We start from the raw sequence: 54678 nt of genomic DNA on the forward strand, positions 1-54678 counted from the left end.
GATGATCGATTTGTCGAGGTTGTACATCGCCATGACAACACCGCTGTCGGGCGCATCAAAGACCTCGCGTTCAATCTCTGTGCCGTCGTCGCCCACAAATTTCAGGGTCAGCTTGCCCTTGCCGGGGAATTTGAAATCCGTCGCGCGGTACTGATCGCCGTAGGCATGCCGCCCGACCACAATCGGTTTGGTCCAGCCCGGCACCAGGCGCGGCACGTTTTTGCAGATGATCGGCTGGCGGAAAATGACACCGCCCAGGATGTTGCGGATCGTGCCATTGGGTGACCGCCACATCTCTTTGAGGCCAAACTCCTCCACCCGAGCCTCGTCCGGGGTGATGGTGGCGCATTTCACGCCGACGCCGTGCTCTTTGATGGCATGGGCCGCGTCGACGGTGATCTGGTCATTGGTCTCGTCGCGCGCCTCGATGCCCAGATCATAGTATTTCAGATCGATATCGAGATAAGGCAGAATGAGCTTTTTCTTGATAAAGTCCCAGATGATCCGGGTCATCTCGTCTCCGTCGAGTTCGACGACGGGGTTTTCCACCTTGATCTTTGTCATGACGCGATTCCTTTACGTACGGTGAGCAGGTCTGCTGCAGGTGTAGCGCAGATCACCCCCGGTTGAAACCGGTATACCAATGTATACCGTAACAAATTTTATCTGTTTTTGCCGTTGGGAAGATTTCCCAAAAACTCCGGTCAGCGTGGGATATTTGCTTTCGGTCTTCTTGTCGGTATCGCGTCGGTATTACGTCGGTGCGCGGCGTGCGGCCCGGTCAGCAAAAGTTAACCGTTCCGCGCGCCAAAAAAACCGGCAAGACGGGGCATCAGCCAGGCCCAGAGACCGGGCGCCCCGCGTCTGACGGGCACACCGACGCGGCGGTCAAGCTGGTCAAAGGTGACGGCATAATCGGTCCACGAGCCACCGCCGTTGGCCATATTGGCAATCGGGGTCTGCACCCGGTCGATCGATTTGGCAAAGACAGCATCGGGGGTTTCAGCGGCCTCGAACTCATCCCAGAGCGCGCGGAAAGCGGTACCCTGATCGGCGGGCAGCAGACCAAAGAGCCGGTCGGCGGCAGCCTTTTCAGCAGCGTCCTGGGCCGCCGTGTCAACCTGGCCATGAATGGGGTTATCGCCCGCGTCAATCTCGACGATGTCATGCAGCAACAGCATGCGCAGCACCCGGTCGATGCGCACGTCCGGCCCGGCCTGGTCGGCCAGCACCAGCGCATAGAGCATCACGTGCCAGGAATGTTCTGCGGAATTCTCGAACCGGGAATTGTCGTGCAGGCGCGAGGCGCGCAGGATGTTTTTCAGTTTGTCCGCCTCGGACAGAAAGGCGATCTGGGCGTCCAGGCGCTCAGCCATTGTCCGCAGGGGGCAGGGTGCGCGCCATGTCTTCCCGGAGCTTGCCCAGCAGTTCGCGTGCGCGCTGTTCGGCCCGGCGCACACGCACCGCTGTCAGATAGGCCTCTTCCATGGTCTGCGACGAGCCGCCGATGGTCTCGGCCACGCGGGCGACGAAAGCGTCGTCACCGGTGGCGTTGATGATCTTCAGGCTTTCGACGGCCAGTTCGTCAGCGACATCCTCGACAATCCCCATGGCGGTTACCGTGAGGTTTCGGTCAGGCGCCGTTTGACATAGGCGGTCGTGGTGTCGATCAGCGTATCCTGATGCGGTTCCTCAAAGAAGTGACCGGCACCCTCGATCTGTTCGTGGGTGATGGTGATGCCCTTTTGTTCGTGCAGCTTGGACACCAGTGCTTCGGTGTCCGAAGGGGGGGCGACGCGGTCGGCGGTGCCGTTGATGATCAGACCCGACGCCGGGCAGGGGGCGAGGAAGGAGAAGTCGTACATATTGGCGGGCGGGGCCACCGAGATGAACCCGGTGATCTCGGGGCGGCGCATCAGCAGCTGCATCCCGATCCAGGCACCAAAGGAGAACCCGGCAACCCAGCAGTGTTTGGAGTTGTTGTTCATCGACTGCAGGTAATCGAGCGCGGAGGCCGCGTCCGAGAGCTCGCCGATGCCCTGGTCGTATTCCCCCTGGCTGCGCCCGACACCGCGGAAATTGAACCGCAGGACGGTAAAGCCCATGTTGAAGAACGCGTAATGCATGCGGTGCACGATTACGTGGTTCATCGTGCCGCCGAACTGGGGGTGCGGGTGCAGGATGATCGCAATCGGCGCGTCGCGTTCTTTCTGAGGGTGATAGCGGCCTTCGAGGCGGCCTTCGGGTCCGGGAAAAATGACCTCGGGCATGGGCGTCCCTGTAATATGGTTCAGGTGCGGCGCGAATTCTTGACGCATTCGCTCAGGCACCTTAGAACGGTTCTAATCTGTGCGCCCGGCTTTGTGCAAAGGGGGCGCGTATCGGACTTAGGCACTTTATCGCAGCGCGTCAATCAGATGGCGCAGCGAAACCAGGTTTGCGGGAGGGGCGCTGGTGAAGCTCTCAACAAAAGGACGCTATGCAATGGTCGCGCTGGCCGACATTGCGCTGCAACCGGGCGACCAGCTGGTGCCCCTGGGTGATATCGCGGAACGGCAGTCCATATCGCTGCCCTATCTGGAGCAGCTCTTTGTGAAGCTGCGCCGTGCGGAGCTGGTGTCTTCGGTGCGCGGACCCGGCGGCGGGTACCGGCTGGCCCGGGCTGCCGCAGAAATCCGCGTGGTGGATATTCTGTCGGCCGTGGATGAGACGGTAAATGCGATGCACAAGGGGGCGGGGGCCTCGGGCGGGGCTTCGGGCAGCCGCGCGCAGTCACTGACCAACCGGCTGTGGGAAGGGCTGAGCGCGCATGTCTATGTGTTTCTGCACCAGACGCGTCTGTCGGATGTGATTGAAAATGAGCTCGCACCCTGTCCGGCGGTCCCGAACCTGTTTGCGGTCGTGGACGAATGACGCGGATGGTGGTCTGCAGGCCGCGCCACTGCGGGCGTTCCGGGGGCTGCGGGCGGTGTGTTTTTGAGTATTTCGGGAAGGGTGAAGGGTGAAGGGGCGCGTCTATCTGGATCACAATGCGACAACGCCGCTGCGTCCTGAAGCACGCGCGGCGATGGTCGCGGCGATGGATGTGCCGGGCAATCCGTCATCGGTGCATGCAGAGGGCCGGGCCGCGAAGGGTTTGCTGGAGCGGGCGCGCGCGCAGGTTGCGGCCCTGGTGGGCTGTGCGCCCAATCAGGTGATTTTCACCGGCAGTGCGACGGAGGCCGCGGCCCTTGCGGTGGCGCAGAAGGCGCGGCATGGCGGAGTTTTTGCGGCTCTGCCGACGGAACATGACTGTCTGCGCGTCTGGAGTGAGGTGGATCTGCCGGCGCTTGTGGATGCACAGGGGGCTCTGTCGGATGCCGCCGTTGAGGAAGTTTCTGACCGGCTGACACAATCTGCCGGAGAGGCCGGGCGGGCGGCAGGAGCGCTTGTTGCCATTTCAGCGGCCAACAGCGAGACCGGGGTGATGATGCCAGAGGGCTGTGTGGTGCCGGACCGTTTCGGGCAGGGTGCCCGCGCGGATACCCATGCATGTGCGGTGGTCTGTGACATCACCCAGGTGGCCGGAAAAGTGCCGGTGCGCTTCGGGCCGCAGGGGCGTCCGTCGTATATGATCCTGTCGGCCCACAAGCTGGGGGGGCCCAAAGGCGTTGGTGCGCTGATCAATTTCACGCCGGACGATCCGCGCGCGATGATCCGGGGCGGCGGGCAGGAAATGGGGCAGCGCTCGGGCACGGAAAATATCGTCGGGATCGCTGGATTCGGGGCGGCTGCTGAGGCCGCACAGCGCGATCTGGCGGCGGGCCGCTGGGAGAAAATCGCAGAACTTAGAAAGATTCTAGAAAACGCTCTTGCAGCCGCCGCAAAGACAACTATTTTTGTCGGGAAAGAGGCTACGCGCCTGCCCAACACGTCTTGTTTTGCGACGCCGGGCTGGAAGGGTGAGGCCCAGGTGATTCAGATGGATCTTGCGGGATTTGCGGTCAGCGCAGGCTCGGCCTGTTCCAGCGGCAAAGTGCGCGCGAGCACCGTGTTGCAGGCGATGGGCTATGACGACGAGACAGCCGCCTGTGCGATCCGCGTGTCGCTGGGGCTGGAAACGACACAGGAAGATGTGCTGCGGTTCGCCGAAGCATGGCTGAAGAGAGAACAGAAATTCCGCGCCCGAGCGGCGTGAGACCGGAGGACGAGATGGCAGCACTGGATAATCCCGACGCAGGCGAGATGCAGGTCAAAGAGGGTGTCGATCAGGAAACGGTCGATGCGGTGCGCGAGGTTGGCGGCAAGTATAAATACGGCTGGTCCACCGACATCGAGATGGAATACGCGCCCAAGGGTCTGAGCACGGATATTGTGCGTCTGATCTCGGAGAAGAACGAAGAGCCGGAATGGATGCTGGAATGGCGTCTGGCCGCCTATGAGCGCTGGCTGCAGAAGAAAGAGCCCAAATGGGCGATGGTCGATTACCCGGAGATCGATTTTCAGGACCAGTATTATTACGCGCGTCCGAAATCGATGGAAGTCAAACCAAAATCGCTGGATGAGGTCGACCCCAAGCTGCTGGAAACCTACAAGAAACTGGGCATTCCGCTGAAAGAGCAGATGATCCTCGCCGGTGTTGAAGGTGCAGAGGAACTGGGCGATGAGCCGCGCAAAGTGGCCGTGGATGCGGTGTTTGATTCCGTCTCTGTCGGTACAACCTTTCAGGACGAGCTGAAAAAGGCGGGCGTGATTTTCTGCTCGATCTCTGAGGCGATCCAGGAACATCCGGAGCTGGTGAAGAAATACCTCGGGACCGTCGTGCCGGTGTCAGACAACTATTATGCGACGCTGAATTCCGCCGTCTTCTCGGATGGCTCGTTTGTTTATGTACCACCCGGCGTGCGCTGCCCCATGGAGCTGTCGACCTATTTCCGGATCAATGCGGAAAATACGGGCCAGTTTGAACGCACGCTGATCATCGCCGACAAGGGCTCGTATGTGTCCTACCTGGAAGGCTGCACGGCCCCCCAGCGCGACATTGCACAGCTGCACGCGGCCGTGGTCGAGATCATCGTCGAGGAAGATGCAGAGGTGAAATACTCCACCGTGCAGAACTGGTATCCGGGTGACGAGAACGGCAAGGGCGGCATCTATAACTTTGTGACCAAACGCGCCGATTGCCGGGGCGACCGGGCCAAGGTGATGTGGACGCAGGTTGAGACCGGCTCGGCGGTCACGTGGAAATACCCGTCGTGCATTCTGCGGGGCGACGACAGTCAGGGCGAGTTCTACTCCATCGCAATTGCCAACAACATGCAGCAGGCGGATACGGGCACCAAGATGGTGCACCTGGGCAAGCGCACGAAATCGCGGATCGTCTCCAAGGGGATCAGCGCGGGCAAAGCGCAGAACACCTATCGCGGGCTGGTCTCGATGCACCCCAAAGCCAAAGAGGGGCGGAATTATACCCAGTGCGACAGCCTGCTTATCGGCGACAAATGCGGGGCGCATACGGTGCCTTACATTGAGGTGCGCAATAACTCGAGCCGTGTGGAGCATGAGGCAACCACGTCGAAGGTGGACGATGACCAGCTGTTCTACTGCCGCTCGCGTGGGATGGATGAGGAAGAGGCCGTGGCGCTGGTGGTGAACGGGTTTTGCAAGGACGTGCTGCAGGCGCTGCCCATGGAGTTTGCCATGGAAGCGCAGCAGCTGGTGGCGATTTCGCTGGAGGGGTCTGTTGGTTGATAGTCTTCTCGCATGGGAGCGAACCTTCCATGACATGGGTCGCGCAAGGGCTGGCTTTGCTGGTGTGATCGTCGGCACGGGGTTCTCAGCGCCGTTGCTTCTTGGATTGGGCGAAGGTTGGATTAGCTTGCCGTTTTTGACCTATTTTCCGATCCATGCATGGTTAACGGTTTCTCTTTTCTTAGTTCTGTTTTCGAGTTTTGAGCGGGAAAGGATCTTAGGCGTTTCAAAAATGGGGGGGTTACGGGCTTTCTTTAGCCGGATTTTTTCATCGTTCGGACTATTCTGCGTAGGTTGGTTTTACTCATTCATGTTGATCGGGGTCTGGATGGGAGCAATGGAATGATCCTCACCACCACAAACACCGTCGAAGGCCGCCCCATCACTGCCTATCACGGCATTGTCGTGGGCGAGGCGATCATGGGGGCCAACATCGTGCGCGACTTTTTCGCAAGCGTCACGGATGTGATCGGTGGGCGTTCGGGCGCCTATGAGAGCAAACTGAAGGACGCGCGGGACGAAGCCATGGCGGAAATTGAGGACCGTGCGCGGGCCACAGGCGCAAACGCTGTTGTCGGCATCGATCTGGACTATGAGGTGATCGGCGACAGCATGCTGATGGTCTCTGTCTCGGGCACCGCTGTTACAATCGAATAGAACTTTAAGAACACGCCGCAAGGCACTGAAATGAAACGCCTGACCGCAGGCACACAAAGGAACACGACATGCTGAGCATCAAAAACCTCGCCGTGAAACTGGAAGAAGAGGACAAGCAGATCCTCAAAGGCGTCGATCTGGAGATCGAGGCCGGCAAGGTCCATGCGATCATGGGCCCGAACGGCTCGGGCAAATCCACGCTGTCCTATGTGCTTTCGGGCAAGGATGGGTACGAGGTGACCGGTGGATCGGCCGCGCTGGAAGGTGCCGACGTGCTGGAGATGGAGCCCGAAGAGCGCGCGGCGGCGGGCCTGTTTCTCGCGTTTCAGTATCCGGTCGAAATCCCCGGTGTGGGCAACATGACATTCCTGCGCACAGCCGTAAACGCACAGCGCAAGGCGCGCGGCGAAGAGGAAATGTCAGCCGCAGAGTTCCTGAAGGTCGTGCGCGCCCGTGCCAAAGAGCTGAAGATCGACGCGGATATGCTCAAACGCCCGGTCAACGTCGGCTTTTCAGGTGGTGAGAAAAAGCGCAACGAAATCCTGCAGATGGCCATGCTGGAACCAAAGATGTGCATCCTGGACGAGACGGATTCGGGCCTTGACGTGGATGCGATGAAACTGGTGGCCGAGGGCGTGAATGCCCTGCGCTCTGAGGGGCGCGGCTTTCTGGTGATCACGCATTATCAGCGTCTGCTGGACCACATCAAACCGGATGTTGTGCATATCATGGCCGACGGGCGCATCGTGAAAACCGGCGGGCCGGAACTGGCGCTGGAAGTCGAAAACAACGGCTATGCCGGCATCCTCTCTGAGGTGGCGTAATGGCTGAGGCAGCACTGAAACAAAGCGCGACAGAGGCGCGGCTGGCCGGGCTGGAGATGCCGCAGGGCGGCTGGTCTGAGGCCGCGCGCCGCGACGCCCTGGCCCGTGTGACCGCGATGGGTCTGCCAGAGCGTCGCGACGAGTACTGGAAATACACCCGCCCCGATACGCTGGTGCAGGCCGATCCGGTGCCCGCAGCCCTGTTTGACCGCTCTGACGAGGCACCGCTGTTTGACAGCATCGACCGGCTGAACATCGTCTTTGTCGATGGGGTTTTTGATGCAGAGGCCTCTGACGATCTGGCGCTGGCCGGTGTCAGCATTGAGCGTCTTGCCGAAGCCTCCGCAGACATTCACTGGGCGCGTGACCTCTACGGTGTGCTGGAGACGAACGGCCAGAAACCGGTAGAACGCCCGCTGGCCGCACTCAACACCGCCTTTGCCCCCGATGGCGTGCTGATCCACGTCACCGGCAAGGCCGAAAAACCGGTGAACCTGACCTACCGGCACCAGTCCGAGACATCGGATGCCATGCTGCACCACGTGATCCGTGTGGATGCCGGTGCCGAGATCACAGTGCTGGAAAACGGGCCCGCCGCGGCACGGTTCAACAAGGTGATGGAGGTCGATATCGCCGATACCGGCGCGTTCCATCACGTGCGTGCGCAGGGGCGCGACCATGAACGCCGCGCGGCCACGCATATCTTTGCGCGGCTGGGGGCAGAGAGCATTTTCAAGTCCTTTACCCTGACGGCCAACGGGGTGCTGACGCGCAACGAATGTATTCTTGAGCTGACAGGCGATGACGCGATTGCCCATGTGGCCGGAGCCTGTGTCGGGGATGGTGATTTCCATCACGATGACACGGTCTTTATCACCCATGATGCGGTCAACTGCGAAAGCCGCCAGGTGTTCAAAAAGGTGCTGCGCAATGGTGCCACCGGCGTTTTCCAGGGCAAAATCCTGGTGCAGCCCGGCGCGCAGAAAACCGACGGTTACCAGATCAGCCAGTCGCTGCTGCTGGATGAGGACAGCCAGTTCCTGGCCAAACCCGAGCTGGAAATCTATGCCGACGATGTGGCCTGTTCGCACGGCTCCACCTCTGGTGCGATTGACGAGGAGGCGCTGTTTTACCTGCGCTCGCGCGGGGTGCCGGAAGGCCCGGCAACAGACCTGCTGACGCTCGCCTTTCTGGCCGAAGCGGTGGAAGAGATCGAGAATGAGGCCCTGCGCGACGAGATCAACGCGCGTCTGAGCGGCTGGCTGGAACGGCACCGCAGCTGATGCCGGTGACCCGGGACATTCCCGCGACTTATCGCGGGCCGGGCAGGGTGGTCAGGCGCCTGATTGCCATGGGGCACCGCGAGGACCGCGCGCTGGCCTATCTGATGGCGGGCTGTGCGCTGATGTTTCTGGCGCAGCTGCCGCGTCTGGCGCGCGAGGCGCATCTGACGGGTCAGGAGCTGAACATGCTCATGGGCGCCTCGCTGATGGCGTGGATATTCATCGCGCCGCTGATGCTGTACTGCCTGGCGGCTCTCAGCCATATCGCGGCCCGCCTGATGCGCGGTCAGGGCACCTGGTTCAGCGCGCGCATCGCACTGTTCTGGGCGCTGCTGGCCTCGTCCCCCGTAGTGCTGCTGAACGGTCTGGTGGCGGGTTTTATCGGACCGGGGCTGGAGCTGCAGCTGGTAGGTCTGATCTGGATATCGGTCTTTGTCTGGTTCTGGATCGGCGGCATGATCGCCAGTGAAAAGGGCCCGCAATGACACAGTCGGCACCATGGCCCGCACTGGTGGTGCAGACGCTGCGCGACCCCGAAGGCGCGTCAGAGATCGTTCTGGCCACCCGCTTTCCCCGCCAGGTCCTCTGGACCGCCGTGGCGCTGGTATCGGTGGCCAATACGATGCTGGCCTATGTCTCTCATCTGCTGATGCCGGTGCCCGAGCCGCTGGCCTCGATCGTCACCAGCCCCTTTGGCTATTTCACCCTGGTTGCGGGTGGGTTTATCGTGATGGTCCATGCGCTTTACTGGACCGGACGGATGCTGGGCGGCGCGCAGGACATGGGCGACCTGCTGCAATTGCTGATCTGGTTGCAGGTACTGCGCACGGGCGCGCAGGCGCTGATCATTGTGCTGCTGATCCTGTCGCCCGCCATTGCCACGCTGGTTTTGCTTTTCATCGGCATTGCCACGCTGTGGATTTTCCTGAATTTCCTGAACATCGGGCTGCGGCTGAATTCGATCTGGCATGCCATCGGCGTGCTGATCGCCGGATCTGCGGCCCTGGTTCTGGGGCTTTCGCTCTTTTTGTCGCTGATCGGCGTGACCGCCATGGGAGTACCCGCAAATGTTTGACGTCGAAAAAATCCGCGGTGATTTTCCGATCCTGTCGCGCGAGGTCAACGGCAAGCCGCTGGTTTATCTCGACAACGGGGCCTCGGCCCAGAAACCGCAGGTGGTCATTGATGCGGTGACCAACGCCTATGCAAACGAATACGCCAATGTGCACCGGGGCCTGCATTTTCTGTCGAACCTGGCCACCGACAAATACGAGGCCGTGCGCGGCACCATCGCACGGTTTCTGAATGCAGGGTCCGAGGACGAGATCATTCTGAATTCCGGCACCACCGAGGGCATCAATATGGTGGCCTATTCCTGGGCCATGCCGCGCATGGAGGCGGGCGACGAGATCGTGCTCAGCATCATGGAGCATCATGCCAATATCGTGCCCTGGCATTTTCTGCGCGAACGCATGGGCGTTGTGCTGAAATGGGTCGATGTGGACAGCACCGGCGCGCTCGATCCGCAGGCGGTGATCGATGCCATCGGGCCGAAAACAAAACTGGTTGCGGTGACGCATCTGTCCAATGTGCTGGGCACGCGGGTTGATGTGAAAACCATTACGCAGGCAGCCCATGAACGCGGCGTGGCCGTGCTGGTGGATGGCAGCCAGGCAGCGGTGCACCAGCCTGTGGATGTGCAGGACATCGGCTGTGATTTCTACGCCATCACCGGTCACAAGCTTTACGGCCCGTCCGGATCGGGAGCGATCTATGCCAAAATGGACCGGATGAAGGAAATGCGTCCCTTTATCGGCGGGGGCGATATGATCCGCGAGGTCAGCCGCGACACGGTGACCTACAACGATCCGCCGATGAAGTTCGAGGCAGGCACGCCCGGCATCGTGCAGACCATCGGCCTTGGTGTTGCGCTGGAATATATGATGGGTCTGGGGATGGAGAACATCGCCGCCCATGAAGACAGTCTGCGCGACTACACCGTAGACCGGCTGGGCGGGCTGAACTGGCTGCAGGTCCAGGGAACGACCCCGGACAAGGGTGCGATTTTCAGCTTTACCCTCGACGGGGCGGCGCATGCGCATGACATCTCGACCATCCTCGACAAAAAGGGCGTGGCGGTACGGGCCGGTCAGCACTGTGTCGGGCCGCTGATGGAGCATATGAATGTGCCTGCTACCTGCCGCGCCTCCTTCGGGCTCTACAACACAAAGGCCGAGGTCGACGTGCTGGTCGATGCGCTGGAACTGGCGCATGATCTTTTTGCCTGACAGACACACGCTTTTTGCAATTGCAGGGGGCGGCGCGCAGGTCTATACCGCTGCCCAGTGGACCCTTAGCTCAGCTGGATAGAGCGCTGCCCTCCGAAGGCAGAGGCCAGAGGTTCGAATCCTCTAGGGTCCGCCACAGGCTTTTCCGGAACAGAAACGCCGGCGCCCTTCAGATCAGAGAACTGTGCGGCAGATGCAATGAGAGCGTCCAGCGTTCGAACGATATCCCGTTCGCCCCGCGACTGAAATCCCCGGTCATGTCCGGAAAATACCCTGAAAAGCGCATGAAACGGGCGTTCCCAGCGGGTTGTGTACGGGCGTCTCTCCCGCATGGCAGCGAGTATTGCGATACGCACGGCGCTGTATTGCGCCTGATCTGGCCCCAGGGATGCACAGTGCGCCACTTTTCCCGGGATCTGGTTTTGCATATGGCGGAAACCGTGCGTTCACCGGCGTAGCTTTGGGGCAGCGTCCGGCCCTGTGACGAGGTTTGGGCGTGCGCGGGCAGAGTTACGACGCATAAGCATGGCCTCACACTCTTCGCAAAGTGCATGAAACCAAGGCATAAAATATCCTGCGCACCGGCCCGGCACCAGGCATTTCCTGTGCAAGGTGCACACCGTTTCGAAATGCTGGCATTTGCCCCAGACCGCTGCGGTGCAAAAGCAGGATAACCGGTGGCCCGGCCCGGTCGTTCTCTGGCCCTGGGGCAAATCAGACCGGGTGTCCCAGAAACATGTGCGACAACTACAAGAAGCCATGGCCTCAAAGCCCGCATAGCCTGCCATCCCGCCATTCTTTGCAGGACCGTTCACGTTTGCGCCAACCATACCGCGCATCGGTAGCCCTGTCGTACCAGCCACAAAAAACGGCCCCGAAAGGGACCGTTCTGCATCGTCATAAATCAGGATTACCGGGTTTTACCGGCCCCATGTGCGGACGACACCGCAATCCATATGCACGAAATTGGAGCCGCTGTATTTACCAACGCCACCACCGCGGCAGGCTGCTGCGGCTTTTGCTATCTGACTGACCGACCGCGATGTCAGACGCAGATCGGCGGCCTGGCCTTTCATGTGCAGAGAGTTCTTGGCGACGCGGCGGCTGCGCGAACGCAGCATCGCGTTTGTCTGCGGGCTGCGATAGCCCGACAGCAACATATAGGGCTCACTGGCGTCCAGCATGTTGTGCGCCGCAGACATGATATCAATCGTGCGCAGATCCATCGAGATGGACCCGTCGGTGCGCCAGTCGCGCATGAAGTAATTGATTTCCTTGACGGCTTCGGGCACGTACTTGCCCTCTACCCAATAGATTGTATCGAGCCGTTCGCCGGTTCTGCCAGAGTACATGCGGATGCGGCGGATGTCCCCGCCGCCACGCAGAAATCCTGCTGCATTGCTGTATGTGGGGGCTGCAACCAGTGCTGTTGCGGCAAATGCCTGAAGGAGCGCGCGGCGTGAAAAGCCCGCTGAGCTGTCATTCGTCATAGCCAAATAGTGCCTCGTTCCTGCCTGGCCCAAGATGTTACAAGGGCGTGTCATCCCATTCCCGGATGCAACGTTTGTATGTCATAAACACAAATATTAACCAAGTCGTGAAAGCCCACGGGCCTGTTTTGAGACAATTTTAGGCAAAAAACCGCGCATAATTGCCTATGCCCGGATTTACCGGGAACCGGTGCAGGACTGCATCATTTTCACCTTTCCTTGACAGCTGTGGGAAATGTTATTGGACAGTCCCGGCAGATGCCTGGCACAAGGATATGGTCTGATTTTTTCGAGTGAGGGTAATTATGACTGCGCGCACCATGCCGCATTTTCGCATTCTGCTGACACTGGCTTCGCTGGTCACTACTGTTTTCATGCTGTTTTCGGCCCCCGGTGCCGCACAGGCTGACACGACCGCCTTTAAACAGGCCGTGGCTTCTGCGGCGGCGCGCGACAGTGACATTTCGGCCTTTTACCAGGCCAACGGCTTTGAAAGCCTGTGGACCGGCAAGGGCCGTGACCGCAAACGGCGCGCCGCCCTGCTGGACGCGCTGGCGCGTGCAGGGGATCACGGGTTGCCATCGGGTCGCTATGACCTTGCGGGGCTCGAGGCGCGGATGCGCAGTGCGCGTACCAGTGCCGAGCTTGGCGCTCTGGAAGTGGAGATGAGCCGGACGTTCCTGCAATATGCGCGCGATATCCAGACCGGTGTTCTGGTGCCGGGCCGTGTCGACAAGGCGATTGTCCGCCAGGTACCGTACCGCGACCGGGGCTCTTATCTGACCAATCTCGCGAAATCCTCGGCCAGCGGCTTTTTCCGCGCGCTGCCGCCCGACACACCTGAATATACCGCCCTGATGAAGGAAAAACTGCGGCTCGAACGGGTTCTGGCCGGTGGCGGCTGGGGGGCGACGGTGCGCTCCAAAACGCTCAAACCCGGTGCCTCCGGTCAATCGGTCGTGGCGCTGCGCAACCGGCTTGTGCAAATGGGCTATATGAAACGCAGTTCGGGCCAGGTTTATGACGAGGCCATGCAGGCCGCGATCGTGTATTTCCAGCGCGCCCACGGCCTGGCAGAAGACGGGGTCGTCGGCCCCGGCACGATGAAAGAGATCAACAGATCTGTCGAACAGCGCCTGCAGTCGGTCATGGTCGCGATGGAACGCGAACGCTGGCTGAACATGGACCGTGGCAAACGCCATATCGAAGTGAACCTGACAGACTTTTCCGCCAAGATCTTTGACAACGGCAAGGTCACCTTCTCGACCCGGTCAGTGATCGGGGCGCGGGATTCTGACCGTCAGTCGCCCGAATTTTCCGATGTGATGGAATTCATGGTGATCAATCCCAGCTGGTATGTGCCGCGCTCGATTGTCACCAAGGAATATCTGCCGGAACTGCAGGCCAACCCCAATGCGGTCAACCATATCGAGATCACTGACCGCTCTGGCCGCCGCATTGACCGTTCGGCTGTTGATTTCACTCAGTTCACGCCTGCAAACTTCCCCTTTGCCATGCGTCAGCCGCCCAGCCGTGGCAATGCCCTGGGGCTGGTAAAGTTCATGTTCCCGAACAAACACAATATCTACCTGCATGACACACCGGCCAAAAACCTCTTTGGCCGCGAGGTGCGCGCCTACAGCCATGGCTGTATCCGGCTGGCGGACCCGTTTGACTTTGCCTATGCGCTGCTGGCCCGGCAAACCAGCGATCCCAAGGGCTTTTTCCAGGCCCAGCTCGCCACCGGCAAGGAAACCACCGTGCCGCTGAAAAAGCCGGTGCCGGTGCATATCATCTACCGCACCGCCTTTGCCGATGAAAAAGGCAAGGTCCGGTTCCGCCGTGACATTTATGGCCGGGACGGTCGCATCTGGAAGGCGCTGGCCGGGGCAGGGGTGGCAATGCGGGCGGTTCAGGGCTAAATCAGACCTCTCAGAGCAGGGGGACCACAGCCCATGACAGGCCATACCGTCGGAGAAATTGCGGCAGCCATCGGTGCCGGGGTGTTCGGCAATGCTGACATCACCATCACAGCGGTGGCCGAGCCACAGTCTGCGGGACCGGACGATCTGGCCATGGCGACGGGCAAAGCCTATGCCGCGCGCCTCTCCGAAGGGTCCGCCCGCGCCGCGATGCTCTGGCAGGGGGCCGACTGGGAGGCCATGGGCCTGCAGGCCGCCATCATCCCCGCACGTCCGCGTTTTGCCATGTCCGGGCTGACCGCGCTGATGGACCCCGGACAGGGGTTTGGCCAGGGCATTCACCCCGGTGCGATCATTGATCCATCGGCAGAGCTGGGTCCGGACGTCAGCGTGGGCCCCTTTACTGTCATCGCCGCCGGTGCCCGTATCGGCGCAGGCAGTATGATTGGCCCGCAATGCTATATCGGGCGCGACAGTGTCATCGGTGCCGGCAGCCTGCTGCGCGAGCAGGTGAGCATCGGCGCCAAAGTGACGGCCGGGGACCGGCTGATCTGCCAGCCGGGGGCACGGATCGGCGGCGACGGGTTTTCCTTTACCACGCCCGAGGTTTCCGCGGTTGAAACCGCCCGCAGCACCCTGGGCGATCAGCAGGACAGCTCCGCCCAGTCCTGGGCGCGCATTCATTCGCTGGGCGGCGTCACCATCGGCGATGACGTGGAAATCGGCTGCAATGTGACCATAGACTGCGGCACGATCCGCGACACCCGGATCGGCAACGGCAGCAAGCTCGATAACCTCGTACATCTGGGCCACAACGTGGTGATCGGAAACGACTGCCTGATCTGCGGGCAGGTGGGCATCGCCGGATCTGTTGACATCGGCAACAACGTGGTGCTCGGCGGCCAGGTGGGCGTGTCGGACAATATCTTTATCGGCGACCGGGTGATTGCCGGCGGGGGCACGAAAATCCTCTCAAACGTGCCTGCAGGCCGGACCATCCTGGGCTATCCTGCAGTCAAAATGGAAACCCATATCGAAACCTACAAGGCGCTGCGCCGCCTGCCGCGCCTGATGCGCGATTTCGCAACACTCCAGAAAGCGGTTTTCAAAAGCGATACGAATGACTAAATCGATGCCGTGAGAGCCACGGAGGACAGACCGATGAGCGTTCAGGACAAAGTCATTCAGATCATTGCAGAGCAGGCCGTGCTGGACCCGTCAGATGTGACGCCGGACAGTACGCTCGAAAGCCTCGGGATCGACAGCATGGGGCTGGTCGAGAGCATCTTTGTCATCGAGGAAACTTTTGATGTTGAGGTGCCCTTTAATGCCAACACGCCCGGCGAAAACGATTTTGATATCTCGACCGTCGCCTCGATCACCAAAGGCATCGAACGGCTGATTGCGGAGCAGGCCGGGGCGTCATGAAACGCGTCGTCATTACCGGGGCGGGCACCATCAACGCGCTGGGGCATGACGTGCCCGCCACGCTGGCCGCGATGCGCGAAGGGCGCTGCGGCATCGGCGATCTGGATCTGCGCGACGTGGAGCGGCTGTCGATCCGGATCGGCGGTCAGGTGCGCGGGTTCGAGGCCGAGGGCCGCTATAACCGCCAGCAGATGTCCCTTTATGACCGCTTCACACAGTTTACCCTCGCCGCCGCCAAAGAGGCCATCGACCAGTCGGGCCTGGTTTTCAGCGGTGAACTGGCGGCGAAATCCGGCGTGGTGCTTGGCACGGCGGGCGGCGGGGTCAGCACCTGGGACGACAATTACCGCTCGGTCTATGAGGATGGCAAAAACCGGGTGCACCCCTTTGTCGTGCCCAAGCTCATGAACAATGCCGCCGCCAGCCACGTGAGTATGGAGCACAACCTCAAGGGGCCGTCCTTTACCGTCTCGACCGCCTGTGCTTCGTCTAATCACGCGATGGCTCAGGCCTTTGCCATGGTACGTTCGGGCATGGCACCGGTAATGGTCACAGGCGGGTCAGAGAGCATGCTCTGTTTCGGCGGTGTCAAAGCCTGGGAAGGGCTGCGCGTGATGAGCCGCGATGCCTGCCGGCCCTTTTCGGCCAACCGCAACGGCATGGTCCAGGGCGAGGGGGCGGGCATCTTTGTCTTCGAAGAGCTGGAGCATGCGCGCGCCCGCGGGGCCGGTATTCTCTGCGAGGTCGCAGGCTTTGCCATGTCCTCGGATGCGGGCGATATTGTCATGCCGTCCAAAAACGGGGCCGCGCGGGCCATGTCGGGCGCGCTGGCTGACGCAGGGATCAGCCGCGACGCGGTGGGCTATATCAACGCCCATGGCACCGGGACCGCCGCGAATGACAAAACCGAATGCGCCGCCGTGGCGGATGTCTTCGGGCCGCACGCCGACAAGCTGATGATCTCCTCGACCAAATCCATGCACGGCCACCTGATCGGGGGCACCGGCGCGGTGGAGCTGCTGGCCTGTATCATGGCGCTGCGCGACGGGGTGATCGCGCCGACGATCGGCTATGAAGAGCCCGACCCGGAATGCGCACTGGATGTGGTCCCGAACGAGGCGCGCGACGCCGAAGTGCAGGTCGCCCTGTCGAACGCCTTTGCTTTTGGCGGTATGAATGCCGTCCTCGCCCTGCGGCGCAGCCCGTAAAAAAACCGCGCATCCCCCCTCGGGGCCGCGCGGCCTCTGGTCCCGTTGCTCTGGCCGGTGTTTACCGGTTTGACACAGAGGTTTTGTCAAAGCTCGCGGTAAAGCCACTCAGCGACAGGGTCACGGTGACCCGCTGATCCTGGGCGGCCATTGGCACAATGCTCAGCACCGCCTGGTTGCCGCGTTTGTATGACGCGACGTCTTCTTCTGTCAGGCCGATCCGCGCATAGCATCCCACCTGGTTGCAGAACGCATATGGATAGCGCTTGGCCTGCTGGCTATCCACCTGGATGGTCAGCTGCGCCTGCAGCGCGGTCTCCAGCGGCACGATCACTGTCGCACCTGCGGCTGCCGGGTTCTCTTCTGCCAGCCGGTACAGGGAAAACTCGGCAATGGGCGCGCCCTCCGGATCCGTCAGCAGCTGCACCATCTGGCAGGGGTCCTCGCCGCTTTCGGTTTTGACACAGCGCAGCTCCCAGTCGCCATTGAATTCCGCCGCATAGGCCTGGCCCACCTGCGGCTCGGCCGCCGTCCCAAGGCTCAGCCCGTCATCTGTCACAGGCGCCTCTGCCGCCTCCTCGTCGGTGGACTGCGCCGCAGCCAGTCCCGCACTCAGCACCAGCGGCAGAGCCACTGCGCCAAATCCCGTCAGTATCTTTGAAAAATCAGGCATGTCTGCTCCCTCTGTTTCTCTGTCGACCCTGGCACAGACGGCGGATGATGTCAGTCCGCAACCCTGTGCTCCGGGGTTTTTCACCGCTTTATTACCGGGTCGTGAGACAAGAAAAAAGGGATACCAGAAGTATCCCTTTTCCCTGAATTTTTTCTCCCCGTCGGACTGGCCGACTTATTGACGTGACGGTACGAAACACGGCGCGGGCCGTCAACCGGAAATACGGGCTTTTTTCGGCGTAAAATACAGCGCATCGGACAAAAAAAGGGCCGTACCGGGAAGCCGGCACGGCCAGTCTGACAGGGAGGATGTCCGGCGGCGAAAGGACATGGCCGTTCTCCGGACAAAACAGGTCTGGCACAAATGGGTTAAGAACGTATGGTCATACCGGAATAAAATGGCGGGGACCGGACATGACAGATGGAATCTTTATCGGCGGCGGCGGGGCAGACTATGGCACGCAGCAGCATCTCAGCCTTGGCTATGCCAACCGGCACGGGCTGATTGCGGGGGCCACGGGCACAGGTAAAACCGTGACACTGCAGATCCTCGCCGAAGGGTTCTCTGCGGCGGGCGTGCCGGTGTTTTTATCGGATGTGAAGGGCGATCTCTCCGGTCTGGCCAAGTCCGGCTCCGAGACACACAAGCTGCACGGCGCCTTTACCAGCCGGGCCGGAACGATCGGCTTCAGCGATTTTTCCTATGACGCCTTTCCGGTGACCTTCTGGGATATTTTCGGCGACCAGGGCCACCCGGTGCGCACCACGGTATCCGAAATGGGCCCGCTGCTTTTCGCGCGGCTGCTCGATCTGAGCGAGGCACAGGAAGGCATTCTGAACATCGCCTTCCGCCTGGCCGACGAAGAGGGGCTGCCGCTGCTGGATCTCAAGGACCTGCAGGCGCTGCTGGTCTGGATCGGCGAGAATGCCAAAGCGCTGTCGCTGCGCTATGGCAACGTATCCTCCGCCTCCATCGGGGCCATTCAGCGCCGGCTGCTGGTGCTGGAAAACCAGGGCGGGGCAGGGCTCTTTGGCGAGCCTGCGCTGGCGCTCAGCGACATCATGCGCACCGGTGCGGACGGGCGCGGGCAGATCAACATCCTCGCCTCTGACAAGCTGATGGGCGCGCCCGGTCTCTATGCCACCTTCCTGCTGTGGCTCTTGTCCGAGCTGTTTGAGGAACTGCCCGAAGTGGGTGATCCGGACAAACCAAAGCTGGTGTTCTTTTTTGACGAGGCGCATCTGCTCTTTGATGACGCGCCCAAAGCACTGGTGGACAAGGTCGAGCAGGTCGCCCGCCTGATCCGTTCCAAAGGGGTCGGCGTCTATTTCATCACCCAGAACCCCGCGGATGTGCCAGAGGATATTCTGGGCCAGCTGGGCAACCGCATCCAGCACGCCCTGCGCGCCTTCACCGCCAAAGACCGCAAAGAGCTGCGCCTCGCTGCACAGACCTACCGCGAAAACCCCATTTTTGACACCGAAGAGGCGATCCGAGAGGTCGGCGTGGGCGAGGCCGTCACCTCGATGCTGCAGAAAAAGGGCGTGCCGGGCATTGTCGAGCGCACGCTGATCCGTCCGCCGTCCTCACAGCTGGGGCCGATCACCAAAGCCGAACGCGCCGCGCTGATGGCCGCCTCGGACATGGCCGCGCGCTATGACAAAGCGGTGGACCGGCAGTCTGCGTTCGAGATCCTCAAAGCGCGTTCCGACAAGGCTGCCGCCGAAGCCGCCGCCGCCGAGGAAGCCGCCGAAGAGGCCTCGGCCGCCCTGCGCGATTTCAACGCGGGCCGCCGCTATTCGGGCACCCGCGTTACCCGCTCCACCTCCCGCAGCAGCCGCCGCGCCCCGGACACCCTCGGCTCGGCAGTGGCCACAGCGGTGCTCAAAGAGCTCAAAGGCACCACCGGCCGCCGCATCGTCCGGGGTATTCTGGGCGGGTTGTTCAAGGGGCGGTAGCGAACGGTTCAAAGACTGAGCTTGGATAAGGTAACCCGATGCGCTTTTTGATATTTTGCTTTTGTGTATTCCATTTTGGCGTGACCTTCGCCTGGGCCGCGTGCTTTGATTCACCAACATGGGAAGAGCAGCCGATAACTCAGGATTTCATTGATGAACTCGATCAAGCCGATCGGATTGGCCGGGCACATTTTGGAATGCTGGTGCTGAGTGGTCAGTCTGTTGAACAACGGCGAAACGACCTTCGCAGACACCTTATGTCCGCCGCATTGCTGCACCACAAGGGTGACCGCGGAGCTTTGAGAAAAGAGCTTTCCAAAGGAACAGCAGCTGAAATTGTTCAGGCGATTGACGTTTCAAAACTAAACTCATTCGACAAGTCAAGGGTGATCGAAATCCTCTGGCTGAATGGCTGTACTAAAGAAGTTATGGATTTGCTCGAATCGGGTGCATTCCGATGGAGATCTCACGCTTATCTGCCGGTCGCTACAAGCAACGCACCTCTCCTCTTCGAAATAGCCAACGCCACGCAGGAGCACGAGGGAATTCATCGAGAAAAGCTTCGCGCACTCGGAAAGCTGATTTTGAACCCGGAGACAGCGGAACAAACACTCCTCGATTTCAGTTCCTACATCTCTTCAAAGACGACAAATGATGCCAGGAAAGATTCTATACATTTGATTGGCCCGATCTTCGCTCTGCATCTTTTGGGGGTGGAGGGCGTAGATTTCGAGCGGCCGGGTCTTCCGGACAATCCCTCGCGTGATGATCAAAGCCTTTATCTGGAACAGTGGACGGATATTGCCGCGTGGGGGAATTTTCTTGGCGCTTGCGAGACGGTAAGTGAAGTGACAGAGGATTTGCTTCGGCTGGCCGATCAACCGACGTCAATGAACCGTAGTTTTTTGGAGGCGTCTGTTGTTCGGTGCTTTGCTATGGCTGACGGGTAAGAGGCTTTCTCATTTCGAAAGAGATTTGTTGAACTACCGCTCCGGGATCAGCCCCCGTGGGCTGAACCGCAGCACCAGCAGCAGCACCAGCCCCATCGTAAAGAGCCGCATATGTGCCGCGCTTTCGATGAGATGCGCCCTGAGCGCCGAGCCCTCGGCCATCCCGGCGGTGATCAGCTCCATCAGCCACAGACCCATCGGCTCCACCTGCACCCAGAGGAACCAGATCAGGAACCCGCCCAGCACCGAGCCGAAATTATTGCCCGAGCCGCCGACGATCACCATCACCCAGACCAGAAAGGTAAAGCGCAGCGGCTGGTAGGTGCCCGGCGTCAGCTGGCTGTCGAGCGTGGTCATCATCGCGCCGGCAATCCCGCAGACAGCCGAGCCCAGCACAAAGATCTGCAGATGGCGCGCGGTCACATCCTTGCCCATGGCCTCGGCGGCGACCTCATTGTCCCGGATCGCCCGCATCATCCGGCCCCAGGGGCTGTTCAGCGCGCGCTGCGCCAGGATCAGCAGGATCACCAGCACAACCGTAAAGAGCCCCGCATAGGCCAGTTTGACAAAAAGCGTCGAGGCAGTGACCGGATCAAACCCGTAAAGCGCTGCATTCTCGACAAAGCCGGGATCGTTCTGCAGATCGATCTCATAAGGCGTCGGGCGGGGCAGGCCGACGACGTTTTTCACGCCCCGCGCCAGCCAGTCCTCGTTTTTCAGAACGGCAATGATGATCTCGGCAATCCCCAGGGTCGCAATCGCCAGGTAATCCGAGCGCAGCCCCAGGGCCGTCCTGCCGATCACCCATGCCGCCCCGGCGGCAAAAAGCCCGCCCACAGGCCAGGCCAGCGCCACCCAGAGACCCCGGTCAATCCCCAGGCCTCCCAGATATCCCGTGCCCGCGGGATTGATCGCCTCCACCGCCTCGACACCGGGATCAAAGAGCGCGCGGTAGAAGAAAAACCCCGCAATCAGCAGCGCCAGGGTCACAGTGCCCCGCGCCCACCCCTGCGCCATGGCGCGCCGCGTCAGCACCACCGCAACAATCGTCGCCACACCAAAGAGCAGCGCACCGGCAATGTTCCAGCCCCCCGCCGCAAAGGCCCCCGGCGTCGCGGGCATGCCCACCAGCACGGCCGCCAGCCCGCCCAGGGCCACAAACCCCATGATGCCCACGTTAAAGAGCCCGGCAAACCCCCATTGCAGGTTCACCCCCAGCGCCATAATGGCCGAAATCAGCCCCATGTTCAGGATCAGCAGCGCGGTGTTCCAGCTCTGCGTAAACCCTGAATACAGGATCATCGCGCCCACAATCGCAAAAAGCAGGGTGTTTTTCACAGCCGGATTCATACCGATTTCCCCCTGAACAGACCCGTGGGCTTAAAGAGCAGCACGATCAGCAGAATGCCGAAACTGACCGCCAGCTTGTAATCCGTGCTCAGCAGCTGCACCAGGGTATCGGGCGCCATGCTTTCAGGCAGCACATAGGTGGCAACCTTTTTCCAGGCATAGGTCACGGTCACCTCGGAAAAGGCGATGACAAATCCCCCCGCAATGGCCCCGATCGGGTTGCCCAGCCCGCCGACGATCGCACTGGCAAAGATCGGCAGCAGCAGCTGAAAATAGGTGAAGGGTTTGAAAGACTTGTCGAGCCCATAGAGCACACCCGCAATGGTCGCCAGCCCCGCCACAATCAGCCAGGTGATCATCACCACACGTTCGGGGTTGATGCCCGACAGCAGCGCCAGATCCTCATTGTCCGAATAGGCGCGCATCGATTTGCCCGTGCGCGTGCGGTTGAGAAACCAGAAGAGCAGGGCGACAACGATCACCGCCGTGATCACCGTGATGCCCTGCGTGGTCTTGATCGCCAGCCCCTCGCGCAGGCCGGTCATCTCGCGGAACGTCCGGGCCGAGACGATAAAGCGCTCGCCATCGGAAAACCGCTGATCATCCGGCCCGATGATAAACCGCACAATGCCGTTCATGATGAATGTCACACCAAGGCTCACGATCACCAGAATGACCGGTTTGGCCTTTTGCTCGCGGTAGAACCGGTAGACGACGCGGTCGGTCGCCAGCAGCAGCGCCATACAGCCTAAGATTCCAAAGGGCAGGGCCAAGAGTGCCGTGGGCAGCGGCCCGAGGCTGATGCCCCAGCTCTGGAAAAGCCATGTGACCAGCACGGTCACCATCGCCCCGAATGCCATGGTGTCCCCATGCGCAAAATTCGAGAACCGCAGGATGCCATAGATCAGCGTGACCCCCAGCGCCCCAAGAGCGAGCTGGCTGCCATAGGCGATGGCCGGCACCAGAACAAAGTTCGACAGGGCGATGATTGCGTTCAGGAAGTCCATTATTCTTTCCTCTCGCATTTTCCAGTCAACGTCCAAATGTGGTCATTGATCGAACCTTGCACCATTTGCGTAATCTGGAAATCGGACCACCGGCCTTCGTTGTCAAATCTAAGGTTGATCAACCCACGATCTCCCGTTGCTCCTGCCTGGTACCAATCAAGATCACTGAAGTAGGGACGCGCTTCCCGGAATTTAATCTTCAGCTTTTCTCCATCCAATCTAACCGCCCGGCGCAGTGTAGTCGCCTCGAAGACCTGTTGTTCGTCACGACATGTATGCGTCAGGCGATCGTCAAGGTATTGATACCCAGCGCTGCAACCCTGAGCTTTCTTGCACTTGCAGAAGGTCTCGCTTTGACAGGAGTAAACTGCTGCTTTCGATTGCAGGGGAAGCAGCAGTCCGCATGCAACGGCGATGAGTAACAAATTGGTCAAACTCATCCCCCCAGAAAACTCTTGCGCACTTCGGGATCGGCCAGCAGTTCCTTGCCCGTCCCCGTGTATGCATTGCGCCCCTGCACCAGCACATATCCCTTGTCGGCGATCTCCAGCGCCTGGCGCGCGTTCTGCTCCACCATCAGAATGGGGATGCCCGTGCGCGCCACCTCGATGATCCGGTCAAACAGCTCATCCATCACAATCGGGCTCACCCCCGCCGTGGGCTCATCCAGCATCAGCACCTTGGGCTGGGTCATCAGCGCCCGGCCCACCGCCACCTGCTGGCGCTGACCGCCCGACAGCTCACCGGCGGCCTGGTTGCGCTTGTCGCGCAGAATTGGGAACAGATCATAAATCTGTTCCATCGTCGGGCGGATATCATCGGTGCGGATAAACGCGCCCATTTCCAGGTTTTCCTGCACGGTCATCGAGGTGAAAATATTAGAGGTCTGCGGCACAAATCCCATGCCCCGCGTCACCCGCGCCTGCGGGCTCAGATCCGTGATATCCTCACCGTCCAGCTTCACATGCCCCTTGCGCAGGTTCAGCATACCGAACACGGCCTTCATGCCGGTCGACTTGCCCGCTCCGTTGGGCCCCACAATCACGGCAATCTCGCCGCGGTCCACAGCGATGGTACAGTCATGCAGAATGTCCGGCCCGGCCCCGTAGCCGCCGGTCATCGCCTCACCAATCAGAAACGGCCCGCCCGCGGACGGTCTGGCCTTGCCGCCCTCTTTCACCGGTGTCGCCGTTCCCATGCCCGCCGCATTGCCCAGCGACAGATCCCGGTTGCCCCGGTCGTCATAACGCGCGCCACTCATGGCGTCCCTCCCGGTTTCTTCTGGCCATAAATATCCGCGCCGCAGGCATAAATTCCAGCCGCAATGCGGCTTAAAGAGCGGTGAACAGGGCGCGCGCCACGCACCGACGTAATACCGACGTGATACCGACGTAAAACCGACAGGGCACCGACGCGCTTCATCCCACCTTGTCCCTGTTCTTCAGACCCGTGCCCAGATAGGCCTCGATCACCTGCTCATTGGCCTTGATTTCGTCCAGCGTGCCCTGGGCCAGCACCTTGCCCTCGGCCATACAGATGACCGGATCACACAGCCGTCCGATGAAATCCATGTCGTGCTCGATCACCACGAACGTATAGCCGCGCTCCTTGTTCAGGCGCAGAATGGCGTCGCCGATGGTGTTCAGCAGGGTGCGGTTCACGCCCGCACCCACCTCATCCAGGAAAACGATCCGGGCATCGACCATCATGGTGCGTCCCAGCTCCAACAGCTTTTTCTGCCCGCCCGAAATCTGCCCGGCTTTCTGTTCCGCCAGATGTTCAACTGTCAGGAATTCCAGCACCTCATCGGCCCTGGCCCGCAGGGCGCGCTCCTCATCCGCAATGCGTTTGCGGCCAAACCAGGTGTTCCACAGTGTCTCGCCCGACTGGCCCCCCGGGACCATCATCAGGTTTTCGCGGCAGCTCATAGAGGAAAACTCATGCGCAATCTGGAACGTGCGCAGCAGACCTTTGTGAAAAAGCGCATGCGGCGGCAGCCCCGTGATATCCTCACCCGCCATGCTCACACGGCCGGATGTCGGTTTAAGAACACCCGCGATCACATTGAAAAGAGTTGTTTTTCCGGCACCATTCGGGCCGATCAGACCGGTCACTGACCCTTCGGCGATTTCCAGACTGGCCCCGTCCACCGCATGAAAGCCGCCAAAATGCTTGTGAACGTCGTCAACGACAATCATGTTTTTTCCCCGGTTCGTGCTTCTGACCGCACGTTTTACCAAAACAGCCCGGAGACGGAACTCCGGGCTGTCTGTTCGTCATGTCCCCGGCTTATTTAAAACCGATTGTGACGTTTTTCTCGTCCTGGACTTCGATCATCCGGTAAGTACCAGCGGATTCACCAGGCCCGATCAGCTCCACCGCAGATGCGCCGACATAGTCCACGTCGCCGCCACCGCGAATAATATCGAGCGCCTTGCCCAGCTCGCCAGGATAGATTTTCTCACCCGGTGCGTTGGCCACATCCAGGATGTGCTTGCCATATTCCGCAGGGTCGGTGCTGTCCGCTGCCTGCATGGCCAACATGAACAGAGCCGCAGCATCGTAGCTTTCCGGCGTATAGGGCGATGTCGCATCAAACGCATCACCAGCCATCGCCGTCAGCTTTTCAATGCCTTCACCGCCGGACCCGGCGATCTGACCATAAGAGCCGTTCAGCGCCGAGCCGACGTTTGCAGGCAGGCTGTCACCGATCATGCCGCCTGGCAGACCGAATGTGTCAAAGGCACCTGTGTCGAGCGCCGCGTTGATGATGCCCAGACCACCCTGGTCGAGATAGCCCGCAACAACCAGCAAATCACCGCCGGCAGAGGCCAGTGCGCCCATTTCTGCGGAATAGTCTGCCTTGCCGTCTTCATGCGCGGCTACGATGGTCACTTCGCCGCCAACGGACTTGAAATTGCTTTCAATCGCATCCGCCAGGCCCTTGCCATAGTCGTTGTTTGTATAGGTCAGAGCGATGGATTTCACGCCACGCTCCTGGAGGATCTCGGCCATTACCTGACCTTCACGCGCGTCAGACGGTGCCGTGCGGAAGAACAGATCATTGTCCTCAACCGTGCTCAGACCGGGGGATGTCGCAGAGGGCGAGATCATGACCATACCGTTCGGAATGGCGACGTTCTGCAGGATCGCGCCGGTCACGCCGGAACAGTCGCCGCCGATCAGACCATTGATGCCCTCGGCGATCAGACGTTCGCCGTTCGATGTGGACAGGCCGTTGTCGATGCAGCCGGTGTCGGCACGGATCGGTGTAACCTTGGCCGCATCGAGCAGTTTCCCGCTCTCTGTCACTTCGCTCATGGCCAGTTCAGCGCCGGCGGCCATCGGGCCGGTCAGGGATTCAATCGGGCCGGTGAAGCCGATCAGAATGCCCAGTTTAACTTCCTTTGCGTGACCACCCGCCAGTGCGGTGGTCGCCATAAGTGCTGCAGCCGTTGTGGCCATAAGCATCTTTTTCATGTGGTGTCTCCCATGTTGGAACTTTGCGTTCGACGCGCAGCGTAAGGCCCGAATGCCAAAAAGAAAAGCGATTTTGGCCCCAGGAAGCTGCGGTCCGGAACATGTGATCCGGCGGACGGTGGCAATGTCATTCGGGGTTCCTATATTTTCGGTATCCGCGTCAGAAAAAAGGAAAAAAGCATGCTGAAACCCCGGTTAAAGACTTTTTTCCTGTACGCAGTGCTCGTTGCGATGACCCCCGGGATTACCGGATTTTCCAAAGGTCCGGGCGCAGCATGGGCACAGGACGCGCCGGTACTCGCCCCGGTGGTGTCAGAGCTGGATGAACCATGGGCCCTGGGTCTGCTGCCCGATGGCAGCTTTCTGGTCACGGAAAAGGACGGGCGGCTGCTCTATTTCAACGGCGGCGGTGCGCCGCAGGTCGTCCGGGGTACACCGCGCGTGAATGACGGCGGGCAGGGGGGGCTGCTGGACATCACCATCGCGCGGGATTTCGCAGCCACACGGACGCTCTGGCTCAGCTATTCCAAACCTCAGACAGGGGGCAGCGGTACAGCCCTGGCGGCTGCAACACTCTCTGCGGACGGGACGCGGCTTGAAGATCTGCGTGATCTCTTTGTGATGGCGCCCGGATCATCAGGCGGGCGGCATTTCGGCAGCCGCGTGGTCGAGGCGGCGGATGGCACCCTGTACCTGACCATCGGTGACCGGGGTGACAGGCCCTCTGCCCAGGACCGCAGCACTCACAATGGCAGCGTTATCCGCGTGAACCGCGACGGCTCTGTTCCGGCGGACAATCCGTTCGTAAACACACCGGGTGTTCAGCCTGAAATCTGGTCGTTCGGTCACCGCAACCCGCAGGGTGCAGGCCTTGATGCCCGGGGCAACCTCTGGACAGCAGAGCACGGTGCGCGGGGCGGTGACGAGGTCAATTTTGTGCGCAAGGGTGCCAATTTTGGCTGGCCGGTGATCTCATACGGGCGGCACTATTCCGGCGGCAGGATCGGCGAAGGCACCGAAAAAGCCGGGATGGAGCAGCCCGCGTTTTACTGGGACCCCTCCATCGCGCCATCAGGTCTGCTGGTCTATTCGGGCGACATGTTTCCGGCCTGGCGCGGCGATATCTTTGTCGGATCGCTCAAGTTCGACTACATCTCGCGGCTGGAAGTCTCCGGCCAGACCGCCCGCGAGGTTGCGAAAATCGAAAACAGCGCGACAGAGAGGGTCCGCGATATCGTCCAGGCCCCTGACGGCAGCATCTGGTTTATTTCGGTTGGGAATGGTGCGGTGTACCGGATCGCTGCGCCGTAAAGCTGACCTGGAGGGATTTGTGCTATCGCGCGTGGACTGGCATCAACGTCAGAGCTGAGCTCTGCCTCTTGCATCAACGGGTCGCAGCGAAGGTCTGCCACGCCTTGCCTGGCGGTCTATTGCTGAGGCTCAAAGTCTTTGCTGGCAAGCAAAGCGGCAGCGGCCACCATCAGTCCGCCACATACCTTGTTGATCAGACCAAAGGAATGGCGCTTGAGTGCTGAGGCCGCCCGGACACCCAGCCATCCCCAGATCAGGAGTATCGCTCCGTCAACGATGAGATAGGTCACACCCAGGATCAGTAACTGCGGCAAAACCGGCAACGCAGGATCGATAAATTGGGGGAAAAGCGCACCAAAGAATACAACGGCAAAGGGATTGGCCATGGATGTGACGAAGCCCTGCCGAAACAATCGAAACGACTGGCCAGATGTATTGGCCTCAATGTCAGCCGATTGATCTTTCGACAACATCAGCTGAATGCCTATCCACACAAGATACGCGACGCCGAGCCACTTGATCCAGGTGAAAGCACTGGCTGAGGTAGCAATGATCGCAGCCAGACCGAACGCGGCCCCCGTCATTTGCAGACTGTTTGCGGTTAAGTCTCCGACAATAGTACAGGCGCTGCGCCGCAGGCCATGTTTGGCGCTGTTCGAGATAATGAGCAGCTGGCTCGTGTCAGGCGGCGTTGCGAAGAATACCGCAACTGCCGCGAGATAGACGAGGTAAGTTTCCAAGGCCATGCGCGTAATCCTCTGGGTTTCAGTTAAATGCCACGGTCTGTCCTGAAGGTCAGCCAAATAGCAAAACGCAGTCGTTCAGTTCCCCAAACCGGACGACAGCAAAGTCCGCACCGCGGTCAATCAATCAAAATCTGAAACACCCTGCCGGGCGGTTCAGATCGACAACCGCGCCGCATGGCTGCCACGCTCGCGGTAGGGCGTTGTATCGTAGTGCGCCCGGTAGCATTTGGAGAAATGCGACGGCGAGGCGAAGCCACAGGCCAGGGCCACATTGATCACGCTCATGTCGGTCTGCATCAGCAGGTTGCGCGCTTTCTGCAGGCGCAGTTCCATGTAGTAGCGTTTGGGGCTGCGGTTGAGGTAGCGGCGAAAGAGCCGTTCCAGCTGGCGCGTACTCATGCCCACATCTTTGGCCAGGATCGACGGGCTGATCGGCTCTTCGATATTGGCTTCCATCATCTGGATCACCGAGGACAGTTTCGGGTGGCGGACACCGATCCGCGTGGGCACCGACAGGCGCTGGGTGTCCTGGTCGGTGCGGATCGAGGAATAGATCATCTGATCGGCCACCAGATTGGCCAGCTCCTCGCCGTGTTTGTCGGCGATCAGCTTGAGCATCAGGTCAATGGACGAGGTGCCGCCCGCCGTCGTCAGACGATTGCCGTCCACCACAAAGACAGATTTGGTCAGCGTGACGTCCTCGAAATCCTCGGCAAAACTGTCCTGGTTCTCCCAGTGAATGGTCGCCTTTTTCCCGTCCAGCAGACCGGCCCGTGCCATCGTATGCCCGGCGGTGCAGAGCCCGCCGACGACAGGGCCCTTGCGGGCCTCGCGGCGCAGCCAGGCCAGCAGGCGTTTCGATGTGGCGCCCTGGATATTTACCCCGCCGCAGAGCATGATCACATCATCGCGTGACAGATCCCTGAGATCATCATCGACCTGAAACCCGATGCCAGCGCAGCTGTTTACGGGCTCACCACCTTCGCCCAGTGTCGTCCATTCATAAAGCGTCCGGCCCGACATGCGGTTGGCAATGCGCAGTGATTCCACTGCCGAGGCAAAGGACAGCATCGTAAAGTCATGCAAAAGAACAAAGACAAAGCGCTGAGGTCGCTCAGCCGGAGCATCAATACGTGTCGCGGGTTGCTGTGCGGACATTGCTGCCTCTTGATACCGTTCATTCCCTCACCGGGGCGCCGGCGGCCACAGTGTCCGGCCACCTTGGTCACGAGCCGAAAGCGACGTCAAGAGGGCGAATTTGTGATATGGTCACTCCGGAAAGGCTTTTGTATAGAGAGCGCTGAGATGGTAGCGCTCGCACTGCGGGCCGGAAAGCGGAGTACCGACAATGAGTGAATGGAGCAAATCAAGCTGGCGTGCAAAACCGCGGATCCAGATGCCGGATTATCCGGATCAGGAGGCGCTGAAAGCCGTCGAGGAACAGCTGTCCCGGTTTCCGCTTCTGGTCTTTGCCGGTGAGGCGCGGCGCCTGAAAAAGCACCTTGGTGCGGCGGGCCGTGGCGAGGCATTTCTGCTGCAGGGCGGGGATTGCGCGGAGAGTTTTGAGCAATTCAGCTCAGACGCGATCCGCGACACTTTCAAAGTGATGCTGCAAATGGCGATCGTTCTGACACATGGTGCCAAGGTGCCGGTGGTCAAAGTGGGCCGTATGGCCGGTCAGTTTGCCAAACCGCGGTCAGCACCGACTGAAACCGTCGATGGCGTGGAACTGCCCAGCTACCGTGGTGACATCATCAACGAGCTGGACTTCACATCAAACGCCCGGATCCCCGATCCGTCGAAGATGATGCGCGCCTATACCCAGGCCGCCGCGACGCTGAACCTGCTGCGCGCCTTTTCAACGGGTGGCTATGCGGATGTGCATCAGGTGCATGCCTGGACGCTGGGCTTTACCGAAAGCGAAAAGGCAGAGCGCTACAGGGAGATCGCCACGCGCATCTCTGACACGCTGGACTTCATGTCTGCTGCCGGGGTGAACGCGGATACAGCGCATACGCTGCAGACGGTTGAGTTCTACACCAGCCACGAATCTCTGCTGCTGGAGTATGAAGAGGCCCTGACCCGCGTGGACAGCACCACCGGCAAATGGCTGGCAGGGTCCGGTCACATGATCTGGATCGGCGATCGCACGCGTCAGCCTGATGGCGCGCATGTTGAGTTTGCCAGCGGTGTGCAGAACCCCATCGGGCTCAAAGCCGGTCCGACAATGACGTCTGAGGACCTGAAGGTTCTGATGGCCAAACTGAACCCCGACAACGAAGAGGGGCGTCTGACGCTCATCGCACGTTTCGGTGCAGGCTCTGTCGGCGAGCATCTGCCGCGGCTGATCAAAACCGTGCGCGAAGAGGGCGCCAACGTGACCTGGGTCTGCGATCCGATGCACGGCAACACGATCAAATCCTCGTCGGGTTACAAGACGCGGCCGTTTGAATCCGTTCTGCGTGAGGTGCGTGAATTCTTTGGCGTGCATAGCGCAGAGGGCACTGTGCCCGGTGGCGTGCATTTCGAGATGACCGGGCAGGACGTAACCGAGTGCACCGGTGGTGTACGGGCCGTCAGCGACGAAGACCTGTCAGATCGCTACCATACCGCATGTGACCCGCGCCTGAACGCAAGCCAGTCGCTGGAACTGGCGTTCCTCGTGGCCGAGGAGCTTTCGGACCGCCGCGCGGCGCACAAGGACAAAATCGCAGGCTGATCTCCGGATGCCCGGATCTGCGACAACCAAAAAAGCCCTCGCAGTTTCTGCGGGGGCTTTTTTCATCCTGCGCCGGACAAAACAAAACCGCCTGCACGTTCTGTGCAGGCGGCGTTCCTGATCAAAGGAAACTGCGTGCGGTGTCAGTCGTCTGACTTCACCAGCCGGAGATAGGGCGCGTCCTTGCGCGGAGTTTCAGATTTGAAGCTGGCGCGCGGTTCGGCAAAACCAGCGGGCTCCCGCGGCCGTTCCGGGGCTGTTGGAAGCACGGGTACAGATTTCGGTTTTGTCTGATCTGCCTCCACCGGAGTGGGGCGGATAACGGCTGTTGCCGTCTCGCTGATGATCGGACGCAGCGAGTTACGCACCACATCAAAACGGCGCGGGCTGCGGCCCTTGTCACCGACAGCGATCAGAACACCCAGAAGGCGGCTGACATCACCCAGATCACTCTTGAGCGGCAGCAGCAGCATCCGTGCGTCCAGCGCTGGCATGCCTGCTGCTTCTTCGGCATGCAGGTGCAGCGTGCAGGCCGCAGGTGTCTCAAAGACCTCTTCCAGCGTGTCGCTGACCTGGCGGCGTGATCCGGGTGTGATGAAAGACGTCAGCGGCATACCGCGCACTTCCATTCCCATCAGGTCGCTCAGGTGGCTGCCGGCGATACGCAGGCGCGCAATACCCGGTGCAATCCGCTCGACAATAAAGGAATACTCGAGCGCCTGCTCGATCCCGCGCGGATCAATCTCTGCACGGTTTGGCATCAGACGCGTGCCGCGCAGTGCTTCCCAGTAGGCTTCGACCTGTGCGAGCGGCGAGAAGCCGGTATTTGATACGTGCTGTGTCATGTCCACCACATTGTGCTTGTTTTGGCCCGAATTGTCCATTGTCTGAACGCGTCCTTCCGAAGGGTAAATCCCTGCGACTATGATTTTTGCGTCTTCAGAGCGCCTCGCGGTGCGATTTGCCCTTATCCCGCCTTAATTATTGCTGAATTATTAATATCGAAAATTTTTTATAAATGGTGACCTAACTGGCTGTTTGGTTAACCTGACGCCCATTCTGCGGTTAACAGCCGGGGTTGCACCCTGCCTTTGTTTCACAATAAGGCTGGGGCCGTGGCCGCATCTGCACCAAGGAGCACGCTATGATCCGTTCAATGACAGGGTTTGCCTCTGCGACCGGCAGCCTGGCACCGCATTCCTGGACCTGGGAGCTGCGCAGTGTGAACGGGAAGGGCCAGGATCTGCGTCTGCGCATCCCGGAATGGATCGACGGGCTTGAGGCGGCATTGCGCAAAAAGCTGGCGGCCTCCTCGACGCGGGGGAATGTCACGCTGGCATTGCGGATCAGCCGCGAAGAGACCGGCGGCGGTTTGCAGATCAACACCGAACAGCTCGACGCCATGCTTGCGGCCCTTGCAGAAATCGAGGCGCGCGCAATGGATGCAGGTGTTTCGCTGGCCCCGTCACGGGCATCCGATCTGCTGGGACAGCGCGGCGTTCTTGAGCAGACCAGCACAACGGATGACACAGCCGCCCTGTCTGATGCCCTGACGGGCGAGGTGGGCAGTCTGATCTCTGCCTGGAACGACATGCGCGCCGGCGAAGGAACAGTACTGCAGAAGATCCTTTCCGATCAGCTCGACCAGGTGGCCCGCCTCACGCAGGAGGCCGCCGCGCTGGCCTCTGCGCGCACCCGGGACATGACTGTGGCTCTGCGCCGCAATCTGGACAGGGTCATGGAAAACACTGATGCCGCAGACCCGGACCGTGTCGCGCAGGAACTGGCGATGATTGCCGTAAAAGCTGACATCACAGAAGAGATCGACCGGCTGGCAGCACATGTTACGGCTGCGCGGGATCTTATTGCACAGGGGGGTGCCGTCGGACGCCGGCTGGATTTTCTGATGCAGGAATTCAACCGCGAGGCCAACACCCTGTGCTCCAAAGCGCAGAACACCGACCTGACGCGCTGCGGTCTGGCCCTCAAGGCTTTGATCGACCAGATGCGCGAGCAGGTCCAGAATGTGGAGTAAATTATGATCCCCAGACGCGGCCTTCTGATCATTCTCAGCTCTCCCTCCGGTGCGGGCAAATCCACGCTGGCGCGACGGTTGCGCGACTGGGACCCCGAGATAGAGTTTTCTGTCTCGGCCACTACGCGGGCACCGCGCCCGGGCGAACAGGACGGCCGCGAGTACCATTTTGTCTCCGAGGCTGCCTTCAAGACCCAGGTGGCGGACGAAGGCATGCTGGAGCACGCCCATGTGTTCGGTAATTTCTACGGCTCGCCCCGCGCGCCCGTGCAGGCGGCGATCGATGCCGGACGGGATGTGCTGTTTGATATCGACTGGCAGGGCGCGCAGCAGATCACCAATTCGGTGCTGGGTGCGCATACGCTGTCGATCTTTCTGTTGCCGCCGTCCATCACAGAGCTGCGCAACCGGCTGGAAAAGCGCGGTCAGGACGACGCCGCGACTATCGCGCGCCGCATGGAAAAGAGCTGGGACGAGATCAGTCACTGGGGCAGCTACGACTATGTTCTGGTCAACGACGATCTGGACGCCACAGAAGACCGCCTGAAAACAATCATCGCCGCAACCCGTCTGCGGCGCAGCCAGCAGCCGGGACTGACAGATCATGTCCGTGCGCTGCAGTCAGAGTTTGAGGATCTGTCATGACGCTTTTTGCTCTGGGAGCCCATCAACCCGTTCTGCACGAAGACACCTGGGTGGCCCATGATGCCAATCTGATCGGTCAGGTGATCCTGGAGGAGGCCGCATCTGTCTGGTTCGGCACCACGATCCGCGCCGATCACGAGGAGATCCGTGTCGGTCGGGGTTCAAATGTTCAGGAAAACTGTGTGTTTCATGTCGACGATGGCTATCCGCTGAGCATCGGCGAGAACTGCACAATCGGCCACAAGGTTATGCTGCACGGCTGTACCATCGGAAAAAATTCACTGATCGGCATGGGCGCCACTGTGCTGAACGGCGCAAAAATCGGCGACAACTGTCTGATCGGGGCAGGGGCCCTGATCACCGAAAACAAGGTCATTCCGGATGGCAGCCTCGTCATGGGCGCACCGGGCAAAGTCGTCCGCGCGCTTGATGCGGCGGCCATTGCCGGGCTGACCGCCTCGGCACAACACTACCAGCAAAACATGCGCCGGTTCCGGGGGGAACTGCGTGCCATCGGAGACTGACATGAAAAACGAAAAAGGGTCGCTGATGCGCCCCGATGCGCTGCCTGCTTCTGCATCACGCCCGGTTGTCACACCACTGAGCCCTTCTGTGGTCTATGCCTCGGACACGCCGGACATGCTGGATCAGCAGTACGAGGGCGGTCTGCAGGGCTACACCTATTCGCGCGAGGGTCACCCGAATGCTGATGTGGTCGCGAAACGTCTCGACCGGATGGAGAATGCACCAAACCCCGGTGTTGTCACCTCCTCTGGCATGGCGGCGGTCTCTGCGGTTCTGCTGGGTCTGACACAGGCAGGCGATCATGTGATCGGCGGTAACCAGCTTTATGGACGCTCGCTGCGCATAATGTCAGAGGACCTGCCGCGTCTGGGCGTCACGACATCTATGGTGGATCCAGGTGATATTGCAGCCATGCGAGCCGCCCTGCGCCCCGAAACACGGATGATCCTGGTCGAGGTCGTCTCGAACCCAACCCTGCGGGTGGCCGACATCCGCGCGCTGGCGGCTCTGGCTCAGGAAACGGGTGTACTGCTGGTGGTCGACAACACCTTTACGACCCCCCGCGCGTTCCGGCCTTTTGACCATGGCGCAGATATCGTGCTCCATTCGGTCACCAAACTGCTGGCTGGGCATTCTGACGTGATGCTTGGCTATGTCACGGCGAAAGATCCCGGCCTGAATGACCGGCTGCGCGTTTTCACCGTTACGGCAGGTATGTCGCCCAGCCCCTTTGACTGCTGGCTGGCGGAACGGGGCATGTTGTCTTTTGAGCTGCGATACGACCGCGCCGAAGCGACAGCGGCGGTCCTTGCCGATCATCTTGCGGGTCTGACAGGCGTGACACGGGTTCTTTATCCCGGACGGGCGGATCACCCGGACCGGGCTTTGCTGGATGACCTGCTGGGCGGACGTTTCTGCAATATGGTCAGTTTCGAGATCAGCGGGGGACGTGCTGAGGCGAACGCGCTGACCCGCGCCGCAGACGGGTTGTCCTTTGCGCCGACGCTGGGCGATGTGGGCACGACGATATCGCATCCGGCATCCTCCTCGCACCGGGCGCTGACAGCCGGCCGCAGGGCGGAGCTGGGCATGTCCGAAGGGTTTTTCCGGATTTCCGTCGGGCTTGAGGACCCGGAAACGCTCTGTGCTGTCTTTGAAAACGCGGTTGCCGCCGCGCATTCCGGCTGAGGGAGCGGGCAGGCAGATGAACGACGCGGCGCGCCAGAGCCTCGATGTCATTCCCATGCCTGCGCTGGCAATCGACGGTTCACAGCGCATTGTCGCGGCCAATGACGCCGCGCGCAGCCTGGTGGGCAAGGGGATCGAAGACCGCAACTTTATCACCATGCTGCGCCAGCCCGCGCTGATCGACGCGGTCGAGGGCACGCTGTCCGACAGCCAGCCGCGCGTCGCCACCTGGCTGTCCAACGACGGCGTTCGGGACATGACCTTTGAGGTGACCGCGCGGGTCAACACGCACCTGCGTCTGATTGTGCTGTGTTTCCGGGACATCACCCATCTGGAACAGGCCGGTCAGATGCGCCGGGATTTCGTGGCCAACGTCAGCCATGAGCTGCGCACACCGCTGACTGCGCTGATGGGGTTTATCGAGACCCTGCGCGGACCTGCGCGCAATGACGAAGCCGCCCGTGACAGGTTTCTCGACATCATGGAGGGCGAGGCAGGGCGGATGAACCGTCTGGTCGGCGATCTGCTGTCACTCAGCCGGGTAGAGGACGAGGAACGCGTCAAACCGCGCGACCAGGTCAACCTGAATGACCTGATGAGCAGTGTTCTGCGCACCCTGACGCCAATGGCACAGGAGGCGGGTGCAGCACTCAGGGCCGATCTGCCGGAACCGGCAGTAGTGCTGACAGGCGATCCCGATCAGCTGATGCAGGTGTTTACCAACCTGATTGAGAACGCGATCAAATATGGCAGTTCGGGCGGGCTGATTTCGGTGCATATCCGGCCACCAGAGCGCGACCCGTCACTGCGTGCCATGGGCGTCAGGGTCGATGTGACTGACCGCGGGCCTGGCATAGACGCGATACACCTGCCACGGCTGACAGAGCGTTTTTACAGGGCGGACAGTCACCGCAGCCGCGCGCTCGGTGGCACGGGCCTGGGCCTGGCAATTGTAAAGCATATCATCAACCGGCACAGGGGACGGCTGCGCGTCGAAAGCGTGCCGGGGCAGGGGTCGCAGTTCACCGTGATTCTCCCCCTCAACCCGGATCCCACACAGGGCTGACCCTGCGGAAACCGCCTGTTTTCTCGCTATTGGTGTAAGGAATCGATGAATTTCCTGTCGCCACCGGGCTTGTCATAAAACTGTTACGCAACTGTCACAAAAGCATTGCTCAGGGCGCTTACCTCCCTCTCACAGGGTCGCCAATGGGGGTGATCGTATTCGCGAAACCATGACAGGAGACACTATGTCATTCGTCAAACTGACAACTTCCGCGCTGGCACTTGCTGCGCTGTCCGCAACCACCGCCGCTGCCCGCGACCAGGTACAGGTTGCAGGCTCTTCGACAGTGCTGCCCTATGCCTCGATCGTGGCCGAAGCTTTTGGTGAGAACTTTGACTTCCCGACACCGGTTGTTGAATCCGGCGGCTCCTCTGCGGGCCTCAAGCGGTTCTGCCAGGGTGTTGGAACAGAGCACACAGATATCGCCAACGCGTCCCGCGCCATCCGTGAAAAAGAGATCAAAGCCTGTGCCGACAACGGCGTAACCGACATTATCGAAGTGCGCATCGGCTATGATGGCATCGTTTTTGCCAGCCAGATTGATGGCCCGGCCTACACTGCCTTCAGCCAGGCCGACATCTTTAACGCTCTGGCACCAAAGGTGATGGTCGATGGTGCGCTCGTCGACAACCCGCACACAAAGTGGTCTGACTTTAACAGCGATCTGCCGGACGCAGAGATCCTGGCCTTTATTCCGGGCACCAAGCACGGCACGCGCGAAGTCTTTGAAGAAAAGGTGATGGTCGCAGGCTGCGAGGCCACCGGCGCACATGACGCCATGATCGCGGCTGGCATGTCCGAAGATGACGCGGAGGATGCGTGCCTCGAGGTGCGCACTGATGGCCGCTCCGTTGATATCGACGGTGATTACACAGAAACACTCGCCTCAATCGACGCCAACACAAACGCCATCGGTGTCTTTGGCCTGGCGTTCTATGAGAACAATACCGACAGCCTCAAAGTGGCGACAATGGCCGGTATCGAGCCGACCACAGAAAGCATCGCGGCCGGCGAATATCCGGTTTCCCGTCCACTGTTCTTCTACATCAAAAAGGCGCACATCGGCGTCATCCCTGGCCTGAAAGAATTTGCTGAATTCTTTGTGGCCGATGAGATCGCAGGCCCGGACGGCCCGCTGGCACAATACGGCCTCGTGTCCGACCCCGAGCTTGCCGCCACACAGGAAGCCGTGTTCGACGAGCAGGTCATGGGCGGCGGCAGCTGATCCGGTTTCTGCAAACCACATGACAAACGCAGCGGGCGGTATAGACCACCGCCCGCTGCAATCGACGAGGGGCCCTGAACGGTCCCATTCAGCTTTCCCGGGGGATGCATGCCTTTACTCTGGCTTTCCGTTCTGATCGTTGCGCTGTCGGCTGCGGGTTTTATACTGGCGCGCCAGCGTGCCCTGGCAAGCGCCGGTGGAGACACCCGGCAGCTGCATTCGCTGCCCGTGTACTATGGCTCCAACGCCTTTATGAAATCCGTCTTTCCCGCCTTTGGGCTGATGTTCCTGTGGCTGCTGGCCCAGCCTCTGGTGCTGGACAACCGGGTCGCCGGAATGATCCCGGAAACTGAGATCTCCGAAGGCTCGAACATGGGCCTTGTGATGTCAGAGGTGCGCCGCACTGCCGACGGGCTGGAACGCGCTGTTGCCTCCGGTGCGATGGACGAAGGCATTGCGACAGATGGCAATGCGGATACCGCCGCGATCACAAAGCAGCTGAAAGATGCCGGGCAGGTGGTCACCGCTGATATCTCCCGCCCGGTTCTGAATGCAGCCCAGGCCTACCGTGGCATGAGCGCTGTATCCAACATCGCGATGAGCATCGTTGTTTTTCTTGTGGCGGTCGCCGGTGCCGCCTGGGGTGTGATGGAAAGCGGGCGGGATTTCCGCGCGCGCAACGTGGTTGAACAGGGCATTCTGGCCATTCTGATCGCCGCTGCCTCGGTCGCCATTCTGACAACTATCGGGATCATCCTGTCGCTCATTTTCAACACTGTTGAGTTCTTCCGGCTGTATCCGGCAGCAGATTTTTTCACCCTGCTGGAATGGGCGCCGAGCTTTTCCGGACGGGGCGGCGCTTCCAGCCTGGGGATCCTGCCGCTGCTCTGGGGCACGATCTACATCTCAATCGTGGCACTTCTGGTTGCCGTGCCCATCGGTCTTTTCTCGGCCGTTTATCTGTCCGAATACGCCAGCCCGCGCGTACGCGGTATTGCCAAACCGCTTCTGGAAATCCTCGCCGGGATCCCGACCATCGTCTACGGCCTATTTGCCCTGCTGACCATCGGCCCCATGCTCATGAGTGTTTTTGGCAGTGACGGCGCTGGCTGGATGGGTGGCGGGCGATCGGTGATGACTGCGGGTATCGCGATGGGCATCATGCTGATCCCCTTTGTCAGTTCACTTTCCGACGATATCATCAACGCGGTACCACAATCCCTGCGGGACGGCTCATACGGGCTGGGTGCGACGCGCTCGGAAACCATCCGCCAGGTCGTTCTGCCTGCCGCTCTGCCGGGCATCGTGGGGGCCATCCTGCTGGCCGCCAGCCGGGCCATTGGCGAGACGATGATCGTGGTACTGGGGGCAGGGGCGGCCGCCCGGCTGTCGCTCAACCCCTTTGAGGCGATGACAACCGTGACAGCGAAAATCGTCTCACAGCTGACGGGTGACAGTGATTTTGCCTCACCCGAGGCGCTTGTGGCCTTTGCCCTGGGGATCACACTCTTTGTGCTCACCCTCTGCCTGAACATCTTTGCTCTGTACATCGTACGCAAATACAGGGAGCAGTACGAATGACCGACGCCAGCCTTCCCGCAAACCCAGCTGCACCGGAAACCAGAAAATCGGTTTCCCTAGTGGCTCCGGACGCCCGCACACAGAAACGCAAAGCCGCGGAAGCCCGGTTCCGGATGTATGGTATCGCCGGGATCGCGACCGGCATCTTCTTTCTGGTTGTCCTGCTGAGCACCATCGTGGCCAGTGGCACCGGTGCGTTTCAGCAGACCTTTATCAATGTGTCTGTCTACCTTGACCCGGCAAAGCTGGACAAAAAAGGCAACCGCGACCCCGAGGACATTAAAAAGGTTTCGACCTTTGGCTACACGCCGCTGATCCAGCAGGCCCTGTTCGACGTCGTCGAGACGAACAACCTGGAAACGCCGCTCGCCAAACGCGGGGATATGAAGGCGCTGATCTCGGCTTCTGCAGCGGCACAGCTCCGCGATGTTGTGCTGGAAAACCCCGGGTTGATCGGCGAAACGGTGGATTTCCGGATCCTGGCGTCCAGCCGTGTCGACGGATATCTCAAAGACCGGGTCAAACGCGAAGATGTCGTGCGCGACAAGAACATCGACGCAGAACACCTTGATCTTATTGATCTCCTAGTCCCGCTGGGCATCGTTGAAAAGACCTTTAACATGGACTTTGTCACCGGTGCCGATGCCTCTGAAAGCAGGCCCGAGGCCGCAGGGATCGGTGTGGCGATGGCCGGGTCATTCTTTATGATGCTGGTGGTTCTTGTGCTGTCCCTGCCCATTGGTGTAGCAGCCTCGATCTATCTTGAGGAGTTCGCCCCCAAGAACCGCTGGACGGACCTGATCGAGGTCAATATCGCAAATCTGGCGGCGGTGCCCTCCATCGTCTTTGGTATTCTGGGTCTGGCTGTGTTCATCCAGTTCATGCATCTGCCACAGTCTGCGCCGCTTGTGGGCGGTCTGGTGCTGACGCTGATGACTTTGCCCACGATCATCATTTCGACCCGTGCTTCGCTCAAGGCTGTGCCGCCGTCGATCCGCGATGCCGCCCTTGGGGTCGGGGCCTCAAAAATGCAGGCGGTGTTCCACCATGTGCTGCCCCTGGCCGCACCCGGCATTCTGACCGGCACCATCATTGGTCTGGCCCAGGCGCTGGGGGAAACAGCGCCGCTGCTGCTGATCGGCATGGTGGGCTTTATCGCATCCAACGCGCCCGATGGTATCGCCAGCGGTCTGCTGGACCCGAACTCGGCGATGCCCGCGCAGATTTACGAATGGGCCAAACGCGCCGACCCGGCCTTTTATGAACGCGCCTGGGGCGGGATTATCATCCTGCTCGTATTCCTGATAACCATGAACACCATTGCCGTCATCCTGCGCCGCCGTTTTGAGCGCCGCTGGTAAGACAGGAGCCCGACAATGAACGATATGAGAATACTGGAGAGAACTGTGGACACCAACGAGGTCAAAATCGTCGCAAAGGGCGTCCAGGTCTTTTACGGCGACAACCACGCAATCAAGGATGTGGATGTAGATATTCAGGACCGCACAGTGACCGCCTTTATCGGGCCCTCAGGCTGCGGCAAGTCCACTTTTCTGCGCTGCCTGAACCGGATGAACGACACCATTGATGTGGCCCGTGTCGAGGGGGATATCCGCATTGACGGCGAAGACATCTATGACAAGCGCGTCGACCCTGTTCAGCTGCGCGCCAAGGTCGGTATGGTGTTTCAGAAGCCAAACCCTTTTCCCAAATCCATCTATGACAATGTGGCTTACGGCCCCCGCATTCACGGTCTGGCCCGCAGCAAGGCCGATCTGGACAACATCGTCGAGGAAGCCCTGAGGCGCGCGGCGATCTGGGATGAGGTCAAGGACCGTCTCAGCGCGCCGGGCACGGGTCTTTCCGGCGGGCAACAGCAGCGTCTGTGCATTGCGCGCGCAGTGGCGACGGAGCCAGAGGTTCTGCTGATGGACGAGCCGTGCTCGGCTCTCGACCCGATTGCAACCGCCCAGGTCGAGGAGCTGATCGACGAACTGCGCCAGAACTATTCTGTGGTCATTGTGACCCATTCGATGCAGCAGGCCGCCCGTGTCAGTCAGCGCACTGCGTTCTTTCACCTGGGCAATCTTGTGGAATACGGCGAAACGAGCCAGATTTTTACCAACCCGCAGGACACCCGCACGGAAAGCTACATCACAGGCCGGATCGGATAAAATTATGCAGGACCAACACATTGCTTCGGTCTTTGACCGCGATCTCGAAGCCATCCAGGCACAGATCATGAAAATGGGCGGGCTTGTCGAAGCCGCCATCCGGGAAAGCGCACAGTCTCTGGACACGCGCGATGAAGAGCTCGCCGAAAAGGTGCGCAAAGCCGACCGTACCATTGATGAGCTTGAAGAAGTGATCAACGGTGAGGCCGCGCGGGTGATCGCGCTGCGTGCGCCGATCGCCAGTGACCTGCGGCTGATCCTGAGTGTGATCAAGATCAGCGCCAATCTGGAGCGCATCGGTGACTATGCCAAGAACATGGCCAAACGCACCGGCGTCCTGGCCCAGATGGCGCCCGTCGATGACAGCACGGGGGCGCTGCGCCGCATGGCGCGTGAGGTGGAGAAGATGCTCAAGGATGCGCTGGACGCCTATGTGCAGCGTGACGCAGAGCTGGCCACCAGCGTAATCCTGCAGGACCGCGACGTGGACCAGATGTATAACGCGCTGTTCCGGGAGCTTCTGACCTTTATGATGGAAGACCCGCGTAACATCACCGCCTGCATGCACCTGCATTTCATTGCCAAAAACGTCGAGCGTATGGGCGATCATGTGACCTCTATCGCCGAACAGGTTGTCTATCTGGTCACCGGTGAGCACCCCGAAGACGCGCGCCCCAAGGCCGATAAGACGTCCGTCACAGTAGAAGGATAATCTCCATGTCTGCCGATCAGCCACGGGTTCTGGTTGTTGAAGATGAGCCGGCACAGCGTGAGGTTCTGGCCTATAACCTGGAGGCCGAAGGCTTTGCCGTCACCAGGGCCGAGGACGGTGAAGAAGCACTGATGCTCATTGACGAGCATGCGCCGGATGTCATCGTTCTGGACTGGATGATGCCAAATCTGTCCGGCATCGAAGTGTGCCGCCGCCTGAAAATCCGCACCGAAACACGCAGAATTCCCGTCATCATGCTCTCTGCCCGTTCAGAAGAAGTAGACCGCGTGAGAGGTCTGGAAACCGGCGCGGATGACTACGTGATCAAGCCCTATTCCGTGCTGGAACTGATGGCGCGTGTACGCAGCCAGCTGCGCCGGGTGCGCCCGGCCGCGACGGGCGAGCGGCTTGAGTATGAGGATATTGTTCTGGACGCAACGAGCCATCGGGTGAACCGGGCAGATCAGGAGCTGCGACTGGGGCCCACAGAGTTTCGGCTGTTGTCGACGTTCATGGAGAAACCCGGACGGGTTTTTTCGCGCGAGCAGCTTCTGGACAGGGTCTGGGGCAGGGACATTTATGTAGACACGCGTACGGTCGATGTGCACATCGGCCGCCTGCGCAAGGCACTGACACAGCATGGCGGATCAGATCCGCTGCGCACGGTACGCGGTGCCGGCTACTCGCTTGGCTGATCAGGCCGCCGGGCGCAGCCCCAGAATAGCGCGGGCCTGAGCGGGCGTTGCAACAGGCCGCTCGTACTTCTCGCACAGATCAGCAGCCCTTTTGATGAGTGCCGCATTTGACGGCGCCAGAGTATCCCGGTCCAGACGGACGTTGTCCTCCAGCCCCGCGCGTGTATGTCCGCCGGCGGCAATGGCCCATTCGTTGACCTCGATCTGGGCGGGTCCGATCCCGGCAGCACACCAGGCCGCGTCCGGTGCGCGGTTGCGGATCGTCTGCACATAGAAATCAAAGACTTCCCTGTCCGCCGGCATGGCGTTTTTGACACCCATAACGAACTGAACATAAAGACGCCCGAACAGCATGCCCTGTTTGTGCATGCGGATGGCGTGCAGGACGTGGCTGAGATCAAAAGCCTCGATCTCCGGGACAACCTCGTGTGTCTGCATTTCCGATGACAGCCAGGCCACGAGATCAGGCGGGTTCTCATAAACCCGCGAGGGGAAATTGTTTGATCCCACCGAAAGCGACGCCATGTCAGGACGCAGGGGCAACATGCCGCCGCGCTCGCGACCGGCACCGGACCGGCCACCGGTGGAAAACTGAATGATCATGCCCGGACAGTGTTTTTCGACGCCTTCTTTCAGCGCGGCAAACTTCCCGGGGTCGGAGGAGGGCGTTTCATCAGCGTTACGGACATGGGCATGACAGATCGAAGCGCCGGCCTCAAACGCCTCATGCGTGCTTTCAACCTGTTCAGAGATGGTCACCGGAACAGCCGGGTTCGCAGCCTTGGTGGGCACACTGCCGGTGATCGCAACACACAGAATACAGGGGTCAGACATACCTCTTCCTTTCGTGCCTTTGCGCCACACAGTCGGACGCTTCCGAAGCATTCCCGCAGGATACAGGCAAACAGGCGCGTCGGCCTGGCGCTCAGCTTACCTGCGGCCTACCGGGCTGTGCAACCCTCGCCAATCGGTCGGCAAGGTACGATCACACAACAATCCGCCCGGTGTTGCAGGATCATTTCCATTGCGGTGGCAATCAGGGCAGGGGGCAAAAAAACAGTTGAAACCTGAAACTTTCCGGCGTTTAAGCCCCATAAACATGTAGCGCCTAAAGTGCGCGGATTATCCAGTGAATGAAGAGAAAGTTATGAGCAGCGCCAACCTCGCACCTATTCCGGAACTTTACGTCTCCTACGATTCCGCCCAGAAACTGAAAACTGAAGCAGGGGATCTGGTCAGCCACGACCTGACACCACGTCAGATCTGTGACCTGGAGCTTTTGATGAACGGCGGTTTCAACCCGCTGCGCGGGTTCCTGTCAGAGGCAGATTACAACAGCGTCGTCGACACCATGCGCCTGACAGATGGCGCGCTCTGGCCGATGCCCATCACACTGGATGTCAGCGAGGATTTCGCCGCTGGTCTGGAAATCGGACAGGACATTGCTCTGCGTGATCAGGAAGGTGTCATTCTCGCTACCATGACGGTCACAGACCGCTGGTCACCGGACAAATCGCACGAAGCTGAAAAGGTATTCGGTGCGGATGATGATGCACATCCCGCTGTGAACTATCTGCACAACACCGCGGGTGCCGTTTACCTCGGCGGCCCGATTACCGGTATCCAGCAACCCGTTCACTATGACTTTAAGGCGCGTCGCGACACGCCGAATGAACTGCGGGCCTATTTCCGCAAGCTTGGCTGGCGCAAGATCGTGGCGTTCCAGACACGTAACCCATTGCACCGCGCGCATCAGGAGCTGACATTCCGCGCCGCGCGCGAGGCCCAGGCGAACCTGCTCATTCACCCGGTCGTCGGTATGACCAAACCAGGTGACGTGGATCACTTCACACGGGTACGCTGCTACGAGGCGGTGCTGGACAAATACCCGGCTGCAACAACCTCGATGTCATTGCTGAACCTTGCCATGCGGATGGCCGGACCCCGCGAAGCCGTCTGGCACGGTCTGATCCGGAAAAACCACGGTTGTACACACTTTATTGTGGGTCGCGATCACGCAGGGCCCGGCAAGAATTCGGCCGGAGACGACTTTTACGGACCCTATGATGCGCAGGAAATGTTCCGCGCGCATCAGGAAGAAATGGGCATCGAAATGGTCGATTTCAAACATATGGTCTGGGTACAGGAACGTGCCCAGTACGAACCGATGGATGAAATCAAAGACAAAGACAATGTCACCATCCTGAATATCTCAGGCACCGAACTGCGGCGCCGGCTGCAGGAAGGGCTGGAAATCCCGGAGTGGTTCTCTTTCCCGGAAGTCGTAACGGAGCTCCGGCGCACACGTCCGCCGCGCAGTCAGCAGGGTTTCACGGTATTGTTCACCGGTTTTTCAGGCTCCGGCAAATCGACGATCGCGAATGCTCTGATGGTCAAGCTGATGGAAATGGGCGGGCGCCCGGTAACGCTGCTGGATGGGGATATTGTGCGCAAGAACCTCAGCTCCGAGCTGGGCTTCTCGAAAGAGCACCGTGATCTGAACATCCGTCGTATCGGATATGTCGCCTCAGAGATCACCAAGAACGGCGGCATCGCGATCTGTGCACCGATTGCGCCATATGCCACGACACGCCGTGCCGTGCGGGAAGACGTCGAACAGTTCGGTGCCTTTGTCGAGGTTCATGTCGCAACCTCGATCGAGGAATGCGAACGCCGTGACCGCAAGGGGCTCTATAAGCTTGCGCGCGAAGGCAAGATCAAAGAGTTCACAGGCATCTCGGATCCTTACGACGTGCCAGAGAACCCGGAGCTTAGTGTCGAAACAGAGAATGTTGATGTCGATAACTGCGCGCATCAGGTGCTGCTCAAACTGGAGAGCATGGGGCTGATTTCATCGATGGGCGGGTTCTGAAGCAACCAGCCGTGTAAACAAGGGTTTGTGCCGCATTCAGGCACGACCATTTTATTTACATAATACTGATTATACAAATCGATACTGTAACCACAGGGTCGCGCTGGAGGTCTTTCTGGCGCGCCTGTGGACGCCCTTCTGGACAGATGCGCTCACTCCTGTCTATGCACAGGCAACAACAGTCAGTGAGTACGCTATGACATCTGTCCTGATCCTGAACGGTCCGAACCTCAACCTGCTGGGTACCCGTCAGCCCGAAGTCTACGGCAGAACCACGCTCGACGATATTGAGGCTATGTGCAGCGACCATGGACAGGCCATTGAAATGTCTGTCGAATTTGCACAGTCCAACATCGAAGGTGAGCTGGTTAATCACATCCATGCAGCGCGCAACCGGCATGCAGGCATCATCCTGAACGCGGGTGCCTATACGCATACGTCAATCGCACTGATGGACGCCCTCGCCTCGGTTGAACTGCCTGCGATTGAGCTGCATCTCAGCAATGTGCATGCCCGCGAAGATTTCAGGCACAAATCCTACATCGCCAGGGTTGCGACGGGACTGATCTGTGGTTTCGGGGCCAAAGGATATGTGCTTGCGATGGACGCGCTGAAAGATCACCTTTCAGATTAATTACGCACGATAACCACATGTTTATAATAAAAAAAGCGGCACCAAAAAAAGCGCCGCTTTTAACATTCTGAGAGCTGCACTCAGACTCAACCTTTGACGGCTTTCGCAACTTCCGCAGCGAAGTCCTCTTTGACGACCTCAATGCCTTCGCCCACTTCCAGACGAACGAAACCTGTAATGGTCGCGCCGGCTTCTTTAGCCGCATCACCAACGGTCAGGTCTGGGTTCACCACGAACGCCTGGTTTACCAGCGTGACTTCGGACATGTATTTCTTCATCCGGCCGATGATCATTTTCTCAATGACCTGCTCGGGCTTGCCGCTTTCGCGCGCAATGTCGATCTGGACCTGCTTTTCCTTCTCGACCACTGCCGGGTCAAGATCGTCTTCGGACAGCGACGCAGGGTTCACAGCCGCAATGTGCATTGCAACCTGTTTGCCAAATGCTTCGTCACCACCGTTCAGGCCAACCAGAACGCCGATTTTCCCCATGCCCGGTGCCGCAGCATTGTGCACATAGGACACAACGGTTTCGGCATCGATTGTGGACATGCGGCGCACCGACATATTCTCGCCGATCACGGCAACCGCGTCTGTCACGGTCTGCTCAACTGTTTTGCCGTCCAGATCAGCCGCCTTGAGCGCGTCTACGTCGGACGCACCCAGAGCAACAGTCGCAATACCGGCAACCATTTTCTGGAAGTCAGCGTTCTTGCCAACGAAGTCTGTTTCCGAGTTTACCTCAACAGCGACACCGTGGCCACCGCTGACCTGAACAGCCACAAGACCTTCGGCTGCTGTACGTCCGGATTTTTTCGCCGCTTTGGCCAGACCTTTGGTGCGCAGCCAGTCGATTGCTGCTTCCATGTCACCATCGTTCTCTGTCAGCGCTTTTTTCGCGTCCATCATGCCTGCGCCGGTGCTGTCGCGCAGTTCTTTGACCATAGATGCTGTAATCGCCATCTCAGGTTCTCCTTTAAACTGATAGGTTCCGGGGCAGGTGATCCCTGCCCCGTGTGTCATGCCTGTGACAGTGCCGGGCCTCAGGCCTCGGCAGGTGTCTCGGCTGCAGCTTCTGCCGGTGCTTCCTCGGCGACGGCTTCTTCCACGGGCGCTTCTTCCATCGCACCGAGGTCAACGCCTGCGGCACCCAGCTGCGCGGACATACCGTCAAGAGCGGCGCGCGCCGCCAGATCGCAGTACAGCGAAATTGCACGGGCCGCGTCGTCGTTACCCGGGATGATATAGTCGATGCCATCGGGCGGGCAGTTTGTGTCGACGACCGCAACAACCGGAATACCCAGCTTGTTGGCTTCGGCCACGGCCAGCGCCTCTTTTTTCACGTCGATGACGAAAATCAGGTCGGGGCGACCGCCCATTTCACGAATACCGCCCAGCGATGCCTGCAGTTTGCCCTGGTCACGCTCCATGCCAAGACGCTCTTTCTTGGTCAGGCCGGCAAAGCCGTTTTCGGCCTGCTCGTCGATCCCTTTGAGGCGGTTGATCGACTGGGATACGGTCTGCCAGTTGGTCAGTGTGCCACCCAGCCAGCGGTGGTTCATGTAATATTGTGCGCATTTCTCTGCGGCATCTGCTATCGGCTGCTGAGCCTGACGCTTGGTGCCAACGAAAAGAATGCTGCCGCCTTTGGCGACGGTTTCACGGATAACATTCAGTGCCGCGTCCAGCATGGGAACGGTCTGTGTCAGGTCCATGATGTGGATGCCGTTGCGCGCGCCGTAGATGAACGGACCCATACGAGGGTTCCAGCGCTGCGTCTGGTGGCCGAAGTGAACGCCTGCTTCAAGCAGCTGGCGCATGGTGAACTCTGGAAGAGCCATGTGCGTATACCTTTCCGGTTTAATCCTCGGCGGGGGCATGACAGTTTTCTGCCAACCGGCGGACCTCTGGGGATTTCTCCCCCATCGGCCCAACCCCGCCTGCGGGTTTCAGTGCGCGTCGTATAGGCCAGCCCGGCGCGTACTGCAAGAGCTCTTTGGTAACGGCGCGCAGCCTGCTCTTGCCATGCAGCGAGCCAGCCTATTAGGATACCGGCAGCGAAGGATCCCACAGAGGATCCGACACAGAAAACCGGGAGTAATTATGAAAATTTCAATGCAGGCGGCTCTGGTGGCCGCAACGCTCGCCCTGCCCTCTGCGGCGCTGGCGCAGGTGCTGTCTCTGGCACCTGCCGACCCACAGCCAAAGGCAGGTTCCCTGCAGGCCGGACTGGCGGTGCAATATGCCTACCCCGGCGATGTCAGAACGGTCCGGGACGCCAAGCGGGCCCTTAACAACCGCACCGAACAGGGGCCGCCCCTGCGCGGTCTGTCCTATGACGACACCAGCGAGGGGGATCCGACCCTGACCGCCAAAAAGCCAATGAAAGTCGCGGCGGCTATCAGTGGATATATAAAATTCGATGCGGCAGGTACCTACACGCTGGATTTTCTGAATAACGACGGGCTGGAACTGATGATCGGTGGTCAGCTGGTCGCAGACTATGACGAAGTCCATTCCTGCGGATACGCCGGAGAACTGGAAGTCGAAGTGCCAAAGGCCGGGTACTACGCTCTTGAAGCCACATATTTCCAGCGCAAAGGGACGGCGTGCCTGATGATGGAGTGGGGTCCGGACAGCGACGGGCTGGAACAAACGCCGGACAGCGCATTTTTTCACTGACTCTGCAACGGTAAGACGACGCGGCGCTCAGTGCTTGTGCGCGCCGCGTACGGCGTGCTCGCACGCCGTCGCCAGTGCTTTGCGGTCAGGATAGGCGCGCACCTGCAGCGGGGCGTGACAGATGATCTGAACCGCTCCACCGGCGCCATGCGCCAGAATGTTCAGAAAGTGTGCACCGAAGGTCATATCACCCCACCAGGCGTAAAACCGGGCCTCCTGCCCTTTGGGCGCCATGTAGACGACGGTCACCGGCTGGACTTCGAGGTGATCGCGCAGATCATCCGCAAAGAACGCTGAAAAAAGGCTCGATTTAAACGGCAGTACCCGCTGGCCATCGCTGCTTGTGCCTTCGGGAAAGAACAACAGACGGTGCCCCGCTGCGAGCCTGTCGCGAAAAACTTCAGCCTGGCGTGCGGCCTGCGTGCGGTTTCGCTCGATAAACACGGTGCCTGTTGCACGCGCCAGCCAGCCGATACCGGGCCAGGCGGCAACCTCGGCCTTGGACACAAAGTAAATGCGCTTCACCGCGTTCAGTACAAAAATATCCAGCCAGCTGGAATGGTTTGTGACCACAGCCCCCTGCCCGTGCACCACACTGCCGGATACAGTCAGCCGGATGCCCATCAGGCGCAGCGCATTCCGGCAGACAAAGACGGTGATCCAGGGTGTTACAGGCCGCCCCGCGCCGAAAACCGGGCGCTCGGCGAGGCGCAGAACCAGCGTCAGAAAAAGCCCCCCCGTCACAAGACCCAGCAGAGGCACTCCCCGGAGCACAATCCGGACCCAGCCCGCGAGGCCGGGCGTTGGAATTTCCGGCGGCGGGGCTTTCCCGTACCAGGTGGGCGTCATGCGTCCGCACCCTGATAAAGCCTGGCCTGCCGTTCATTCATGCTTGCTGTGTCCAGGATCAGGCAGACGTCTGTTGTGTTAAAGGCATGATCAATAAAGGCCCCCTCACCCACAAAACCGCCCAACCGCAGGTAGGCTTTGATCAGAGACGGAACTTTGACCATTGCACGCCGCCGGTCCAGCGCATCCTCTTCGATCAGATCCATGCGCTGGAACGCACCCGGCTGGGCTCTGACACGCAGGTTTTCCGGCGCCAGATGCCGGTGGTGCAACAAAGACAGCGGCTCTGCCAGCTCCTCCACATCTGTGCCATGAAAGCTCGCGACACCGAACAAAACCTCAATGTCATGCGCGCGGATGTATTTCGCAAGACCGGTCCACAGATGATACATCGCCATGCCACCGCGGTAATTGGGATGCAGACAGGACCGGCCCAGCTCCAGCACGCGCCTGCCCGAGCCCAGCAACCGCGACAGATCATATTCTTCTTCGCTGTAGAACTGACCGGCGGATCTGGCCTGATCGGCGCGCATCACCCGATAGACACCAACAACCTCGTTGCGGGTATGGTCGGTCAGTACGAGATGGTCGAAAAACGGATCAAAGCGGTCCCGCTCCAGCTCTGCCGCGTGATCAACAAGATCTCCGCCGCCTCCGAGCTCCTGCACGAACACTCTGTAGCGCAGACGCTGAGCCGCCTCCAGGTCCTGCTGTGTGGTTGCAAGCCGGACTGAAAATCGGGGAGCTGCATGTCCGGTCATCGGCGCGTTAACATCCTGGGACAGAGGGTCATTGGAAATTCCATAAGGAATTCAGACCTGCTGCGCAACGTGACAGGAAAGCACGGGTTTACAAACACCGGGCGTGCGTTAACCTTTTGGAAAGGATGTTCAGCCATCAAAGACAGGGATCAGAGCAATACGGGCACTATCGATGACGATCTTTCCAACATCCCTGAAATTTACGGTGACACGGCCTCCGATGTTACTTTGCACCTGCCCGGTGCCCCAGTCAGGACAGTCGGGATGACGCACAAGCATTCCAGGCGACAAAATTGCGTTCAGATCTTCCATGGCACCTCAGTCCTACAGGAGACGACAGATGGGCAAAAATGATGTAAATTTGGCCGCCCTTATCGGCAGCCGCATCTGCCACGACCTGATATCGCCAATCGGCGCAATCAACAACGGTCTGGAACTGCTGGGCATGGCAGGCGGCGAGACAGGCCCGGAAATGGATCTGATCCAGGAAAGCGTCGGCAATGCCAGCGCGCGTATCCGGTTTTTCAGGATCGCTTTTGGCGCCGCCGGAGAACAGATGATGGGTCGTGCGGAAATCGTATCTATCCTGCGCGATCTGATGGAGGGCGCGCGGCTTAATGTCGCCTGGGGTCCGATGGACGCACAGCCCCGCGCCGAGGTTCGCATGGCATTTCTGGCGCTGCTCTGTGTGGAAGCGGCCATGCCCTATGGCGGACGCGTGGAAATCAGCGTTGAGGGCAGCAACTGGCTGTTGCATGGACGCGCAGACAAGCTCAACATAGATGCCCCGCTCTGGGATGTACTCGCCACTCAGGACGCACCGGCAGACCTGCGCCCGGCGCAGGTTCAGTTTGCGCTTCTGCCGCTGGTCGCAGCCGATGCAGGACGCAAGGTCAGCTCGGAGATCGGGAGCGAGGACATCAGGCTGCGCTTCTGAACCACAGTGGTCAGCTGCGCACCGTGCCCTGCCCTTTCACGATGTATTTAAAGCTGGTCAGCTGAGCAGCGCCAACAGGACCGCGCGCGTGCATTTTGCCCGTCGCGATGCCAATTTCCGCACCCATCCCAAACTCGCCACCGTCCGCAAACTGGGTCGAGGCGTTGTGCATCAGAATGGCCGAGTCCAGTTCGTTCAGGAACCGTGTCGCGGTGGCCTCATCCTCGGTCAGAATACAGTCCGTGTGGCTCGATCCAAACCTGCGGATGTGATCCATCGCCTCATCAACACCGCTGACTGCGCGCGCGGCAATAATCATGTCCAGGTATTCCTGCCCCCAGTCACTGTCCGCGGCAGCAACCGTGCCTTCTATGGATTGCAGCGTTTCGTCTGCACGTACCTCAACTCCCGCGTCCATCAGCGCCTGCAACAGACCACGTCCCATCGTCAGGGCGACATCCTTGTGGATCAGAAGACACTCTGCCGCACCGCATATACCCGTCCGCCGGGTCTTGGCATTCAGCACAACGCGCAGCACTTTTTCGGGGTCAGCAGCCGCATCAACATAGATGTGAACAATACCCTCAAGATGCGCAAAGACCGGCACGCGGGCTTCGCGCTGCACAAGGCCCACCAGGCCCTTGCCACCGCGCGGCACGATCACATCGATGGTGTCCGTCATGGTCAGCATTTCACTGACGGCGGCACGGTCCCGGGTCGGTACCAGCTGAATAGCATCCTCTGGCAGTCCGGCATCACGCAAGCCCCCGACCAGGCAGCTGTGCAACAAAGCGGAGGAATGAAAGCTTTCCGATCCCCCCCGCAGAATGACTGCATTCCCCGCTTTCAGACACAGCGCACCAGCGTCAGCCGTCACGTTGGGACGGCTTTCATAGATGACACCGATCACACCCAGCGGCGTACGGACGCGCTGGATATGCAGCCCGCTGGGCTGGGTCCAGTCTGCAATCACCTCGCCCACCGGGTCGTTCTGTGACGCGACAGCGCGCAGGCCCCTGGCAATTGACGCGATACGGTCTTCTGTCAGTCTGAGCCGGTCCATCATGGCATCCGTCAGACCCTTTTCACGGCCAAAGGACATATCGCGTTCGTTGGCTTCCAGAATATCGGCGGTCCGTACCATTACATGATCTGCCGCCGCTTCGAGGGCGCGGCGGCGTTGCTCTGCCGGGGCAGAGGCGAGTGTTGCGGCGGCAGTGTGCGCGCGCGCACCGATATCGGCCATCAGGGCGGGTATGTTATCCATGTCTTTCATCTTGCTCAGCCTCTTGTGGCAGTCCGGGGTCGGCGTCAGGCCGCCGTTACAGTCTGCAATGCCATATCGTCTCTGTGGATCAGTGCAGCACGGGCAGGATAGCCCAGCACGCTTTCAATTTCATGCGATTTCCGCCCGCAGATCAGCCGTGCCTCTGCCGCTGTGTATCTTGACAGCCCCTGCCCCAGAACGTGGCCGGCACTGTCTGTGATGGATACCGGATCGCCCCGCTCAAACTGGCCAATCACGCCGCTGACGCCTGCTGACAGCAGGCTTTTGCCGCTCTGAAGGGCATGAACGGCTCCGTCATCCAGCGCGAGGCTGCCGCGCGGTTTCATTGCGGCAATCCAGCCTTTGCGCGCCGCCTGCGGGTCAGTTTTGGCCGAAAACCACGTGGCTCCTGCCCCGTTTTCAAGCGTTTTCAGGGGGTTGAAAACCGATCCTTCGGTAATAGCCATTGTGCAGCCCGCGGCTGTCGCCGTCCGTGCTGCCATGATTTTGGTTTTCATGCCGCCTTTGGACAGCCCGGAGCCCGCGTCTCCGGCCATGCTTTCGATCTCAGGCGTAATCCGGTCTATGACATCGAACCGGCGGGCGTCCGGGTCCACCGACGGGTTGGCCGAATAGAAGCCATCGACATCAGATAACAGAATAAGCTGATCCGCGCCGACGGTCACCGCAATCTGGGCGGCAAGACGGTCATTGTCACCAAAGCGGATTTCATCCGTCGCCGTGGTGTCGTTTTCGTTCACGATCGGCACAACGCCCATGGACAACAGCTGCTCCAGCGTCGCGCGACTGTTCAGATAGCGCTTTCTGTCGGCGCTGTCTTCCAGTGTGACCAGCACCTGTGCTGTGGTGATACCGTGTGGGGCAAGCACCTCTTCATAGGCGCGTGCCAGTCTGATCTGTCCGACAGCCGCCGCTGCCTGAGACTGCTCCAGTGCCAGTTCTGTCCGGGGCAGGCCAAGCACGCCGCGCCCGAGCGCAATAGACCCCGAAGATACCAGCACCACCTGGCACCCCTGCCCGCGCAGCCAGGCCACATCGCTGGCCAGCGTTCCCAGCCAGTCGTGGCGCAGCAAACCTGTTTCCCGGTCGACCAGCAGCGCTGAGCCGATTTTCGCAACCAGACGACGTGCCTGCGTCAGGGATGCCACTGATCTGCCTCCTCCGCAGGACGCTTTCGAAGCCTGTCGTCGTCGATCTGCCCCCGCAACGCACGCAGTACCTCCGTCAGACCTTCGCGGGCGACGCCGGACATCATCATCACGGATCCGCCACTCGCCTTTTCCAACTCGTTACAGGACTCTGCGCGCTCTTCCTCATCCAATGCATCGATTTTGTTGAGCACTGTAATCCGTGGTTTACAGGCCAGGTCGCCACCATAAGCTTCCAGCTCACCGATGATGGTGGCGTAGTCCTCCGCGATGGTTTCCGACGTGCCGTCCACCAGATGCAAAAGCACAGCACAACGCTCTACGTGGCCCAGGAACAGATCCCCCAAGCCACGCCCTTCGGAGGCCCCTTCGATCAGACCCGGGATATCCGCCACAACAAATTCTGTATTGTCCACGCCCACAACCCCCAAATTGGGGTGCAGCGTAGTAAAGGGGTAATCCGCGATTTTGGGCCGTGCATTGGACGTGGCCGCCAGAAAGGTTGACTTGCCCGCATTGGGCAGCCCCAGAAGGCCCACATCGGCAATCAGCTTCAGCCGCAGCCAGAGTGTTCGTTCCACACCATCCTGACCGGGATTGGCCCGGCGCGGGGCCTGGTTGGTTGCGGATTTAAAATG

At 60.1% G+C, this 54678-nt stretch carries 57 protein-coding genes and 1 tRNA gene (2 of these 58 running past the window's edge); 34 read left to right on the top strand and 24 right to left on the bottom strand.

The window, feature by feature from the left end:
- The 4 genes from Q1A34_RS02230 to Q1A34_RS02245 form a co-directional block, all read right to left on the bottom strand.
- Nucleotides 1-564, bottom strand: partial view of an NADP-dependent isocitrate dehydrogenase gene (locus tag Q1A34_RS02230; protein WP_300030141.1) — the 5' portion only. It extends 651 nt beyond the left edge of the window; the window shows 564 of its 1215 coding nt (coding positions 1-564); the start codon lies at nt 562-564; its stop codon lies beyond the left edge, outside the window.
- A 227-nt stretch (nt 565-791) separates the two neighbouring features.
- Nucleotides 792-1376 (bottom strand): HD family hydrolase, encoded by a 585-nt coding sequence (locus tag Q1A34_RS02235; protein WP_300030143.1) that lies wholly within the window; start codon nt 1374-1376, stop codon nt 792-794.
- Nucleotides 1369-1611 (bottom strand): hypothetical protein, encoded by a 243-nt coding sequence (locus Q1A34_RS02240; RefSeq protein ID WP_300030145.1) that lies wholly within the window; start codon nt 1609-1611, stop codon nt 1369-1371. The genes Q1A34_RS02235 and Q1A34_RS02240 overlap by 8 nt, the downstream gene beginning before the upstream one ends.
- 5 nt (nt 1612-1616) lie before the next feature.
- A complete protein-coding gene (locus tag Q1A34_RS02245) occupies nt 1617-2270 on the bottom strand; it encodes an alpha/beta hydrolase (RefSeq protein ID WP_300032314.1) in 654 nt (217 codons plus the stop codon).
- A gap of 184 nt (nt 2271-2454) precedes the next feature.
- On the opposite strand from Q1A34_RS02245, the gene Q1A34_RS02250 reads away from it, so the two are divergent.
- The 11 genes from Q1A34_RS02250 (at nt 2455) to Q1A34_RS02300 (ending at nt 10918) form a co-directional block, all read left to right on the top strand.
- Nucleotides 2455-2913: an Rrf2 family transcriptional regulator gene (locus tag Q1A34_RS02250; protein ID WP_300030149.1), complete on the top strand. Its 459-nt coding sequence runs from the start codon at nt 2455-2457 to the stop codon at nt 2911-2913.
- A gap of 88 nt (nt 2914-3001) precedes the next feature.
- Nucleotides 3002-4177: an aminotransferase class V-fold PLP-dependent enzyme gene (locus tag Q1A34_RS02255; protein WP_300030152.1), complete on the top strand. Its 1176-nt coding sequence runs from the start codon at nt 3002-3004 to the stop codon at nt 4175-4177.
- A 14-nt stretch (nt 4178-4191) separates the two neighbouring features.
- The gene (gene sufB, locus Q1A34_RS02260) at nt 4192-5730 is read left to right on the top strand and encodes a Fe-S cluster assembly protein SufB (protein ID WP_300030155.1); all 1539 of its coding nucleotides are present in this window, start codon (nt 4192-4194) and stop codon (nt 5728-5730) included.
- Complete coding sequence (locus Q1A34_RS02265) at nt 5723-6076, top strand: hypothetical protein (RefSeq protein WP_300030158.1); 354 nt, start codon at nt 5723-5725, stop codon at nt 6074-6076. The genes sufB and Q1A34_RS02265 overlap by 8 nt, the downstream gene beginning before the upstream one ends.
- Nucleotides 6073-6387 carry a heavy metal-binding domain-containing protein gene (locus tag Q1A34_RS02270; RefSeq protein WP_300030160.1) on the top strand — a complete coding sequence of 105 codons (315 nt, stop codon included), beginning with the start codon at nt 6073-6075 and terminating at the stop codon, nt 6385-6387. The genes Q1A34_RS02265 and Q1A34_RS02270 overlap by 4 nt, the downstream gene beginning before the upstream one ends.
- A gap of 68 nt (nt 6388-6455) precedes the next feature.
- Nucleotides 6456-7211: a Fe-S cluster assembly ATPase SufC gene (sufC, locus tag Q1A34_RS02275; protein ID WP_300030163.1), complete on the top strand. Its 756-nt coding sequence runs from the start codon at nt 6456-6458 to the stop codon at nt 7209-7211.
- Nucleotides 7211-8494 (top strand): SufD family Fe-S cluster assembly protein, encoded by a 1284-nt coding sequence (locus tag Q1A34_RS02280; protein WP_300030168.1) that lies wholly within the window; start codon nt 7211-7213, stop codon nt 8492-8494. Before sufC ends, Q1A34_RS02280 begins: the two co-directional genes overlap by 1 nt.
- Nucleotides 8494-8979, top strand: coding sequence for a YIP1 family protein (locus tag Q1A34_RS02285; RefSeq protein WP_300030171.1), 486 nt, complete (start codon nt 8494-8496; stop codon nt 8977-8979). Before Q1A34_RS02280 ends, Q1A34_RS02285 begins: the two co-directional genes overlap by 1 nt.
- A complete protein-coding gene (locus tag Q1A34_RS02290; protein WP_300030174.1) occupies nt 8976-9569 on the top strand; it encodes a YIP1 family protein in 594 nt (197 codons plus the stop codon). The genes Q1A34_RS02285 and Q1A34_RS02290 overlap by 4 nt, the downstream gene beginning before the upstream one ends.
- Nucleotides 9562-10782: a cysteine desulfurase gene (locus tag Q1A34_RS02295; protein ID WP_300030176.1), complete on the top strand. Its 1221-nt coding sequence runs from the start codon at nt 9562-9564 to the stop codon at nt 10780-10782. The genes Q1A34_RS02290 and Q1A34_RS02295 overlap by 8 nt, the downstream gene beginning before the upstream one ends.
- Nucleotides 10783-10841: 59 nt before the next feature.
- Nucleotides 10842-10918: transfer RNA gene (locus tag Q1A34_RS02300), tRNA-Arg, on the top strand.
- Nucleotides 10919-11702: 784 nt separating this feature from the next.
- On the opposite strand, the gene Q1A34_RS02305 is transcribed toward Q1A34_RS02300, so the two are convergent.
- On the bottom strand, nt 11703-12272 hold the full coding sequence (locus Q1A34_RS02305) for a DUF882 domain-containing protein (protein WP_300030179.1): 570 nt from the start codon (nt 12270-12272) through the stop codon (nt 11703-11705).
- 374 nt (nt 12273-12646) lie between these two features.
- On the opposite strand from Q1A34_RS02305, the gene Q1A34_RS02310 reads away from it, so the two are divergent.
- The 4 genes from Q1A34_RS02310 to Q1A34_RS02325 are packed head-to-tail and all read left to right on the top strand — an operon-like array spanning nt 12647 to nt 16830.
- Nucleotides 12647-14194: a L,D-transpeptidase family protein gene (locus Q1A34_RS02310; RefSeq protein WP_300032316.1), complete on the top strand. Its 1548-nt coding sequence runs from the start codon at nt 12647-12649 to the stop codon at nt 14192-14194.
- A gap of 33 nt (nt 14195-14227) precedes the next feature.
- Entirely contained in the window at nt 14228-15322 is a 1095-nt protein-coding gene (lpxD, locus tag Q1A34_RS02315) for a UDP-3-O-(3-hydroxymyristoyl)glucosamine N-acyltransferase (protein WP_300030182.1), read from the top strand.
- A gap of 33 nt (nt 15323-15355) precedes the next feature.
- Complete coding sequence (locus tag Q1A34_RS02320) at nt 15356-15622, top strand: acyl carrier protein (protein ID WP_300030184.1); 267 nt, start codon at nt 15356-15358, stop codon at nt 15620-15622.
- Nucleotides 15619-16830 carry a beta-ketoacyl synthase gene (locus tag Q1A34_RS02325; protein WP_300030186.1) on the top strand — a complete coding sequence of 404 codons (1212 nt, stop codon included), beginning with the start codon at nt 15619-15621 and terminating at the stop codon, nt 16828-16830. The genes Q1A34_RS02320 and Q1A34_RS02325 overlap by 4 nt, the downstream gene beginning before the upstream one ends.
- Before the next feature lie 61 nt (nt 16831-16891).
- On the opposite strand, the gene Q1A34_RS02330 is transcribed toward Q1A34_RS02325, so the two are convergent.
- Complete coding sequence (locus Q1A34_RS02330) at nt 16892-17503, bottom strand: invasion associated locus B family protein (RefSeq protein WP_300030189.1); 612 nt, start codon at nt 17501-17503, stop codon at nt 16892-16894.
- Nucleotides 17504-17916: 413 nt separating this feature from the next.
- Between Q1A34_RS02330 and Q1A34_RS02335 the strand changes: the two genes are divergently transcribed.
- Both Q1A34_RS02335 and Q1A34_RS02340 read left to right on the top strand, forming a co-directional pair.
- Nucleotides 17917-19461, top strand: a complete 1545-nt coding sequence (locus Q1A34_RS02335) for a helicase HerA-like domain-containing protein (protein ID WP_300030191.1) — start codon at nt 17917-17919, stop codon at nt 19459-19461.
- A gap of 38 nt (nt 19462-19499) precedes the next feature.
- Nucleotides 19500-20411: a hypothetical protein gene (locus Q1A34_RS02340; RefSeq protein ID WP_300030194.1), complete on the top strand. Its 912-nt coding sequence runs from the start codon at nt 19500-19502 to the stop codon at nt 20409-20411.
- A 33-nt stretch (nt 20412-20444) separates the two neighbouring features.
- Here the strand turns inward: Q1A34_RS02340 and Q1A34_RS02345 are convergent, their stop codons facing one another.
- The 6 genes from Q1A34_RS02345 to Q1A34_RS02370 form a co-directional block, all read right to left on the bottom strand.
- Nucleotides 20445-21761, bottom strand: a complete 1317-nt coding sequence (locus Q1A34_RS02345) for a branched-chain amino acid ABC transporter permease (RefSeq protein ID WP_300030197.1) — start codon at nt 21759-21761, stop codon at nt 20445-20447.
- On the bottom strand, nt 21758-22768 hold the full coding sequence (locus Q1A34_RS02350) for a branched-chain amino acid ABC transporter permease (protein ID WP_300030200.1): 1011 nt from the start codon (nt 22766-22768) through the stop codon (nt 21758-21760). The genes Q1A34_RS02345 and Q1A34_RS02350 overlap by 4 nt, the downstream gene beginning before the upstream one ends.
- Nucleotides 22768-23208: a hypothetical protein gene (locus tag Q1A34_RS02355; RefSeq protein ID WP_300030203.1), complete on the bottom strand. Its 441-nt coding sequence runs from the start codon at nt 23206-23208 to the stop codon at nt 22768-22770. Before Q1A34_RS02355 ends, Q1A34_RS02350 begins: the two co-directional genes overlap by 1 nt.
- A complete protein-coding gene (locus Q1A34_RS02360) occupies nt 23205-24029 on the bottom strand; it encodes an ABC transporter ATP-binding protein (RefSeq protein WP_300030206.1) in 825 nt (274 codons plus the stop codon). The genes Q1A34_RS02355 and Q1A34_RS02360 overlap by 4 nt, the downstream gene beginning before the upstream one ends.
- A 157-nt stretch (nt 24030-24186) precedes the next feature.
- The gene (locus tag Q1A34_RS02365; RefSeq protein ID WP_300030209.1) at nt 24187-24966 is read right to left on the bottom strand and encodes an ABC transporter ATP-binding protein; all 780 of its coding nucleotides are present in this window, start codon (nt 24964-24966) and stop codon (nt 24187-24189) included.
- A gap of 91 nt (nt 24967-25057) precedes the next feature.
- Entirely contained in the window at nt 25058-26248 is a 1191-nt protein-coding gene (locus tag Q1A34_RS02370; protein WP_300030211.1) for an ABC transporter substrate-binding protein, read from the bottom strand.
- Nucleotides 26249-26467: 219 nt separating this feature from the next.
- On the opposite strand from Q1A34_RS02370, the gene Q1A34_RS02375 reads away from it, so the two are divergent.
- A complete protein-coding gene (locus tag Q1A34_RS02375) occupies nt 26468-27559 on the top strand; it encodes a PQQ-dependent sugar dehydrogenase (protein ID WP_300030213.1) in 1092 nt (363 codons plus the stop codon).
- A gap of 116 nt (nt 27560-27675) precedes the next feature.
- Here the strand turns inward: Q1A34_RS02375 and Q1A34_RS02380 are convergent, their stop codons facing one another.
- Entirely contained in the window at nt 27676-28305 is a 630-nt protein-coding gene (locus tag Q1A34_RS02380; protein ID WP_300030215.1) for a LysE family translocator, read from the bottom strand.
- Nucleotides 28306-28458: 153 nt separating this feature from the next.
- Nucleotides 28459-29463: a GlxA family transcriptional regulator gene (locus Q1A34_RS02385; RefSeq protein ID WP_300030218.1), complete on the bottom strand. Its 1005-nt coding sequence runs from the start codon at nt 29461-29463 to the stop codon at nt 28459-28461.
- A gap of 190 nt (nt 29464-29653) precedes the next feature.
- Here Q1A34_RS02385 and Q1A34_RS02390 point away from each other — a divergent pair, with 190 nt between their 5' ends.
- Complete coding sequence (locus Q1A34_RS02390) at nt 29654-31024, top strand: class II 3-deoxy-7-phosphoheptulonate synthase (RefSeq protein WP_300030220.1); 1371 nt, start codon at nt 29654-29656, stop codon at nt 31022-31024.
- Between the two features lie 143 nt (nt 31025-31167).
- Here the strand turns inward: Q1A34_RS02390 and Q1A34_RS02395 are convergent, their stop codons facing one another.
- Complete coding sequence (locus Q1A34_RS02395) at nt 31168-31869, bottom strand: PAS domain-containing protein (protein ID WP_300030222.1); 702 nt, start codon at nt 31867-31869, stop codon at nt 31168-31170.
- 299 nt (nt 31870-32168) lie between these two features.
- Between Q1A34_RS02395 and Q1A34_RS02400 the strand changes: the two genes are divergently transcribed.
- From Q1A34_RS02400 to phoB, 11 genes are all read left to right on the top strand, one after another.
- Nucleotides 32169-33059 carry a YicC/YloC family endoribonuclease gene (locus Q1A34_RS02400; protein ID WP_300030225.1) on the top strand — a complete coding sequence of 297 codons (891 nt, stop codon included), beginning with the start codon at nt 32169-32171 and terminating at the stop codon, nt 33057-33059.
- Between the two features lie 3 nt (nt 33060-33062).
- On the top strand, nt 33063-33704 hold the full coding sequence (gene gmk / locus Q1A34_RS02405; RefSeq protein ID WP_300030228.1) for a guanylate kinase: 642 nt from the start codon (nt 33063-33065) through the stop codon (nt 33702-33704).
- Nucleotides 33701-34228: a gamma carbonic anhydrase family protein gene (locus Q1A34_RS02410; protein WP_300030231.1), complete on the top strand. Its 528-nt coding sequence runs from the start codon at nt 33701-33703 to the stop codon at nt 34226-34228. Before gmk ends, Q1A34_RS02410 begins: the two co-directional genes overlap by 4 nt.
- A 1-nt stretch (nt 34229) precedes the next feature.
- Nucleotides 34230-35417: an aminotransferase class I/II-fold pyridoxal phosphate-dependent enzyme gene (locus Q1A34_RS02415; protein ID WP_300030234.1), complete on the top strand. Its 1188-nt coding sequence runs from the start codon at nt 34230-34232 to the stop codon at nt 35415-35417.
- A 16-nt stretch (nt 35418-35433) separates the two neighbouring features.
- Nucleotides 35434-36483 (top strand): ATP-binding protein, encoded by a 1050-nt coding sequence (locus Q1A34_RS02420; protein ID WP_300030237.1) that lies wholly within the window; start codon nt 35434-35436, stop codon nt 36481-36483.
- Nucleotides 36484-36667: 184 nt separating this feature from the next.
- Entirely contained in the window at nt 36668-37708 is a 1041-nt protein-coding gene (locus Q1A34_RS02425) for a substrate-binding domain-containing protein (protein ID WP_300030240.1), read from the top strand.
- 108 nt (nt 37709-37816) lie between these two features.
- Complete coding sequence (gene pstC, locus Q1A34_RS02430; RefSeq protein ID WP_300030243.1) at nt 37817-39289, top strand: phosphate ABC transporter permease subunit PstC; 1473 nt, start codon at nt 37817-37819, stop codon at nt 39287-39289.
- On the top strand, nt 39286-40650 hold the full coding sequence (gene pstA, locus Q1A34_RS02435; RefSeq protein WP_300030246.1) for a phosphate ABC transporter permease PstA: 1365 nt from the start codon (nt 39286-39288) through the stop codon (nt 40648-40650). The genes pstC and pstA overlap by 4 nt, the downstream gene beginning before the upstream one ends.
- 15 nt (nt 40651-40665) lie before the next feature.
- The gene (pstB, locus tag Q1A34_RS02440) at nt 40666-41463 is read left to right on the top strand and encodes a phosphate ABC transporter ATP-binding protein PstB (protein WP_300030249.1); all 798 of its coding nucleotides are present in this window, start codon (nt 40666-40668) and stop codon (nt 41461-41463) included.
- Between the two features lie 4 nt (nt 41464-41467).
- Nucleotides 41468-42175 carry a phosphate signaling complex protein PhoU gene (phoU, locus tag Q1A34_RS02445; RefSeq protein ID WP_300030251.1) on the top strand — a complete coding sequence of 236 codons (708 nt, stop codon included), beginning with the start codon at nt 41468-41470 and terminating at the stop codon, nt 42173-42175.
- A gap of 5 nt (nt 42176-42180) precedes the next feature.
- On the top strand, nt 42181-42870 hold the full coding sequence (gene phoB, locus Q1A34_RS02450; protein WP_300030254.1) for a phosphate regulon transcriptional regulator PhoB: 690 nt from the start codon (nt 42181-42183) through the stop codon (nt 42868-42870).
- Here the strand turns inward: phoB and Q1A34_RS02455 are convergent, their stop codons facing one another.
- Nucleotides 42871-43704, bottom strand: a complete 834-nt coding sequence (locus Q1A34_RS02455) for a 3-keto-5-aminohexanoate cleavage protein (protein ID WP_300030257.1) — start codon at nt 43702-43704, stop codon at nt 42871-42873.
- A 313-nt stretch (nt 43705-44017) separates the two neighbouring features.
- On the opposite strand from Q1A34_RS02455, the gene Q1A34_RS02460 reads away from it, so the two are divergent.
- On the top strand, nt 44018-45742 hold the full coding sequence (locus Q1A34_RS02460; protein WP_300030260.1) for a bifunctional sulfate adenylyltransferase/adenylylsulfate kinase: 1725 nt from the start codon (nt 44018-44020) through the stop codon (nt 45740-45742).
- A 196-nt stretch (nt 45743-45938) separates the two neighbouring features.
- Complete coding sequence (gene aroQ, locus Q1A34_RS02465; protein ID WP_300030263.1) at nt 45939-46376, top strand: type II 3-dehydroquinate dehydratase; 438 nt, start codon at nt 45939-45941, stop codon at nt 46374-46376.
- Between the two features lie 86 nt (nt 46377-46462).
- On the opposite strand, the gene tsf is transcribed toward aroQ, so the two are convergent.
- Nucleotides 46463-47338, bottom strand: coding sequence for a translation elongation factor Ts (gene tsf / locus Q1A34_RS02470; RefSeq protein ID WP_300030266.1), 876 nt, complete (start codon nt 47336-47338; stop codon nt 46463-46465).
- A gap of 80 nt (nt 47339-47418) precedes the next feature.
- Nucleotides 47419-48216 (bottom strand): 30S ribosomal protein S2, encoded by a 798-nt coding sequence (gene rpsB, locus Q1A34_RS02475; RefSeq protein WP_300030269.1) that lies wholly within the window; start codon nt 48214-48216, stop codon nt 47419-47421.
- Between the two features lie 262 nt (nt 48217-48478).
- On the opposite strand from rpsB, the gene Q1A34_RS02480 reads away from it, so the two are divergent.
- On the top strand, nt 48479-49057 hold the full coding sequence (locus Q1A34_RS02480) for a PA14 domain-containing protein (RefSeq protein WP_300030271.1): 579 nt from the start codon (nt 48479-48481) through the stop codon (nt 49055-49057).
- 27 nt (nt 49058-49084) lie between these two features.
- Here the strand turns inward: Q1A34_RS02480 and Q1A34_RS02485 are convergent, their stop codons facing one another.
- From Q1A34_RS02485 to Q1A34_RS02495, 3 genes are all read right to left on the bottom strand, one after another.
- Nucleotides 49085-49906: a 1-acyl-sn-glycerol-3-phosphate acyltransferase gene (locus Q1A34_RS02485; RefSeq protein WP_300030274.1), complete on the bottom strand. Its 822-nt coding sequence runs from the start codon at nt 49904-49906 to the stop codon at nt 49085-49087.
- On the bottom strand, nt 49903-50667 hold the full coding sequence (locus tag Q1A34_RS02490) for a GNAT family N-acyltransferase (protein WP_300030277.1): 765 nt from the start codon (nt 50665-50667) through the stop codon (nt 49903-49905). Before Q1A34_RS02490 ends, Q1A34_RS02485 begins: the two co-directional genes overlap by 4 nt.
- A gap of 129 nt (nt 50668-50796) precedes the next feature.
- Nucleotides 50797-50979: a DUF3553 domain-containing protein gene (locus tag Q1A34_RS02495; protein ID WP_300030280.1), complete on the bottom strand. Its 183-nt coding sequence runs from the start codon at nt 50977-50979 to the stop codon at nt 50797-50799.
- A 28-nt stretch (nt 50980-51007) separates the two neighbouring features.
- Between Q1A34_RS02495 and Q1A34_RS02500 the strand changes: the two genes are divergently transcribed.
- Nucleotides 51008-51604 (top strand): histidine phosphotransferase family protein, encoded by a 597-nt coding sequence (locus tag Q1A34_RS02500; protein WP_300030283.1) that lies wholly within the window; start codon nt 51008-51010, stop codon nt 51602-51604.
- 10 nt (nt 51605-51614) lie between these two features.
- On the opposite strand, the gene Q1A34_RS02505 is transcribed toward Q1A34_RS02500, so the two are convergent.
- The 3 genes in view from Q1A34_RS02505 to obgE are tightly spaced (at most 35 nt apart) and all read right to left on the bottom strand, a layout consistent with a single transcriptional unit that may run on beyond the window.
- Nucleotides 51615-52880: a glutamate-5-semialdehyde dehydrogenase gene (locus tag Q1A34_RS02505; protein WP_300030286.1), complete on the bottom strand. Its 1266-nt coding sequence runs from the start codon at nt 52878-52880 to the stop codon at nt 51615-51617.
- Nucleotides 52881-52915: 35 nt separating this feature from the next.
- A complete protein-coding gene (gene proB, locus Q1A34_RS02510) occupies nt 52916-54040 on the bottom strand; it encodes a glutamate 5-kinase (RefSeq protein ID WP_300030288.1) in 1125 nt (374 codons plus the stop codon).
- Nucleotides 54028-54678, bottom strand: the 3' portion of a protein-coding gene (obgE, locus tag Q1A34_RS02515) for a GTPase ObgE (RefSeq protein ID WP_300030290.1). 384 nt of this gene lie beyond the right edge of the window; the window shows 651 of its 1035 coding nt (coding positions 385-1035); the start codon falls outside the window, past its right edge — the gene reads right to left on this strand; the stop codon is at nt 54028-54030. Before obgE ends, proB begins: the two co-directional genes overlap by 13 nt.

Origin of the sequence: uncultured Roseobacter sp. (genome assembly GCF_947491795.1) — a bacterium.
In the GTDB taxonomy this organism is placed as follows: domain Bacteria; phylum Pseudomonadota; class Alphaproteobacteria; order Rhodobacterales; family Rhodobacteraceae; genus Roseobacter.

What these genes read in the sequence shown, in the direction of transcription:
- pstC (WP_300030243.1), top strand. Translation starts at nt 37,817, where the DNA reads ATGCCTTTACTCTGGCTTTCCGTTCTGATCGTTGCGCTGTCGGCTGCG.
- gmk (WP_300030228.1), top strand. Translation starts at nt 33,063, where the DNA reads ATGATCCCCAGACGCGGCCTTCTGATCATTCTCAGCTCTCCCTCCGGT.
- Q1A34_RS02460 (WP_300030260.1), top strand. Translation starts at nt 44,018, where the DNA reads ATGAGCAGCGCCAACCTCGCACCTATTCCGGAACTTTACGTCTCCTAC.
- lpxD (WP_300030182.1), top strand. Translation starts at nt 14,228, where the DNA reads ATGACAGGCCATACCGTCGGAGAAATTGCGGCAGCCATCGGTGCCGGG.
- Q1A34_RS02325 (WP_300030186.1), top strand. Translation starts at nt 15,619, where the DNA reads ATGAAACGCGTCGTCATTACCGGGGCGGGCACCATCAACGCGCTGGGG.
- tsf (WP_300030266.1), bottom strand. Translation starts at nt 47,338, where the DNA reads ATGGCGATTACAGCATCTATGGTCAAAGAACTGCGCGACAGCACCGGC.
- Q1A34_RS02425 (WP_300030240.1), top strand. Translation starts at nt 36,668, where the DNA reads ATGTCATTCGTCAAACTGACAACTTCCGCGCTGGCACTTGCTGCGCTG.
- Q1A34_RS02290 (WP_300030174.1), top strand. Translation starts at nt 8,976, where the DNA reads ATGACACAGTCGGCACCATGGCCCGCACTGGTGGTGCAGACGCTGCGC.
- Q1A34_RS02490 (WP_300030277.1), bottom strand. Translation starts at nt 50,667, where the DNA reads ATGACCGGACATGCAGCTCCCCGATTTTCAGTCCGGCTTGCAACCACA.
- Q1A34_RS02285 (WP_300030171.1), top strand. Translation starts at nt 8,494, where the DNA reads ATGCCGGTGACCCGGGACATTCCCGCGACTTATCGCGGGCCGGGCAGG.
- Q1A34_RS02270 (WP_300030160.1), top strand. Translation starts at nt 6,073, where the DNA reads ATGATCCTCACCACCACAAACACCGTCGAAGGCCGCCCCATCACTGCC.
- Q1A34_RS02455 (WP_300030257.1), bottom strand. Translation starts at nt 43,704, where the DNA reads ATGTCTGACCCCTGTATTCTGTGTGTTGCGATCACCGGCAGTGTGCCC.
- Q1A34_RS02280 (WP_300030168.1), top strand. Translation starts at nt 7,211, where the DNA reads ATGGCTGAGGCAGCACTGAAACAAAGCGCGACAGAGGCGCGGCTGGCC.
- Q1A34_RS02295 (WP_300030176.1), top strand. Translation starts at nt 9,562, where the DNA reads ATGTTTGACGTCGAAAAAATCCGCGGTGATTTTCCGATCCTGTCGCGC.
- Q1A34_RS02400 (WP_300030225.1), top strand. Translation starts at nt 32,169, where the DNA reads ATGATCCGTTCAATGACAGGGTTTGCCTCTGCGACCGGCAGCCTGGCA.
- Q1A34_RS02415 (WP_300030234.1), top strand. Translation starts at nt 34,230, where the DNA reads ATGAAAAACGAAAAAGGGTCGCTGATGCGCCCCGATGCGCTGCCTGCT.
- Q1A34_RS02370 (WP_300030211.1), bottom strand. Translation starts at nt 26,248, where the DNA reads ATGAAAAAGATGCTTATGGCCACAACGGCTGCAGCACTTATGGCGACC.
- Q1A34_RS02340 (WP_300030194.1), top strand. Translation starts at nt 19,500, where the DNA reads ATGCGCTTTTTGATATTTTGCTTTTGTGTATTCCATTTTGGCGTGACC.
- Q1A34_RS02235 (WP_300030143.1), bottom strand. Translation starts at nt 1,376, where the DNA reads ATGGCTGAGCGCCTGGACGCCCAGATCGCCTTTCTGTCCGAGGCGGAC.
- Q1A34_RS02480 (WP_300030271.1), top strand. Translation starts at nt 48,479, where the DNA reads ATGAAAATTTCAATGCAGGCGGCTCTGGTGGCCGCAACGCTCGCCCTG.
- sufB (WP_300030155.1), top strand. Translation starts at nt 4,192, where the DNA reads ATGGCAGCACTGGATAATCCCGACGCAGGCGAGATGCAGGTCAAAGAG.
- rpsB (WP_300030269.1), bottom strand. Translation starts at nt 48,216, where the DNA reads ATGGCTCTTCCAGAGTTCACCATGCGCCAGCTGCTTGAAGCAGGCGTT.
- Q1A34_RS02355 (WP_300030203.1), bottom strand. Translation starts at nt 23,208, where the DNA reads ATGAGTTTGACCAATTTGTTACTCATCGCCGTTGCATGCGGACTGCTG.
- pstB (WP_300030249.1), top strand. Translation starts at nt 40,666, where the DNA reads ATGAACGATATGAGAATACTGGAGAGAACTGTGGACACCAACGAGGTC.
- Q1A34_RS02350 (WP_300030200.1), bottom strand. Translation starts at nt 22,768, where the DNA reads ATGGACTTCCTGAACGCAATCATCGCCCTGTCGAACTTTGTTCTGGTG.
- Q1A34_RS02505 (WP_300030286.1), bottom strand. Translation starts at nt 52,880, where the DNA reads ATGAAAGACATGGATAACATACCCGCCCTGATGGCCGATATCGGTGCG.
- Q1A34_RS02360 (WP_300030206.1), bottom strand. Translation starts at nt 24,029, where the DNA reads ATGAGTGGCGCGCGTTATGACGACCGGGGCAACCGGGATCTGTCGCTG.
- Q1A34_RS02310 (WP_300032316.1), top strand. Translation starts at nt 12,647, where the DNA reads ATGCTGTTTTCGGCCCCCGGTGCCGCACAGGCTGACACGACCGCCTTT.
- phoU (WP_300030251.1), top strand. Translation starts at nt 41,468, where the DNA reads ATGCAGGACCAACACATTGCTTCGGTCTTTGACCGCGATCTCGAAGCC.
- Q1A34_RS02245 (WP_300032314.1), bottom strand. Translation starts at nt 2,270, where the DNA reads ATGCCCGAGGTCATTTTTCCCGGACCCGAAGGCCGCCTCGAAGGCCGC.
- Q1A34_RS02240 (WP_300030145.1), bottom strand. Translation starts at nt 1,611, where the DNA reads ATGGGGATTGTCGAGGATGTCGCTGACGAACTGGCCGTCGAAAGCCTG.
- Q1A34_RS02410 (WP_300030231.1), top strand. Translation starts at nt 33,701, where the DNA reads ATGACGCTTTTTGCTCTGGGAGCCCATCAACCCGTTCTGCACGAAGAC.
- Q1A34_RS02365 (WP_300030209.1), bottom strand. Translation starts at nt 24,966, where the DNA reads ATGATTGTCGTTGACGACGTTCACAAGCATTTTGGCGGCTTTCATGCG.
- Q1A34_RS02335 (WP_300030191.1), top strand. Translation starts at nt 17,917, where the DNA reads ATGACAGATGGAATCTTTATCGGCGGCGGCGGGGCAGACTATGGCACG.
- Q1A34_RS02305 (WP_300030179.1), bottom strand. Translation starts at nt 12,272, where the DNA reads ATGACGAATGACAGCTCAGCGGGCTTTTCACGCCGCGCGCTCCTTCAG.
- phoB (WP_300030254.1), top strand. Translation starts at nt 42,181, where the DNA reads ATGTCTGCCGATCAGCCACGGGTTCTGGTTGTTGAAGATGAGCCGGCA.
- pstA (WP_300030246.1), top strand. Translation starts at nt 39,286, where the DNA reads ATGACCGACGCCAGCCTTCCCGCAAACCCAGCTGCACCGGAAACCAGA.
- Q1A34_RS02345 (WP_300030197.1), bottom strand. Translation starts at nt 21,761, where the DNA reads ATGAATCCGGCTGTGAAAAACACCCTGCTTTTTGCGATTGTGGGCGCG.
- Q1A34_RS02500 (WP_300030283.1), top strand. Translation starts at nt 51,008, where the DNA reads ATGGGCAAAAATGATGTAAATTTGGCCGCCCTTATCGGCAGCCGCATC.
- Q1A34_RS02380 (WP_300030215.1), bottom strand. Translation starts at nt 28,305, where the DNA reads ATGGCCTTGGAAACTTACCTCGTCTATCTCGCGGCAGTTGCGGTATTC.
- Q1A34_RS02495 (WP_300030280.1), bottom strand. Translation starts at nt 50,979, where the DNA reads ATGGAAGATCTGAACGCAATTTTGTCGCCTGGAATGCTTGTGCGTCAT.
- sufC (WP_300030163.1), top strand. Translation starts at nt 6,456, where the DNA reads ATGCTGAGCATCAAAAACCTCGCCGTGAAACTGGAAGAAGAGGACAAG.
- Q1A34_RS02390 (WP_300030220.1), top strand. Translation starts at nt 29,654, where the DNA reads ATGAGTGAATGGAGCAAATCAAGCTGGCGTGCAAAACCGCGGATCCAG.
- Q1A34_RS02485 (WP_300030274.1), bottom strand. Translation starts at nt 49,906, where the DNA reads ATGACGCCCACCTGGTACGGGAAAGCCCCGCCGCCGGAAATTCCAACG.
- Q1A34_RS02330 (WP_300030189.1), bottom strand. Translation starts at nt 17,503, where the DNA reads ATGCCTGATTTTTCAAAGATACTGACGGGATTTGGCGCAGTGGCTCTG.
- Q1A34_RS02320 (WP_300030184.1), top strand. Translation starts at nt 15,356, where the DNA reads ATGAGCGTTCAGGACAAAGTCATTCAGATCATTGCAGAGCAGGCCGTG.
- Q1A34_RS02395 (WP_300030222.1), bottom strand. Translation starts at nt 31,869, where the DNA reads ATGACACAGCACGTATCAAATACCGGCTTCTCGCCGCTCGCACAGGTC.
- aroQ (WP_300030263.1), top strand. Translation starts at nt 45,939, where the DNA reads ATGACATCTGTCCTGATCCTGAACGGTCCGAACCTCAACCTGCTGGGT.
- Q1A34_RS02385 (WP_300030218.1), bottom strand. Translation starts at nt 29,463, where the DNA reads ATGTCCGCACAGCAACCCGCGACACGTATTGATGCTCCGGCTGAGCGA.
- Q1A34_RS02420 (WP_300030237.1), top strand. Translation starts at nt 35,434, where the DNA reads ATGAACGACGCGGCGCGCCAGAGCCTCGATGTCATTCCCATGCCTGCG.